The sequence below is a fragment of the Holzapfeliella saturejae genome, assembly GCF_037546065.1.
GTDB lineage: Bacteria > Bacillota > Bacilli > Lactobacillales > Lactobacillaceae > Holzapfeliella > Holzapfeliella saturejae.
Genome location: NZ_JAWMWG010000001.1, coordinates 756,543 through 814,213, shown reverse-complemented (window position 1 = coordinate 814,213; position 57,671 = coordinate 756,543). Strand labels below are relative to the sequence as shown.

The following is a 57,671-nucleotide window of genomic DNA, read 5'->3' as shown; positions in this document are numbered from 1 at the left end:
TTCATAAACTCGTCCACGTTTACGCATACCGGCTGTGTCAACCATTGTAAACTCTTGGCCTGATTCATCAACGAACTTAGTATCAATCGCATCACGTGTCGTTCCTTCCACATCAGAAACAATCACACGCTCTTCACCTAGCATTGCGTTAACTAGTGAAGATTTACCAACGTTTGGACGACCGATTAAACTAAAGCGAATGCTTTGATCTTCTTCTTGGTCTTCGTCTTTTGGTAATTTTTTAACAACTTCGTCTAACAAGTCCCCAATTCCTGTTCCTTGTGAACCTGATATTGGGTAAGGATCGCCTAATCCTAGACTATAAAAGTCATAAATATCTTGTCTTTGTTCTGGGTTATCAGCTTTATTAATTGCTAAGATTACAGGCTTATCTGCTCTGTATAAAATTTGGGCAATTGTCTCGTCATCATGAGTCATATGAGTCTTAACATCAGCGATAAAGATAATAACATCTGCTTCTTCAATCGCAATCTCTGCTTGAGCTCTAATTTCTTGCTGGAACATGCCAGGTCCTAGTTCGATCCCACCAGTATCAATTAAGTTAAAGTGGTGACCAAGCCATTGACCATGGGCATAGATTCTATCACGCGTAACACCTGGTGTATCTTCTACGATAGAAATTCTTTCATTAACGATTCGGTTAAAAATCGTTGACTTTCCAACATTAGGACGACCAACAATTGCAACAGTTGGTGTAGCCATATTTTTTCTCCTTTTTTCATAAAAAAAGCTGACTCACTGTCAGCCTTTTTTAGAATGATTAATTTTAGTTATTTTTTAATTCATCACCAATGATATCGCCGATTGAAAAGCTGTCATCGTTGTCCATGTAATCTGCTTCGTTTTGAGCTGATTCTTGGTTTGATGCTGCTTCGTTTGAATCGTCGGCTTTCATTGATAGTGAAATACGTTGACTATCTGTATCAATTGATAGGACACGTACTTCAACGCGGTCATTAACTGAAAGTACATCGCTTGGTACACGTACGTGATCGTTTGAGATTTCTGAAACGTGTACTAAACCTTGAACACCTGATGCGATTTCAACAAATGCACCAAAGTCAGTTAATGATTTAACTGTACCTTCTACAACATCACCTGCTACAAGGTCTGAAGTTGCTTGTTCGAATGGTGAAGGTTGTGTTTGTTTGATTGATAACGCAATTCTTTGGTTTTCGCTATCTACTTCTAGAACTTTAACTTTAACGTCTTGTTCTGGAGATAAAACATCAGAAGGTTTTTCAACACGTTTATATGAAATTTCTGAAATGTGAACTAAACCAGTTACGCCGCCTAAATCAACAAATGCACCAAATTTAGTTAAGTGTGCAACTTTACCTTCTACAACATCACCAGGCATAATTTTTTCTGAAATGTTTTCGAATGCTGCTTCACGTTTTTCAGTCACAAAGTCTTTACGTGATAAGATAAGACGGTTTTGTGATGGATCAATTTCAGTAATCTTGAATTCTAATGTTTGACCAACATATGGTTTCAAGTTTGATACATAGTGATCACTAATTAATGACGCTGGTAAGAAACCGCGTGCACCAACATCAACAAGAAGTCCACCACGAACAGCTCCTGTAATTTTACCTTCAACACTTTTATCTGCTTCAAAGTCTTTTTGTAATTGTTCAAATGCTTTTCTAGCAGCTAAACGAGTTACGCTGAAGATGAATTCGCCATTTTCTTTATCGCCACCAGCACGTCTTAGTACTAATGCTTCAAAGTGATCGCCAGCTTTTGCTAAATCTTTTAGGTTAGCACTACGATCTGCAGTGAATTCACGTTTTGGAATAACACCTTCAACACCAGCGTTATCAACACCTACTACAAGTTGTCCATCTTCTACAACAAGTACTTCAACGCCAACGACGTCTCCAATGTTAACACCTGTTAATTCATCTAAAATATCTTTCATCATGATTTCGTTATTATCAGCCATAAATAAAAATTCCTCCCACTTTCTCAACTCTATTTTAGAGTAAAACCTAGTAAATGACTAGCTTTTTTTAACTTTTTCTATAATTTTTTTTAATTCTTCAACAACTTCGTCTATAGCTAAACTTGTTGTATCTAACTCAATAGCATCTTTAGCTTTAACTAAAGGTGATATTGCGCGATGCTGGTCTTTATAATCTCTATTTTTGATATCTTCTTCAATTTGATTTAATGAGATTGTTTCACCACTTTGTTGATAATCCAACAATCGTCGTTGCGCACGTTCGTGAACGCTTGCAAGTAAAAAGACTTTGACTTCAGCATTAGGTAATACTGTTGTCCCAATGTCTCGACCATCCATCACCACATCGTGTTTACCAGCAATTCGCCTTTGTTCTGCCACTAAAAACGATCTAACCTGTTTGATTGAGGCAACATCTGAAACCGAATTTGTTACAGCAATACTTCTAATTTCTTGGCTTTTATCTTCACCGTTAATTAAAAGATGCTGCTCACTTTCGATAGTCTCAAAAGTTAGATTAATGTTCTTTAGTTTTTGTGATATTAATTCGTCGTTAGTCAAATCAACATCATCTTTCAGAAATTCAAGTGTGACGCCTCGATACATAGCACCTGTATCTAAATACATATAATTTAAATCCTGCGCTAATTTCTTTGCAACTGTACTTTTACCAGCTGACGCTGGTCCATCAATTGCGACTTGCATTCAAACTCACCTACTAGTTAATTTTTAAGTTCATACCAGGTTGTAACACAGCTTCTGTCGTCAAGTTATTTAACTTAACTAGTTGTTCAACAGTAATCCCTTGCTTTTTAGCAATTAGATACAAGCTATCCCCATTTTTAACAGTATAAGTTTGTGCTTGAACTGTCTCTTGTGTTGATTGGGTTTGAGCTTGGTTAGTTGTGGTAGACTGTTGAGTCTGTTGTGTTTCATTTTGATTTGTAGCAACTTGTGAGGACGCTGTTGATTGCGTCGTTGTTTCACTTGATTGCTGTTCTGGTATGCTACTGCTTGATGAAACCGCAGAAGATTCCGAACTAGAACTGCTGCTAGATTCAGAACTTTGACTCTGAGAACTTGAAGACATTAGTTCAGATGAATTTTCAGAACTTGAACTAATACCAGGCGCACTATTTCCACCATTGAATTGCGACCAGATAAAAATCATTGCAACTATAATCACAATAATTCCTATCAGCCACAGAAACCAACGTGGCTTTTTACTTTGTGGATGTCTTGATGCCATCCTAGAAAGAGATTGCCTTGAGTCGGTACGATTATCTTCCATAAAAAAACCCCCATGCTGTTTATAATTTTATCATAAACATAGGAGGTTTTGATATATTATTTATTAGAAACTTCTAACATTCTTTTTAGCCTTGGAATTACTAGTTGATAAACAATCACAGATGTTATTGTTAAGATGACACCCTTAAGTAGATTAAATGGGACAACAACCGTAAGGACATAGGTTAAAAGTGATGTTCCTAATTGAAAATTAAGCAAATTAATGTAAAGTGGCGTAAAAATCAGTAAATTTCCTAAAGAAAGGAAAACAGTTAGTGATAGTACTGACAGTACCCCACTTTTAATCCAGCCTATTGTATTTTGCTTTTTAAGTGTCATAATCAGTGGCAACGTAAAAGCGAGTGATGCTAATAATGAAGAACTCATCCCAATTAAGGAGATGACATTTCCACCAAATAAAATAAAATTCAAAACGACTTTGATAACAGCCGTTAAAATCGCACCTACTGGCCCAAATAGTGCCCCACCGATTACCACCATAATATCGCTAAAATCAAACTTTAGATAAGGAAACGCTGGAATTATTGGAAACTCAAATTGCATCAATATCAATGAAACAGCTCCAAATAATGCCAAAATAATGACCTTTTGTAACGACTTGTCTTTAAACATAAAACCATTCTCCTAAAAATATATGATATTTTAGAAAAATAAAAAAATCTACTGCTTCACTCTTCAACAACAGATTTTTAGACGCACAAAAAATCTGTCTTCTCCCATCTAGACTTTAACTATCGGTTTCGTATTTACAACGAATCAGCCAACCAAAAAGTTGGGTCGCGGACTGTTACCGCCGGTCGGGAATTACACCCTGCCCTGAAGACAATAATTTAATTATTTAACTAGTGCTTTTATTTTACTATAAGTTTCTTAAGTTGTGCAACCTCTTGACGAGACAGTTCACGATATTTACCTGAGACTAGTCCGGTGAGATCTAAGAAGGCATATTGTTCACGACTTAGTTTGTCAACAGGGTGACCTACCGCTTTGAACATATTTTTAACTTGGTGATTACGTCCCTCATGAATAGTCAACCGAACGATACTGGTCTTCTTCTTAGAATCAGAAGAAATCACTTTAACTTTAGCAGGAGAGGTTTTACGGCCATCGATTACAACCCCTTTTTGAAGTTGTTTGATTTCATCTCTTGTCAAAAATCCAGCGACTTTAGCCACATAAACTTTATCTACTTTGTTTTTGGGGTGCATTAGACCATTAGCTAAATCTCCATCGTCAGTCATTAATAATAATCCTGATGTATCATAATCTAAACGACCAACAGGATACAAACGATAGTCAAAATCCTCAAAGAAAGAAGTTACAGTTTTTCTACCTTTTTCATCTTTAGCAGAAGAAATAACCCCTCTTGGCTTATAAAAAAGGAATGTGTGGGATTTTGTTTGTTTTTCAATCGGAACGCCATCTACTTCAACAATATCTTGAAATGACACTTTAGTTCCTAATTCTTTAACTAATTGATGATTCACACGGACTCTACCATCTAGAATCAATTGCTCAGCTTTTCTTCTTGATGTGATTCCGGCATTAGCAATCACTTTTTGTAGTCTTTCCATTATAATTCATTCACCTCTTCTTGATTGATAATTGATGTATCAATTAAACTTTCTGTTTTAAATTCTTCTATTCGTGGCATTTCATCTAATGACTCAAAGCCAAAATACTGTAAAAAGTAATCTGTTGTCACAAATAACTTAGGACGACCTGGAACATCTTTTTTACCATTTTCAGCAATTAGTCCGCGAGCATTGAGTGTTTGAATAGCGGCTTGACTCGCAACCCCTCTAATCTCATCAATTTCAACACGTGTAATAGGCTGTTGGTAACAAATAATAGCTAAGACCTCAAGAGCCGCTTGGCTCAAGTGTACTTGCATATCTTTTTTGTAGTACTTCTTTAACACAGATGCCATGTTAGGCTTGGTAACAAGCTTGTAAGTTTGATTGACTTTAATCAGTTGCAGGCCTCGCTGGTCGTCTTGTTGCAAATAATTTTGGTAATCTTGAACCGTTGTCTCTAGTGTTTCACTTGATAAATCGAGTAAATCTTGTAAATTTTTTTCATCAATACCCTGATCACCAGCTAAAAATAAAACAGCTTCTAACTCAGCGTGATGCATCTATATACCCCTTTCTGAAATTACAAAGTCATCATTTTGTTTGGTTTGTAGCACCTTAATCTTTTGATTTTTGCTTAATTCTAAAATTGCTAAAAAAATGGCAACTAACTGTGCAACCGCTGTCACATGAACTTCTTGAACAAAATCAAAAAAAGAAAATGATGACGCTGTTTTTAACTGGTTCAAAACGAGTGTAACTTGATCTTTAACATCAAATTTATCTGGCTTAATTTTAGTTAACGTTAATTTTTCACTTTTGACTTTTTTCAATAAAAGCGAAAAAATATCTGCTAATTTTTGAGGCTTGATTTCACCATCTGCCAGTTCCTTTGGATATTCTTCAGGAACAATTGAGATTTCTTTTGATAAAGTTACGGGTTGATGTTGTAGCTCATCTTCTAAATAATGAGCTGCTTTTTGATAGATTTCGTAAGTTAATAGCTGATCAACCAATTCTTGGCGAGGATCGATAGTTTCTGTTATTCCCTGCTCTTCGAAGTCATTTTGAGGAAGTAAAACATCTGACTTTATCTTAAGTAAGGTTGAAGCCATGATGAAATATTCACCCGCTATCTCCAGTTGCAATTGTTGCATTTTTTCAAGGTAATTCAAATATTGCTTTGTAATTTCTGCAATAGGAATATCATAAATATCAAGCTCTTGAGATTTGATTAAATGTAGCAACAAATCTAAAGGACCTTCAAAATTTGGCAAAGTTACTTGTAGTTTATTCGTCATGTTTTGAACGACTCTCTTCAAAATTTTGGATTAATTTAGCATTTTCAGGTGTCCCAATAATTAAGTCCTTAGGATAGATATACTGTAACTCACTGAGCATATCATTAATATAAGGCGTGTAACGATAGTTAGGTGATAAAGAGACGTAACGCACCATTACAAAGCTGCCCCCTTCTTGAACACCTAAAACACCCACAAAATCATTTGTTTTGTCCTTATAGAGGTACAAAACAAACTCACTTTTGTTTTGATACAACTTCATTTCTTCTTTTAAATTTTCAACAGATTTTAAATCATCTAAATACGATAAAAAACCCATTGCTATCTTTTCATAATCACTTTTATATTTAATTAACACGTTAAGGTTCACCTACATTTATTAAGATCTTGGGAAAGATTTTTGGTAAATCTTTGCAATTCTGGCTTTCGAAATATGCGTATAAATCTGTGTTGTGGAAATATCACTATGCCCTAATAATTCTTGAACAATTCTTAAGTCAGCACCATTTTCAAGCAAATGCGTTGCAAAAGAATGTCTTAAAGTATGAGGCGTCACATCTTTATCAATCCCGACCATTGCAACATACTTTTTGATCATTTTCCAGACCGTTTGCCGAGAAATTTTCGTTCCGCGATGATTCAAAAACAAAGCCCTAGTTTTAACACTGGCTTTAGCCAATAAAAATTGACGGGCGTGGTTAATATAATCTTTAATCCACGAAATCGCAACATCACTGATCGGAACTAATCGTTCTTTATTCCCTTTTCCAACAATTCGGATTAATTTCAACTCTAAATGCAAATCGTTCATTGATAAGTTGACAATTTCACTAACACGTAATCCTGTAGCATACATGACCTCAAAAATTGTTCGATCACGCAGACCCAATATCTGTTTAGTATCTGGCGATGCTAATAAGGCATCTACTTCTTTAACTGAAAGTGAAACAGGTAGATGCTGTTGTTTTTTTGGTGAAGCAACATTTTGCATTGGATCGGTTTGAACATAGCGATGTTTAAATAACCATTGATAGAATTTTCTCAGTGCAGAAATATAGCGCATCATTGTGGTTGATGATTTCTTTTGATGATGCTGTTCACTTAAAAAGTCATCAATTTGAAAGGTATCAATATTAAAGTCACTAATTTTTTGCTTTGAAAGATAGTCAATAAAAGTTTTAATATCACGGCGATACGCTTGAACCGTATTAAATGACAATCCCCTTTCGATTCTCACAAACCGGAGATAGTCATCTAGTAAATCAGTCATTTGTTGCGTGTTCATCTTCATTTAACCTTATTTCGCCTTTTTCTTTATCCTGTGTAATAAGACTTTGTTTCATTAAGTTACCTAGAGCTCTTTTGAAACTTGCTTTACTAATACCGAATTGACTTTTAATTAATTCAGCATCACTTTTATCATAAAAAGGTAATGTATGATTTTTGTTACGTTTTAGCATCATCAAAATCATTTGAGCATCATCATCAATAACTTCAAAAGCACGAGGCATTAAACTTAAGTTTAATCGACCATGTTGGCCATTACCAATTACGCGAGCTTTAACCCTTTCACCCAAACGCAGTGCTTCACCATACATTTCAGTGTGGTGGATGAATCCTAAGTAGTACTCATCAGTTACAATGAAGGCTCCGATTTGCTTAGTTGCATAAACCGTTCCTTCTAATTCTGTGTTTTTTAAATCTCTAGGGTAACGCACACTTAACTGATCCATTACTTCTTCATCAGCCAATTTACCCCAAATACGATCTTTGTGATCAATTTCTAAACGAATCATGACACGGTCATCGGGTTTTGGCCATTTAAAAGAGTCTAATGGTAAATCATCTAATGAAACGACAATATCCTTATCTTTTAGTCCAATGTCTACGAAAATACCAAGCTCTTTTCTAGCTTCTTTAACGGTACCGTATCCGTAAACATCTACCATTGATTCTGGATAAAATTGTGTTAGCTTCAATTGTTTGTGCTGGTTTTCATAAGCAAACCCAATCACTTGATCGCCTTTATCTTTGATATCGACATCTTGAATGTCATTTTTACCTAAGTAAAAAGTCTGACCCTCTACTTGAGCAAAAAATGCATCCTTATTCATATCGGTTATTGTGGCTTCAATAACTTTTCCTAATTTATCTTGTAACATATTTTCATCCTTAATTCTGTATAAATTGGTTAATCACCATTAAAATAACGTAGGTCATTCCTGATGCAATTACTGGACCCGCTGCAATTCCTTTTAAGAAAACAACACCAAAAATTGTTCCAAAAACTAATGCAACTGTTATTTCAGGGCTTTGAGCAAGTAAACCAACACCTTTGGCTGATAAAATAGCCACTAAGATACCACAAGCAACTGCAATATATCCTGATGGTGTTTTAAATGCCTCAAGTAAATCTTTAAATGTGATTCGGCCTGTTGCAATTGGAACTAAAATAGCCATTGAGATAATCGTGATTCCGACATTCATTCCCTTTGCTTCAACATAATTTAACACTTTAGTTGAATAAGGTAATAACTTAAATACCATCACTGCCACAGTTGCGACAATTAGTGAGGTATTTTTTCCAAAAATAGAAACCGCTAAAATCAAGGCAAGAAAAATCCAACTTTCCAAAATCTCACTCCTTTATTTTACTTACTAATACCCTTTAGTATACGTGATAATAAAGCGTTAAACAAATAAAAAAGCCAATCCATAGGGATTGGCTTTTTTAACTTATCTTAAGCTAATAAAGTATTAAACTTAAAGAATGAATTAAGCTTCAACAACGCTTACTGTGTTACCTGAGATAACAACAACTTTGTCTCCACTTGCTAATACATCGTTATCTTTAGCAGCTTTAACTGCATCGTCGAATGCTTTGTCTTCTGTTGTAAGAACTGGAAGAACACCCCAAACAACTGTTAGAGAACGTTGTGTGTTTTCGCTAAATGTTGAAGCAACGATTTTAGCGTTTGGACGGAATTTAGATACTAAGTTAGCTGTGTGGCCTGATTTTGTTGAAACCACGATAGCTTTAGCACCTAGTGATTCAGATGTACGAACAGCAGCAGCTGCAAGAGCTTCTGTTTCTGATTGAGCTGGGTAATCAGCTAATCTAGCTTTTGATAATGTGTTGTTTGCGTACATTGATTCTTCACTACGTAGGTCGATAGCAGCCATAGCTGAAACAGCTTCAACTGGGTATTCACCGTTTGCTGATTCACCTGAAAGCATTGTACCATCTGTACCATCTAAAACAGCGTTAGCAACGTCAGAAACTTCAGCACGTGTAGGACGTGGGTTTTCTTGCATTGAGTCAACCATTTGTGTAGCTGTGATAACTGGTTTACCTAAAGCGTTACATTTTTGGATAAGTGATTTTTGAACGAATGGTACGTTTTGGAATGGGATTTCAACACCCATGTCACCACGAGCAATCATAAGACCATCTGAAACTTCAAGAATTTCATCGATGTTATCGATACCTTCTTGTGATTCGATTTTAGGAATGATGTGAACGTGTTCGTTACCTGTTTCTTCAAGAATTGCACGAATATCTAAAACGTCTTGAGCTTTACGTACGAATGAAGCAGCGATAAAGTTGATTCCTTGAGTTAAACCAAAACGAATGTCGTCTGCATCTTTTTCTGTAATACCTGGAAGGCGAATTTCAACACCTGGTGCGTTAACACCTTTTTTAGAACCAATTTTACCAGTGTTTTGAACTTCAACAACAAGTTCTTTGTTAGCTTCGTCTTTTTCAGTGATTAATAGGTCAACTAAACCATCATCGATTAAAACGTGTCCGCCAACGTGTGTATCGTCGAATAAACCTGGGTATGTAACAGCGATTTTATCAGGGTTACCTACTAAAGAAGCATCCATTGAAACACGCATTGTTTTACCTTTTTCAGCGATGAATTTTCCGCCTTCTTGGTCAGTTGTACGCATTTCAGCACCTTTAGTATCTAAAAGAATACCTACTAATTTACCAGTTTTCTTTTCTGCTTCGTGAACCATTTGAATACGTTCTTGGTGTTCTGCGTGGTCACCGTGTGAAAAGTTGAAACGGAAAACGTTAGCACCTGATTCGATTAATTTTGCGATTGTGTCAACATTGTTACTTGCAGGTCCTAATGTACTTACAATTTTTGTTTGTTTCATAGTAATAGTCCTCTTCCTTGTTTGTTATTTTGCTAATGATTTGTTCAAATCATATAGTGATAAATCCGCATGATGTTTTTCATCGAATAAATCTAAGATTGAGTGATGTGTAATTTGATTATTTTCCATACCAACGGCTAAACCACCTTGGCCATCCAATAATAAATCAACAGCATAAGCTCCCATTTTACTTGCTAAAACACGATCTCTGGCTGTTGGAACACCACCACGTTGCATGTGTCCTAAAGTATTAGCACGGGCATCAAAGTCACCATGTTTCTTAAGCTCAGCTAAGAAATCTTCTGATGACATCACACCTTCAGCTAATACGATAATACCGTGCTTCTTGCCGTTTTCAAAACCTTTTTTAAGGTCTTCAGCAATTTGCTTAATGTCGTAATCCTTTTCAGGAACAACAATAGCTTCAGCACCAGCAGCAACACCTGACCATAATGCAAGGTCTCCGGCGTCGCGACCCATCACTTCAACAACGAATACACGTTGATGACTTGACGCTGTGTCTCGAATTTTATCCAATGCATCAACAGCTGTTGTTAAAGCAGTATCAAAACCAATAGTGAAATCTGTGTAAGGGATGTCATTATCAATTGTACCTGGTAAACCAACTGCATTATAACCATGTTCAGTTAGTCTTAAAGCACCGTGATAAGATCCATCTCCACCGATAACAACTAGTGCATCGATACCGAATTTTTTAAGCTGTTCAATACCTTTAAGTTGCCCTTCTACCTGAGCAAACTCTGGGTATCTTGCAGAGTATAAAAAGGTTCCGCCTGTATTAATACGATCTGCAACTGTTTCAGAAGTCATTTGGAAAATGTCTCCTGCAACAAGTCCAGCAAAACCGTAGTTAATTCCAAACACTTCAAGTCCAGCATCCATTGCTTTACGAGCAACGGAACGAACTGCTGCATTCATGCCTGGGGCGTCGCCACCGCTTGTTAAAATCCCAATGCGTTTCATGAATTCACCTCAAACCTTCTTCATAAATTTGCTTATCAGAACCATTAATATAGTAACATTTTTTTATTATGATGTCTTTAATTTTGTCTGATTTTTGCAGTTTAATTCTGATTTAGTGTTGCTTTAGGCCCTATTACTGGCCTTATTTATCATAATTTTTTTAACATTCTCTAAAATTAATTGCATTTGTGTTACTTCATAACGATCAGGTTGTGTTTTGACTTTCAATAAATAAACCCCTGATTCCGTTAATAAATCTCGATAATCTTGCCACTTTTGTGGAAATACCGTGACTGAAAATGGCTGATGCAATGATACGAAGTTTAAAAACGCCATTTCCTCACCTGATTTAGTATTGATAACCTTGCGACTGGTTAACTGTCCAACAATAGTTGCTGTTTGGTTCATCTGTAAATCAGTTACATCTTGTGCGCCCCGTTTTTTAAAGTAAGCAATGACTTCTTCAAGTGGATTTTTACTGATTGTTGTTCCCAGGACCGATTCTTCTTGAATAAGTTTTTCTTGTTGCGTGTAATCTGTCACATCTGGCAGTTTGGGAAGTAATACATCCAGTAGCGACAAATTGTTCCCCGACAATTTTAAACTCTCTAACAAATCAGGTAACTTGGCTAATATCTTTTTACGATTAGGTTCAACCGCATCAAAAAAGCCGGCATAAGTTAAATTTGTAATTAAGTCAGACTTTAAGAATTGTTTAGGAATCCGTCTTAAAAAGTCGATAATTTCTCGGTAAGGTTTAGCTTGTCTTTCTTCAAGAATAGCTTTAATAAAATCGCGTCGCATCCCTTTAATCGCACGTAATCCAAAATAAATTTCATTATTTTTAAAACTGAATTCGCCTAAGCTGACATTAATATCAGGACCATTAATTTTAACGCCTGCTTGACGTGCAAGTCGTAAATACAGCGTCAGTTTCTCTTTATCATTGATATGACTATTTAACAAACTCGCATAAAAAGCTTCAGGATAGTGAGTTTTAAGATAAGCTAACCAATAAGCCACTTTACTGTAAGCCACAGCGTGAGAACGATTAAATCCATAGTTAGCAAAAGCCTCTATATACGCATAAACTTTATCGGCAACTTCACGTGAGTGTCCATGAGATAAACTTCCTTGCATAAAGGCATCTTTCAATTTGGCTAGCTGCGCTGTATTTTTCTTAGAAATAGCTCGCCGTAACATATCGGCTTGACCTAGCGTAAATCCAGCCAGTGCTTGTGCCGCTTGCATAACTTGTTCTTGGTAAACCAAAATACCATAGGTTGGCTCTAAAATTGATTTTAAGCTACTATCGGGGTAATCGATGAGTAGTTCATGGTGCTTGCGTTTGACAAAGGTGTCAATATTATCCATTGGACCTGGTCGATACAAAGCATTTGTACTGACAATATCTTCAAAGCTATCTGGTTTTAATTTTTTTAATACCCGACGGATACCTGCAGATTCAAATTGAAAAACCCCATCAGTGTCCCCTTTTTGAAAAGTTTCAAAAGTTTTTTGATCCGTTAATGGAATCTGGTCTAAGTCAATTTCAATATCTTCAGAATGAAGATTAGCGATAATTTGGCTAAGAATGGTCAAATTCTGCAATCCTAAAAAGTCCATTTTAAGTAGTCCTAGTGCTTCACAATAACCCATAGTTTGCTGGGTAATCGGAATATCTGCGGCACCTTTTTGTAAGCCCACCTTTTCCGACAACGCATCTTTTGAAATAATGACACCTGCAGCATGAGTTGAAATATGACGTGGCAACCCTTCTAGCTGAGTAACCGTCGTCTCAATCACCTGGTTTAAAGAACTCTCATTAAGTTTTTTAACTAACTCTGGGTTACTTTGCTTAGCCTCTTCAAAACTCTGGTAAGACGTCTTTGAAAGCAACTGTGACCATTTATTTGCTTCTAGTTGACTGAATCCCAATACTTTCAAAGTATCCTTCATAGCCTGCTTAACCCCAAAAGTCCCAAATGTCATAATCTGTGCAACATGATCAAACCCGTATTTTTGGTAAACATAAGCAATGACTTCATCACGTTTAACATCCGGGATATCCAAATCAATATCCGGCATGTTTTGACGTTCGGGATTTAAAAATCGCTCAAATAATAGATTATAAGCAATCGGATCAACATCAGTGATTTTTAAACTATACGCCACAAGTGACCCAGCAGCAGATCCACGGCCTGGGCTGGTCAAAATATCGTGTGTTAATGCATAGCGAATAACATCCCAAACAATTAAGAAATAATCACTAAATCCCATTTGTTCAATGACCTGTAGTTCATAAGCTAACCGTTTAGCGTAAACTGTGGGTAACTGATTCGTCTGAAATCGTTTTTTTAAGCCAAGTACGGTTAAATGTTTCAAATATTCTGCTGAGGTTTCATATTTTGACTGCTCAAATTTTGGGAGTTTGACACTTGAAAAATCAATAGTAACTCGGCACTCATCACTGATTTTTTGTGTATTTTCCAGTACTTGCTGATACCCATAGTTTTGATATCTTTGAGCAACTGTTGCATTATCTTCTAAATAGTGCTCGCCAACTTGAGTTTCAGACTCAGACAATGTTTGTTTATCGATTAACTGCCCCTCACTAACTGCTTTAAGCACTTTTTGAGTAAACGCATCTTTTGGATTGAGGTACTGTACATCTTCTAAAGCAACAGCATTGAGATGATAAGGCCTAATTAGGTCTAGGACTTGCTGAGTATCAATCATTTCTTTTTCTGATGCGTGAATACCAAAATAAAGATCTGCTGCATCAGGAATGACTTGCTGCAATTGCTCAACATATTGATTAACTAGTGACGGGTTTTGCTGCATTAAATAATGTAACTCACTTTTTTGGGGAGGTATAATGACAATTAGCTCACTTAAATGATGAGAGACATCAGCTAAAGAAAAATCAGCTTCATTTAGTTGCTTTAAAGACGATAACTTCAATAAGTTTTGATACCCCTTATTAGTTTTAGCAATTAAAGTTACACTGAAGACCTTTTGAGCTTGAATATTACCACGAACTTCTAATTGCATCCCTAAGAGTGGCTCAATACCAGCTTCTTTTGCCGCTTGATAAAATTCAATCAGTCCATAAGTAACGTTAATATCTGTCAAAGCAAGACTTCGATAACCTTTTTCTTTAGCAGTGGTCACAAGATCTTTAATCTTAGTCGGACTTTGCAAAAGACTGTAACTACTGATTGTTTGTAAATTTGTAAACATTTAATCAAGCTCCTTTACTTTAAAAATAGTATAACAAATTTTAGACTTGTCTTATAAATGATTTATCTTTAAAATGATGTTGAATTACACGACTGAAAGAAGGGAAAACTATGAAGTATATCGTTGTGATGTTTTGGTCAATCGTCTTTTCAATGGTAACTGGTTACCTTGCTGGATCATTGACACAAACTTCTTTTGAACCAATGCAATCCTTAATTATGGGGATTATAATGGCTGTGCTAGTTAGTGTAACAATTACAATTGCAGAACGCCAAACTAAAAAAGCTTAACTCATCAGAGTTAGGCTTTTTTTAGTTTGTAATCAAAATGCTTAGGCAATTTGATTGGAGAGTTATCTTTAATGTATTGCGCAATGAGTTCGGCCATATCTGTTGATACTTCATAACTAATAGCATCAGCTCCATAATGAGGATAGTTTCCCCCACCAACAGCTCGATACTGGCTCAAAGCTACTTTAAATTTGTCTGATGGCTTCACTTCTTGTTGTTGGTAGTTTAATTTAGCAACACGTTTGCCATAAGGCTGGGTTATATCAAAGGTATAATCTAACGGATAAAACATGTCATAGTTGTATAGTTGCGGTTTTGGTTTGCAAAAAGCAGGGTTAATTTTAATTTCGTTTTGGTCATCCAAATCAAAAAAAGTGGCCGCATGCTCTAAGACATCTCGCAGCTGTTGTCCTGTCAATTCAATCACAGCTAATGTATTAGGAAAAGGATAATTACTTAAGATGTCTCGCATGGTCACAAATTCAGGCAACCCTTTAGCTTGATCATTCAAAATAGCGGTTGCCGACAAATCAGCTTTTGTTTCAGTTAATTGAATTTGATTAATCAAATCAATGTAGTGGCTACCTTCAATTCGAGCTTGTAGCGGGTTTAAAATCGTAAAATCACCTGTTACTTGTCCTAATTTTTGATCTAGGAAATCTTCAGTCTCTTCATGCAACGGTCTTATTAAGTCAACAATTGCTTTTGATTCAGCAAAAGGTTGTGTGGGGACTAGTTCTACTTTTTTATCGTTGATTTTTACGCCAGTCTGCGTTTTTTCGAAGTCAACTTCTACTTTCCCATAGAATTGTGCACGATAACCCGGTTGTATAATGGCCACGTCATTAATAACTTCTGCAATTTGACGGTGTTGGTGACCCGTTAATAAAACATCAATCCCAGGTATCTTTGTTAAAATTTGATAGCCTTCATTTTCACCCGTTAGAGCTTCTGTTGGTTTGCCTGTTTGTAAATCACGCTCAAATCCACCGTGATAACAAACCACAACGATATCAGCTTCTTGTTTAAGTAAAGGCACCCATTTTTTTGCCATCTCATATGCCGATTCAAACTGCAATCCAGCTATTTTTTGAGACTGTTCCCAATTTGGAATATATGCTGTAGTTAACCCTAATAGCCCAATTTTCATGCCTGCTTGTTCATAAATTTGATAAGGTTTACCAAATGCTGACTGCTTGGTTTCGCTATTTAAAATATTAGCATTTAAAACCTGACTATCTTGGTTAATGAATTGTTTAAGATAATCAAAACCATAGTTAAACTCATGATTACCCACAATTGTGGCATCAAATTCAATAGTATTAAAAACATCATTAAATCTTTGAATCGCTGACAGTGTATTTTTTTTATTGAGATAAGTTGCCAGAGCTGATCCTTGAATAAAATCACCGTTGTTGATTTTAAGCAAATAATCATAATCATCTTTAGCTTCTTCTTGACTAAAAGCTGTCGCTAGTTTTGTTATACCAAAATCACCCGTAATCTTTCGATTTTGATAGGTTGTGGGTCTAATGAAGCTATGTGAGTCACTAGTTAGTAGTAATTTTAATTTCAAAATATACCTCCAAATTGCTCTTTACTGTTTTCGATTAGCCATTGTTTGTAATATTGCTTTAGCAATATAAGAGCCATAGTATTTCGGACCATTACCCAATGGATTTAAGTGAGTTAAATCATCTATAAACCAATCAGGATGCGTATTAGAATAATCGTGCCAATCAATCACTGTAAAATTAGAAGAATGTGTTGAGGCAAATTCAGCTAGTGTTTGATTAACATTTGTTTCCCATGGACGGTTAGGAACATGGACATTAATCCAAAATAAATGACTATCTTTTCCAACTAATTCCATCACCTTATTCAAATCATCGAGTGAAAATGGCCCATTAGTTCCTAGACCCATTACAATAATAGGGCTAAGATTCCCCTCTTCTTTATATCTTTTTAGGATGTCATAGCCTTCAACCATTTGTCTTGAAATTGCAGCATCAATAGTCATATTAGGTAAAATAGCCCGCAATCCATTTGAAGATCCAGCCATAACAGAATCCCCAATAGCAGTTGCAGAAAGGTAATTTAATTGTTGTAACTCTGAAGTGGTCAAGCCTAATTCTTGATAAGAGGAATCAATTGACACGGGTTTGTTTTCAGCCTGTTGTTTAGCTACTAAATAATCATTTTTTGCATCTCCATTATTCAATCGATTATTTTGGGCTAAGATTCTAGCGTTATGTTTTTTATTTTCTTTTACGTTATCAGTCACTGCTTGTTCTAGCGGATTGGGATTAACTTGTTCTTTAGCAAAAGGTGAAACTCCCACACTAATAATAAATGCTAAAATAATAGCACTAAAAATGCTCCACTTTAATTGACCATACCACTTCATTTGAGAGAAGTTTGATAATCTTGACTTTAAATAACTTAAAGAAAAATTGTGAGTATGTTTTTCTACTAATTGATATGAAACTTCTGAAATTAATAAAATTAAAAGCACTTCTACCACTGGAACTAAACGTGGATGATGAACAGTATTTTTGAAAGTTGTTTCAAAAAAGATCATAACCGGAAATTGGTATAAGTAAATCCCATAGCTTCTGCTACCCAAGTAGCTAAATATTGGGTTAGTCAGTAATCGATTAAAGGAAGATGCAGGATGAATAATAATAGCAACTAATACTGCTGATATCAATGAAAATACCAACATTCCCCACAAATAAGGGATACCATTTTGCGGATTCATTTCTGGCCAAATACTCATCCAGCATAAAGCAACTAATGCAACAGTACCAAATATATTTATTAGCCATTTCACAGATAAAGATACATTTTTTGATAACTTTTCGGATGGCCAAATCATAGCTAATAAAGACCCTATCATCAAAGCAAATAAACGTGTATCTGTCCCATAATAGATACGGCTAGTATCTATACCCGGATGATATAAAAAAGCCATTAAACCTGCAGATAAGGATGCAATAACTACGGTAAAACTAGCAATATAACTGATTTTTTTGAATAGTTTAAACAAAATGACTAAAACAATTGGCCAAATTAGATAATATTGCCATTCAATGGACAATGTCCATAAATGAATAAATGGTGATTCATCTTGTGCAAATCGTTCAAAATAAGATTGGCCATTAAGAATCTGCCAAAAATTGTAAACACCAAGTAAATTAGTTAAAACAATTTGATATAAATTATGTAGTAGTTGACGTTGAAATAATAAAATATAAGTACTGGTTAGCGCTAAGACACTAATTAATTGTGGATAAATTCGCTTTATTCTCTTAATATAAAATTCTTTAAAGCTAAATTGATTAAGCTTAACTCTTTTGATGATATGCCCTGTGATAAAATATCCTGACAGAACAAAAAAGATCAAAACACCTAAATAACCACCAATAAATTGGTTTGGGTTAATATGATATAAAATAACACCAATAACAGCTAATGCTCTTAACCCATCAATCCCCGTAAAATAACGCCTACTTTGTTTTTGTTTCATAAAAATCCCCCGTATTAAATTTTCTCATAATTATATTTAACCATAAAAAAATAAAATCAGTTAGTAAATAACTGATTTTATTAAAAACTTTACGACAAAATAAAAAAGACACTCAATTAGTGTCTTATTTTTCTTCGTTAGATTTTACAACTTGTTGTCCCTTGTAATATCCTTTAGGGGATACACGGTGACTTAAACGGTATTCGCCGTTTACTGCATCGTAATGCATGTTAGGAACACTCAATTTGATGTGTCCACGACGTTGACGTTTCTTTTGTTTAGAAGTTCTACGTGCTGGTACAGCCATTCAAAACACTCCTTACTTAAAAATAATATTTAATTGATGGTTATTCATCACGCTAAAAAAGCTTTAAGCTTTAATAACTCACAGAATACATCATACTATCTATTCTAGATATTATCAAGTCATTTATGATTTGTAAATCTAAATTATTTAGTTTTTTTCGTTTCTTTTTTAGAATTTGCTTTTTTTGTTGATTTTAATTCACTTGCTTGTGTCTTAACTTCATTTTTCAAAGATTTCACTTCTTTTGAATTGCTTCTTTGCGTGTTTAAGGTTACTAACATTCCTAACACTGCCCCGATAATTAAAATGACAACAATTAGCAAAATAAGTGGGACACTAATTGAAGTAATTCCAAAGTTAACGCTCACAGAGTGAACATTTGCTAAAGCAAATAACACAACAACTAGTAATAAAACTAACCCAATAATAAATTGTTTTTGATTCTTCATTTTTTATCCCCCCATTTCATAATAATATAATCACCAATTGACGGAAATAGCAAGTAAAATTTAGATGCTATATTCAATGAAAATGGTAAAGTCAAATCTTTCTTTGAATCTTCAAAGTGACTGACAACTTTTTGAGCCAGTTCATCTGGCTTCAACATGAAGCTACCCACGTTTTCAACATAATGCCCGTCTTTATCAGCAATATCAAAAAAGTTAGTTGCTACAGGTCCTGGATTAACTGTCATGACTTGAACGTTAAAAGGTGCTAATTCTAAACGTAAAACATTTGAAAATTGAATAACTGCTGCTTTTGTTGCTGAATATGCGGCAGCTTTAGGTGTCGGGATTTTACCTGCAACCGAGCCTAAATTAATAATCTTACCAGATTCTGCTTCCATCATGTCACGACCGATTAAACGTGTAAAGTACATTAATCCGAGAACGTTAAGATCAAACATCTCATGCGCTGTTGTCATTGACATTTCAAAAAAAGGATCAAAATTGCCAAAACCTGCTGCATTGACAAGATAATCAAAATGCCCTAATTTGGATTTCATTTTGCTATACACTTGGTCAATCATATGAGGTTGACTCATATCAGCAGCAATCAAAATAACATCAACATCAGCCACTTGCTTAATTCTTGCCTGAACTTGCTGTAATTTTTCAATATTACGCGCAATTAACACAACTGTCGATTGTTTTTTTGCTACTTCTATTGCAATTTCTGCACCAATACCACTTGATGCTCCTGTAATCACTGTTATTTTATTTTCTAGATTTACATTTTTCATAGCATTTTACCTCTTCATTGGCACATCAATAATGTCAAAGTCTTTCACTACTTTAGTATTTTGGAAGACTTTTTTGGCTTCTCTTTCTAATTCGTAGGAATAATTGCCATTATAACGAGCCGAAATATGTGTTAATAATAATTTTTTCACATTAGCTTGTTTGGCAATGTTTGCTGCTTGGACATTGGTTGAGTGGTAATAATCATAGGCAAGTTTCCCTTCGGATTTACCGAACGTACTTTCATGAACCATCACATCCGCATCTTGAGCAAGATTTGTACTCTGCGGCGTTTTACGTGTGTCGCCAAAGATGGCCACCACTCGTCCAGGGTGATCAGGTCCTAAAAAGTCTTGTCCTTGAAGAACAGTTCCATCTTCAAGTGTGACTTCTTCACCTCGTTTTAGTTTACCATAAATTGGACCGGATTTAATGTGATAGGCTTTCAACTTATCAACCAGTAATTCACCAGCTCGCGGCTTTTCTTCAACACGATAGCCGAAACTAGTTACACGATGATCCAGCTTTTCACAAGTCACTTTAAAACCATGATCATCAAAAACCAATCCAGATTCAGTAATTGGAACATAGTTGATTTTATAGCCTAAGTGGGTATCAGAAACTGATAATGCTGTTTTTACAAACTGTTCCACTCTTGGAGGCCCATAAATCGTTAAAGGACCATCTCCCCCTTGAAATGATCGAGAAGATAATAATCCCGGCAATCCAAACAAGTGATCGCCATGTAGGTGAGTTAAGAATATTTTTGTGATTTTTCGCGGTTTAATAGTAGTTGAAAGTATTTGATGCTGTGTTGCTTCTCCAACATCAAACAACCAAACTTCATTAAGTTCGTCTAATAATTTTAATGCAATACTTGTGACGTTTCTTGATTTAGCAGGTACTCCTGCACCTGTTCCTAGAAATTCTAACTCCATTCATCGATCACTCACCTTTTAAATTAATACTTTCAAGAATTGTTTTTGCAATGTATGTTGCATAATATTTTGCACCCTCAGGGTTAGGGTGAATTTGGTCTTCATAAAACCAATCATCATGACCTTTTGAGTAACCATACCAATCAATTACCTTAAAGTTTTGATGTTCGGTTGCAGCTTGTTGTACAACCTGGTTAACACTGTTTTGCCACTGACGGCTTGGAACATATGTATTAATCCAAAAAATAGTATGGTCTTGCCCAATTTGACTAATCAATTGATTAAGATTATCACTTGAAAAAGGACCATTTGTTCCCAGTCCAATTAAGACGATATTATTCAATGCTTTTTCTTGTTGATATTGCGCAATGACATCGAAACTTTGAATCATTTGTCGTGAAATTGTTGCATCAACAATCATTTGAGGAAATAATGTCTTCAAAATATTAGATGATCCTGCCATAACAGAGTCTCCGACTCCAGAAATAGGTAAAAATTGCATCAACTGTAATTGTGGCTGTGTTAACCCATAGCTTTCATAAGCAGCGTTAACAGGACCACTTTTTTCATTTTGTTTAGCTTGATCAATAACCGCTTGAAAAGGAGATGCTTTTTTAGCTGCCTCTTCTGCTGCCTGTTTTTGTCTATTTTGCGCTTGAGCAATCAATTCTTTATTTTCAGCTTGATTCTTTTCACCATTTGAAGCTATTGTTTTCGCAAGTTGACTATCTTTTGCATCTGAAGCTTTAACAAACGGCGAAGTTATAACTGCACCAGCAAATAATGCTAGGATAACAGCAGATATTCCCCACTTTGTTTGTAAGCGAATACCCAGCGACTTAAATGATTTTAGTTGGCTAATTAACCCCTTAAGCGTCAATTTATGAGCTTGTTTTTCAATTAATTGATAAGACAGCTCTGATACCATTAAAATCAAAATCACTTCAATTACGGGATACAAGATGGGATGATCGGCAATATTTCGGAAACGATTTTCAAAGAATATCATAACCGGAAATTGATAAAGATAAATACCATAACTTCTTGTTCCTAAATAACTAAAGATTGGATTCGTTAGCAATCGATTAAATAAAGCTGCGGGATGAACGATAACAGCTACCAATAATGTCGTAAAGACTGAAAAAATAGCCATTCCACCTAAATAAGCAAATCCTTGTTGAGGGTTCATACTTGGCAACAGGCTCATTCCCAAAATAACAAGTAAACTTACAGTTCCAACAGAGTTTAAGACTGTTGAAGTCATTTTTTGAACATGCTGAGTCAATTTTTCTCTTGGCCAAATCATGCCTAATAATGACCCCATCATCAAAGCAAACAATCGGGTGTCTGTCCCGTAGTAGATACGACTTGTATCAATTCCCGGGCGATAAAGGACTGCCATTAAAATAATTGAAATAACAGTCAAAATTAAAGCCGTTAAAATTGGATAACGCTTTTTCTTTGAAAAACGATAACAGGCAAATAAAATCAACGGCCATATCACATAATATTGCCATTCAATAGATAACGTCCATAGGTGAATGAATGGTGATTCATTTTGTGCAAATCGTTCAAAATAAGATTGACCATTAAAAATCTGCCAAAAGTTATAAACACCTACTAAATTTGTCACAACTATTTGATAGAGTTGCGCCAATAAATTACGCTGAAAAAGCAAAATATATGTACTAGTTAGTGCCAAAACACTAACTAATTGTGGATATATTCGTTTAACTCTTTTACTGTAAAAATTACGAAAACTAAATGTATTATTTTCAAAGTTTTTAATCAAGTGACTTGTAATAAAGTACCCTGATAAAACGAAGAAAATTAATACTCCCAAGTAACCCCCTATAAATTGATTGGGATTAATATGGTATAAGATAACCCCAATAACCGCTAGTGCTCTTAGACCATCAATTCCTGTTAAATAACGTTTCTTTTCTATTTCTTTCTTCATCCGGTGTTACTCCTTTGTTCTACTCAACAAATTCAAATGAGAAGTCACCAATAAAGACATCATCGCCATTCTTGGCTCCGGCTTCACGCAAGGCATCATCAATACCAAATGAACGTAATTGTCTTGCAAAACGCATAATACCATCATTATGTGTCAAATTAGACATTTGAAGTAGTCTTTCGACTTTTTCACCTTTAACGACATACATACCAGCATTTTCTTTTTCGATGTAGAATTCATCTTGTTTATCTTCTGCCTTGTAGTCGTAGTTTTGATGTTTAATATCTTCTGTTTCAGCAGCTACTGTCTTCACTTCTTTAGGTAGTGTTTCTAGCACATCTGCTGTTTTTTGAAGTAAGGCTTTAACACCTTGATGTGTCACTGATGAAATTTCAAATATTTCAGGTGTATTTTCAAACTCAGCTTTGAATTCAGCTAATCTTTCTTCTGCACCTGGAACATCCATCTTAGTTGCCACAACAATTTCGGGTGTTTGCATCAAGTTATCATCGTATGTTTTTAATTCTTTACGAATAGTTTGATAATCTTCATAAGGTTCACGACCATTATTAGGATCCATATCAATTAAATGTAAAATAACTTTAGTTCTTTCAATGTGGCGTAAGAATTGAATTCCTAATCCAACGCCTAAAGAAGCCCCTTCAATAAGACCAGGTAGATCAGCCATGGCAAAATCTTGACCACTATCTAGTTGAACCATTCCTAAATTAGGAACTAGTGTCGTAAAATGATAAGCGGCAATTTTAGGTTTTGCAGAGGTTGCAACTGAAAGCAACGTTGATTTACCTACAGATGGAAAACCAACTAAACCAACATCCGCAATCACTTTAAGTTCTAATCTTAATTTACGAAATTGGCCTGGTTCACCATTTTCAGCTACTTCTGGTGCTGAATTTTTTGCTGACTTAAAGTGAATGTTTCCACGGCCTCCACGGCCTCCTTTTGCCACAACTAATTCTTCACCATCGTGTGTTAAATCACCAATCACTTCATTGGTTTCATCATCATATACAGTAGTTCCAGCTGGAACTGCAATAATTGAGTCCTCAGCTTGACGACCGTACATTGATTTATTCATACCATTTTCGCCGCTTTTTGCTTTAAATTTACGACGGAATTTAAAATCCATTAATGTTCTAAGTCCTGGATCGACTTTAAAAATGATACTACCACCGCGGCCACCATCGCCTCCGGCTGGTCCCCCCATAGGGACATATTTTTCGCGGCGAAAACTTATTGCACCGTCTCCACCTTTTCCTGCTTGCACTTCCACTCGGGTATGATCAACAAACATTGTATTCCTCCTTACGAGTATTTCTGACTCTAACTATCATACCATGATTGCATTTGCTTATGATATTGATTTTAAAAATAAAATGTACAACAAGATTAATCTTCTACCTTTTTTTGGCTGATAACGACAAAGTTAAAGTTTGAGATTGCTTTTTAGTTAACCCTGCTTCTTGTAATTCAGAAATAGATGCTTGTTTAATTTTCGTTAATGTCCCAAAGTGTCGCATTAGTTTTTGTCTGGTTTTAGGACCAATACCTGGAATCGTTTCAAGCTGGGAAGAAAGTGAGTTTTTACTGCGTTTTTGTCGGTGATAATTAATCGCAAAACGGTGCACCTCATCTTGGATTCTTTGTAATAAATAAAATCCTTGTGAATTACGTTTTAAACTCACTACTTGTAAAGGATCGCCAAAAATCAACTCTGAAGTTTTATGTTTATCATTTTTAACCATACCAGCAACTGGAATTGCTAAACCCAATTCATTTCTTAAAACATCTTTTGCGGCATTAACTTCAATATCGCCACCATCCATCAAAATTAAATCCGGTAAAGTCTGTTTTTCTTTCAACAATCTTTCATAACGTCTGCGAATCACTTCTCGTGTGTTTGCTGCTTCATCAGCTCCATTTTGGTGTTCAAAACGACCTGATAATTTATATTTACGATAGTTATGTGTGTTCTTTTTCCCATCGGTAAACTGAACCATTGCTGAAACCGGATCTGTTCCTTGAATATGAGAATGGTCAAATGATTCAATAATTGACCCATAAGGTAATTTTAAGGCTTCAAAAATTTCACGCTGAGCCCCAATGGTTTTTCTTTCATCCATCTCAATTAATTTGAACTTCTCTTCTAATACGAGTTGACTATTCTTTTGAGCCAAATCAAGCAATTCTTTTTTAGTACCACGTGTTGGTGAAATTACTTTTGCTCCAATCAACTCACTTAAAAAAGCTGTATCTAATTCAGCGGGTACAACAATTTCTTTAGGAAGTAATTGATTGTCTTGTTTGTAAAACTGCAAGATAAATGTGGTCATCTCATCAATAACATCATCGGTTAAGGTAAACAATTTCTTTTCTCGTTTTAATAGTCGAGATTGACGAATGAAGAAAATTTGAATGGATATCCAACCCTTATCCACATAAAAATTGATAATATCTCGCGTTGTCTTGTCAGTTGTGATGATTTTTTGTTTTTCAACTGTTGCTTCAATATAGTGAATTTGATCCCGCAATTCACCTGCTCGCTCAAAGTTAAGTTCGGCAGCTGCATCCCTCATCTTTTCAGTTAATTCTTTTTTTACATCGGCAACATCACCATTTAAAAAGCGTTTAATCTTTTTGATTTGTTCTCGATAGACACTTTTAGGTACTTCTTTAAAACATGCCCCTAAACACTGTCCCATATGATAATACAAGCAAGGTCTTTTTAAGTTTCCTTGGCAACGTCTTAAAGGATACACTTTTTGAATAAAGTGCATTGTCTCTTCTGCTGCATAAACATTTGGATAAGGACCAAAATAAAAACTGTGATCATTTTTAATCTCACTTGTGATCTTGATAATCGGGTCTCGTTCATTCGTAATCTGAATATACGGATATCCCGTCCCCTGTTTTAATTTAATATTATAATGCGGTTGATGCTTTTGAATTAAGGTGACCTCAAGCAAAAACGCCTCTTTATCACTAGATGTCACGATTGTTTCAAAATCGACGATATCTGCGACAAGACGCGCTGTTTTACCTTCATGTTGGGTTTTAAAGTAAGAACGCACCCGGTTCTTTAAATTCTTAGCTTTACCAACATATATAATATGATTATCTTTATTCTTCATTAAGTAACATCCCGGCAAATCGGGAAGAAGCGCTAATTTGTGATCTAAATATTGTGAAATAATCGTTAACACCCTTTTCTTTATCAGGATTAATTTATTCTACTATATAATATCACAAATCTCCGCTATGCTTAATGTTATAAATCTGTATCTAAAACTTGAGATAAGAATAACTGAGTCCGTTCATTTTTTGGATGGTCAAAGATTTGTTCTGGTGTGCCAACTTCAGCAAAGCGACCACCATCCATAAACCAAACTTTATTAGCGACGTGACGTGCAAACCCCATTTCATGAGTCACAATCACCATAGTCATGCCCTCTTTAGCTAAATCTTGCATGACTTTAAGTACTTCTCCGACCATTTCGGGATCTAAAGCACTAGTCGGTTCATCAAATAACATGACATCAGGTTTCATGGCTAATGCCCGAGCAATTGCCACACGTTGTTTTTGCCCACCAGATAATGACGTTGGATAACTTTGTTCAAATTGGGCCATCCCCACTTGTTTGAGCAAAGCTAAAGCTTTTTGGTTGGCTTCTGTTTCAGTTAAACCTTTTATTTTTTTAAGTGCTAAAGTAATATTTTGCTGAACTGTCATATTGCTGAACAAGTTGAAGTCTTGAAAGACCATTCCCATTTTTTCACGTAACTGATTTAATTTTTTATCTGATAATTTTGTAATATCTTGTCCTTCAAACTCAATAGATCCTTCTGTAACGGTTTCAAGTGAATTCAAAGTTCTTAAGAAGGTACTTTTACCCCCACCAGATGGGCCAATAATTGCGATAACATCGCCCTGGTTGACTTCTGTATTGATATTTTCAAGGACTTTCTTATCGCCGTATGACTTACCTAGTCCCTTGACTTTAATTAAATTATTCATGCTTCATCTTCCCTTCAAAGTGGTTTAATAGTTTGGTTAGGCTGTAAGTAATCACAAAGTAAATAATCATGGCAATAACAATTGGAATAACGCCTTGATAAGTAACAGATTGAACAGCTTTTAATTGATAAATCAAATCAGCTACCCCAATAATTGAAACGATTGAGGTTTCTTTAATTAGTGAAATAAATTCATTTCCTAGTGAAGGCCAGATATTTTTGATAGCTTGCGGAAAAATAACACTCGTAAATGTATCTTTTGCTGATAATCCTAAACTTCTTGCAGCTTCTGTTTGTCCTTTTGGAACCGAGTTAATTCCACCACGGATAATTTCAGAAACATAAGCTGCACTATTGATTGAAACAGCGATGATTCCTGATATTAAAGCTGGAATATTCACAAAGGCTCCAACACCGAAGTAAACAAACATAATTTGAATCATTAAAGGTGTTCCCCGAATAAATTCAACGAAGGCTGCTGTTACCATATTTAATAATTTGAAGTGTGAAATTCTAAATAATGCAAATACAACACCTAAAATAACACCAAAGAAAATTGAAATAACCGTAATTAGTAGCGTAGTTCCTAACCCTGAAACAAAGTATGGCCAATAACTTAATACCAATTGCCAAGGACCTTGTTGTTGATCTGATGGCGACTCTAAATAATTACCAGCATCTGCCAAGTATTTTTGAATTAAGTTGTTGTCTGCAATGTTCTTAATCACACTATTAGCTGTTGCAACTAAATCATCTGAATTTTTAGAAAATGCAATCGCAGTTCCGCTCATATCTTCTTCATTCACATCAGCACTAATACTTGCAATATCTGAATTATGACTGACATAGGCTTCAGCTACAGCAGATTCTGTTAGGAAAGCTGCTGTTTTCTTTGATTTCAAAGACAGCAATAAATCATTGACATTGGTTAATGCTGAGGCTTTGGCTTCAGGAAAACTTGATTTCAAAATATCTTGTTGCATACTACCAATTTGAACACCGACTGTTTGGTTTTTAATGTCACTAGCCGATTTCAAATCATTAGCTTCATCTTTACGGATAACGAACATTTGCTTTGATTTGTAATAAGGATCTGAAAAATCAACACTCTTCTTTCTTTCATCTGTTGCTGACATTCCAGAAATTACCATATCAATTTTTTTCGTTTCCAATGCCACAAGTAATGAATCAAAGTCCATTGTTTTAACGACTAACTTAACACCTAATCTATCTGCAATATCTTGTCCAATTTGAACATCCATTCCGACAACTTTTTGTGAGCCATCAACTGTTGCTAAAAATTCGTAAGGTGGATAATCTGGAGCAGTCCCCATGACTAATTCACCTTTTGCTTTAACTTCATCGACTGTTGCTGCTTTAACTTTGGGCTGATTAGTTGTTGCTAAGATAACAGCAATCAGTACGGTTAAAAGCCCCAATATTTGACTGACTATTTTTTGACCTTTCATGATAATTCCTCCTACGTGTTTTTCTTTATAATTATGTTATACGCTAAAATGTATACTTATACAATTTATATACGAATATACATTTATATGCATTTTGACATTAATTATTTTTTTAGTATAATACGGGAAAAGGAGTTGTTAACAATGGGATTAAATTTTAAGAACCAAAATCAACTAAACGATTTATTTGATAAATTCGCAACAGTACCTGATGAAAAAAGAAAAAAATCAGAGAAAAATGTTACCAAAGAAAAAGAAGACAAAAAAAAATAACGCATTAAGCGTTATTTTTTTTGTCTTCAACCCATTGCCATAAAGCATCAATATTATATTTCTTTTCTGAACTAAATAAAATCAAATCATCTGATTCATCTAGCTCTAAGGTATCTTTGAAATTTTTAACGACTTTATTCCACTGACTTTTTTTAACTTTATCAATTTTAGTAGCAACAATCAACAACGGCTGATTGAGATATTTGGCATACTGGTACATTGCCACATCATCTTGCGTTGGTTTATGGCGTGAATCCATGAGTAAAATCATACCTTTTAATTCTTCACGACTTTCGAGGTAGGTTTCAATCATTTGACCAAATTTTTCACGCATTTTTTTAGAGACTTTGGCATAGCCATATCCTGGAACGTCCACTAAATATAAATCATCATTAACATTAAAAAAGTTAAGTGTCTGTGTTTTACCTGGTGAACTTGAGGTTCTAGCTAATTTCTTACGATTTAAAATCGCATTAATTAAGCTAGACTTACCAACATTTGAACGACCAGATAATGCAAACTCAGGATAGTGAGATGTCGGATATTGATCAGGATAAGCCACTGTCTTTTCTAAATCAACTTTATGAATTTTCATGATTTTTCCTTACAATTTCAACTGGTTTTTTATCGGTAATTACTTCTTTTGTTACGATAACTTTTTCAACATCTTTTTCACTTGGTAAGTCAAACATAATATCACGCATACTATCTTCAATAATAGAGCGTAATCCACGAGCACCAGTATCACGTTTAATAGCTAATTTTGCAATTTCAAGCAGTGCTTCATTTGTAACTTCAAGCTCGACATTATCAAGTTCAATAAGTTTTTTATATTGTTTAACAAGTGCATTCTTAGGCTTGGTTAAGATATTAACCAAGTCAGCTTCGTCTAATTTATTTAAGACAGCTGTAATAGGTAAACGACCAATTAATTCTGGAATAATCCCAAACTGCATTAAATCTTCAGGAATGATTTGTTGCATAATATTTTTATCATCTAATTTTTGCTTTTCGTCAGATGCACTAAACCCAATAGTTTGTTTACCTAAACGGCTTTCAACCATTGATTCAATTCCATCAAAGGCCCCACCCACAATAAACAAGATATTTGTAGTATCAATTTGAATCATATCTTGTTGAGGATGTTTACGACCACCTTTTGGTGGAACATTTGCAATCGTTCCTTCTAAAATTTTAAGTAGAGACTGTTGAACACCTTCACCTGAAACATCTCTTGTGATTGAAACATTTTCACTCTTCTTAGCGATTTTATCAATTTCATCAACGTAGATAATTCCGTGTTGTGCACTTTCAATGTCAAAATTAGCATTTTGTAGTAATGAAAGTAAGATGTTTTCAACATCATCCCCCACGTACCCTGCTTCAGTTAAACTGGTAGCATCTGCAATCGCAAAAGGCACGTTTAAAATCTTAGCTAAAGTTTGGGCTAAGAATGTTTTACCTGAACCTGTTGGTCCAATTAAAGCCACATTACTTTTTTGCAGCTCAGTGTCATCATCACTTACAACATCCATCTGTGTGATACGTTTGTAGTGGTTATATACGGCAACAGAGAGAACTTTTTTAGCTTCTTCTTGTCCAATAACATAATCATCTAAAATTGCACAGATTTCCTTTGGTGTTGGCAAGTCTTTTAATTGACTCATTGCATTATTTCTGAATTCTTCATCAATAACTTGTTTACTTAATTCTATACATTCATCACAAATATATACACCATTTCCGGCAACCATTTTCTTAACTTGACTTTGGTCTTTGCCACAAAAAGAGCATTTAATTTGATCTGAACCTTCTATATTATTATCAAAATACATAAGCGTCTAATCCTTATTCTAATCTAGTATTCATTTACTTACATGTAATAAGATATCATTTTTCAAACTTTACATAAAGGAAAAAGTTTTCAAAATAAAAAGCGGGAATTTTCCCGCTTTTTAAAGGCTTTAATTACAAGTCATTATTTTTTCTTGCTTTTAAGTTTTGAAGGCACAACTTCTGTTGCTGTATCTGAAAGTAAAGCAATTGCTTTCTTGATTGAGATATCGTGAACTAGCATATCTTCTGTCAATGTTTGACGAACAACTTTTTCGTCCATATTGTATTGAGCTGCTAGACTCTTGATTTCTTCATCAATTTCTTCTTTAGAAGGTTTGATTTCTTCAGCTTTTACGATTGCTTCAAGAACAAGTGTTGATTTAACACGTTCTTCAGCATCCTTAGCAAATTGTGCTTTCATATCTTCTTGAGTTGTACCTGTGATTTGGAAGTACATTTCTGGAGAGATACCTTGTCTTTGCATGTTACCTAGGTATTGGTTCATTTGATTGTTAACTTCGTTATCAATCATAGCTTGAGGTACTTCTGAAATTTCTGCATTTTCTACAGCTTCTTTAATAGCGTAGCTTTGAATGTTATCTTCTGCTGCTTCTTCTTTAGATTGTTGAATTTCTTGTTGGATCTTTTCTTTCAATTCGTCTAAAGTTTCAACTGAATCATCGATATCTTTAGCAAATTCATCGTCTAATTTAGGCAATTCTTTTGTTTTGATTTCGTGAATCTTTGTATCAAAGTGTGCTTCTTTACCTGCTAATTCTTCTGCTTGATAATCTTCAGGGAAAGTTACAACAACATCAACTTCATCTCCAGCTTGGTGACCAATCAATTGATCTTCAAAGCCTGGAATGAATGAACCTGAACCAAGTTCAAGTGAATGGTTTTGAGCTGTTCCACCATCAAATGCAACACCATCAAGCATACCTTTGAAGTCGATAATAACTGTATCACCTTTAGCAGCTTTACCTGATTCTTTTAAAACAAGTTCAGCGTTTTGGTCACGTCTTTTATCTAGTTCAGCGTTTACTTCTTTTACAAGTGCTTTGCGATCTTGTTTTGGAACATTTAGGTTTTTGTATTCGCCTAATTTAACTTCTGGTTTAATTGTTACAGTTGCTTTCATTTTCCAGTCAGCATCGCGTTCCATTGATTCTGGCAACACTTCAGGTTGATCCACGGGTTCTACACCAGTTTCTTGTAAAGCGTTGTTGTAAGCTTCAGGAAGCACAATGTTTAGTGCTTCTTCATATAAAGCTTCTTCGCCGTACATACGGTTGAACATAGTACGTGGCAATTTACCCTTTCTAAATCCAGGAGCATCGATGTTTTTCTTAACACGATCAAATGCTTTATCTAGACCTTTTTTTACTTCTTCTTTTGAAATTTCAAATGTCAGTTCTCCGGTAATATTACCTGTTTTTTCCCATTTTGCAGACATTAAAATCTACCTCCGATGTCAATTTTGGGTTTATTCTCATAATCCATAATACCCATTTATCTTACATGATATCACGCCAAAACTCAACGTATTAGCGGGATTTTTTCAAAAAAAAAGAGCTTAGGATTAACCTAAAGCTCTTTTTTGTCATTAAATAATAAAAATTATTCAACGATTTCGTTAACCATACCAGCACCAACAGTACGTCCACCTTCACGAACAGTGAATTTTGTACCTTTTTCGATAGCTACTGGAGCAATCAAGTCAACTTCAAATGTTACGTTATCACCAGGCATAACCATTTCAACGTTATCAGGTAATTCGATAACACCAGTTACGTCAGTTGTGTGGAAGTAGAATTGAGGACGGTAGTTTGAGAAGAATGGAGTATGACGTCCACCTTCTTCTTTACTCAAGATATAAACTTCACCCTTGAATTTAGTGTGAGTTTTGATTGAGCCTGGCTTAGCCAATACTTGTCCACGTTCGATTTGTTCACGGTTAACACCACGTAGAAGTGCACCAACGTTATCTCCAGCTTCACCAGAATCTAGAGTTTTACGGAACATTTCTAGTCCAGTAACAGTTGATTTCATGATTTCAGGTTTTAGTCCGATGATTTCAACTTCATCACCAACGTTTACCACACCACGGTCGATACGACCTGAAGCAACTGTACCACGACCTGTGATTGTAAATACGTCTTCAACAGGCATCAAGAATGGTTGGTCTTTGTGACGGTCTGGAGTTGGAACGTATTCGTCAACTGCATCCATCAAGTCCATGATAACTTGTTCTTGTTCTTCGTCACCTTCGATAGCCTTCAATGCTGAACCACGTAATACGGGAACATCATCACCAGGGTAATCGTATTCTGAAAGTAATTCACGAACTTCCATTTCAACTAAGTCGATCAATTCTGCATCGTCAACTAAGTCAGTTTTGTTCAAGAATACTACGATGTAGTCAACACCAACTTGGTGAGCAAGCAAGATATGTTCACGAGTTTGTGGCATTGGACCATCTGTAGCAGCAACTACTAAGATAGCACCGTCCATTTGAGCAGCACCAGTAACCATGTTCTTAACGTAGTCCGCGTGTCCTGGAGCATCGATATGAGCATAGTGACGGTTTTCTGTTTCGTATTCAACGTGAGCTGTGTTAATAGTAATTCCACGTTCTTTTTCTTCAGGAGCAGCATCGATTGATGCGTAGTCTGAAGCGTCAGCTAGACCTTTCTTAGCTAAAACTGTTGTAATAGCTGCTGTTAAAGTTGTTTTCCCATGGTCAACGTGTCCGATAGTACCAATGTTAACATGGGGCTTAGTTCTTTCGTAATGTGCTTTTTCTGCCATTATAAAATACCCTCCTGTAAATTAGAAGAATTCCGTATTAGGCAAAACCCTAAACGGATAATTCTCTGTTGATTATTGTACTACTTTCAAGACAAAAATAATAGTCATGCCTCGAAAATATCCGTATTTGATTATACGTAGAGACGTCAAAAAAGTAAATACTTTTTTGAGAAGTTGTCTCAAAATTCTTCACTTTGATTAAGTTTTTCAATCAAAGCAAAATAAGGATTATCATTTTTGTCAAAATCCTCATCTCCTAATATACCAAAGTATCGCAAAAAAGAAAAGGTAAACTCTGAGATATTTTCAATAAATAAATCAAAACGAGGATAGAGTTTTGCAAGTAGTAGCATATATTGTGAAGTAGCTAACTGCTGAACACTTAAATCAGTTACTTCACTTTGAATTAGCCTGACTGATATCTTAATAAACTCAGTATCAAAGTACAATGAGGCTTGTGCAAAATTGACTTCAGTTAATTTGTCTAATACAAAAATTGGGAAGGTGTTACTTTCTCCTAATTTAACCAGATCTTCAACTAAAGCAACTTTTAGCTCTGGACGCAATCCAGGTGCTAAAAAAGCTGTTCGAGCAACTTGCGTAAAGTCGGCTACGGGCAGTTGTTTAAGCTTTTCATAGCTATCGCGGCTCTTGATTAACCCTGTTGCCATATCTGTCATAAATTGGGTTTTAATTTTTTGGGCGTTTTTAGGTAACTTTAAGCGTTTAAATTTTTCTTGATAATCGTTGTATAAGTCATAGTATTGTTGATTTAGCTTAGTTGCTTGTTTTAAATAAAATGGTATTTGAAAAAAAGGAATAATTAAGTGATTTTGATATAACACTTTTAGATAAGTTTCAAAACTACGACTATTTTGGTAAATATTGAGTTCTGGTAGTTCGTCTAAAGCCTGCTTATTTTGATCCAGATATAAATAATTAGTAATCAATTCAAGTGTCAGTTGTTGATTAGGACCAAAGGTCTGGGCTTCTTGCAAAAAAGCAACTGCTCCTTGGTAATCTTTTTGAGCAGTTGCTTTTTGAGCTGATTGTAATAATTCAGTTTGCGAAGTATTCATTTTATGACGCTCCTACTTCTTTTTTTGTTGCGGTTTGTTTCCTTGTGGTTTATTTGCATTACGACGATGACGATTTTGGTTAACCTCCATAATCACAGGCAAGACCACAGGACGACGTTTTGTTTTTTGGAATAGATATTTTTCTAGTGAGTGTCTAACATCTTGCTTAAGCTCAGACCAATCGAATTTTTTGGTTTGTAAATTGGTGTCAATCGCTTCTTTAGTCAACTCGATACTTTCATAAATAAGTTCTTTATTTTCTTTAATGTAAACAAACCCACGTGTCATTACTTTTGGCTGTGCTACAATTTTCTTTTTCTTACGATCAATTGTAACAACGGCAATAAACATTCCGTCATCAGCTAAAATTTTACGATCGCGTAAAACAATATTTCCAATATCGCCAATTCCTGCCCCATCAATCATTGTGTCTTCTGAAGCAATACCTTCTGTTAGCTGGAACTCGCCTTTTTCATACTGATAAACGTCACCTTTTTTAGCAATGATGATATTTGAAGCGGCCATTCCTGTTTCTTCTGCTGCTTCTTTATGCGCAGCAAGTAGACGATATTCTCCTTGAATTGGGAAAAGATATTGTGGATTTAATAAATTAATCATCATTTGTAGCTCATAACGAGAAGCATGACCTGAGGCGTGGATTTCACGACTAATCTCTTTAACCACGCCACCCGCACGATAAATTAAATCAGAAGTCTTAGCAACGGTTGTTTCCATAGCATGTGAAGGTGTTGTTGTAATAAAAATCAAATCGCCATCTGTAATATTAACTAATTTATGTTGTTGCATGGCCATTCTCTGTAGTGATTTTAAAGGTTCTCCCATACGACCTGTTTCTAACACTAAAATATCTTCTTTGTCATACTCATTGATTTTAGTAGCAGGAATAATCAATTCCTCATCTGGAATATGAAGTAAATCTAAATTCATCGCTGTTTTAACAATTTTTGCAACGTCTTGCCCTGTTAAGATAACTTTTCGATTTGACAAATAGGCTGCGTTTAGAACTTGTTGAATACGAGCAATATTTGACGCCACTGCTGAAACGATGACGCGACCCGGGTGGTCTTTTAGTGTTTCAATAATGTAATCGCCAATTTCTTTTTCATTAGCCCCTTCATGTGGCATTTCAGCATTTGAAGAATCACTTAAAAGTGCTAAAACCCCTTCTTTTCCAATCTCCATAATTCGGCTGTAGTTCGTTTTGTAACCTTTATTTGCACTTTGGTCAAATTTAAAGTCACCTGTGTAAACAATTTGACCAGCATCTGTTTTAATTGCAACACCTAGTGTTTGTGGAATATTATGTGTTGTATCAAAAAATGAAACCGTCGCATTTTTAAAATCAATTGCTGTATCTTGATCAATTTCATGAAAATCACTAAAATTCGCATTTTTTTGCGAGTTTCTTACTGCAATCTTAGCCAGTTCAATCGTTAACTTTGAACCAAAAACAGGAATGTCGTATTTTGTAATAAAGTATGGCAACGCACCTATTGCATCAGCGTGCCCATGTGTTAAAAACACACCCATAATTTTATCAGCATTATCTTCGATAAAAGATAAATCAGGAATAACGTAATCAATTCCCAATAATTGTGTGTCTGGATATTTTAGTCCAGCATCTAAAATAAAAATTTCATCATCAACTTGGACGGCATACATATTTTTCCCATTTTCACGTACCCCGCCAAGTATCATTACCTTGATATCTTGTGCCATTTATAATCTCTTTTCTAAATTTTTTAATTTATCAATTTTATCCCCTACTCGGGTTACTTGACTTTAACTACTGTAATTTTATCATATATTTGCATAAATTAAAGAATATAAAAAAGAGACCTTTTAAAAGGTCTCTTTTTTATATTGATTAACGACGTAATCCTAAAGCTTTAATTAGGTCACGGTATCTTGAAACATCTTTGTTTCTTAGGTAACTTAATAAGTTACGACGGTGACCGATTTTTTTCAATAGACCAACGTGTGAGTGGTGATCTTTTTTGTTTTCTTTTAAGTGAGCGTTAAGAAGTGTAATTTCTTCTGTTAAAACTGCAACTTGAACTTCTGGAGAACCTGTATCTCCTTCGTGACGAGCAAATTGGTTGATTAATTCATTTTTTCTTGTTTTTGAAATAGCCATTTGTATTTCCACCTTTCTTAAAATCGCCGTAAACATTGCCTAACGTTGGTGACTCGATTAAACAAAGCAAACGGTTCGAATTAAATGATACATTAAATCATTAAAAAAAGCAACATTACTGTCTTGCAAAACTTAAACAATTTCATTATAATTGAAGTCGCTGAGTTTTCATTAATGAAAGCTCTTGATATAAATTGGAGGTGACAAACATGCCACAAATCAAATCTGCTATCAAACGTGTTAAAACTATTGAAGCTGCTAACAACCGTAACGCTACTCAAATGAGCCGTCTACGTACAGCTATCAAAAAATTCAAAGTTGCTAAAGCTAACAACGCTGACAACACTAACGAATTATTTAACAAAGCTTTACGCGCTATCGACATGGCTGCATCAAAAGGCCTAGTTCACAAGAACAAAGCTAACCGTGATAAGTCTCGTCTAGCAAAACTAAACGCTGCTAACTAAGATAACTTAACTTATTTTAGTTTTTAATATTAAAGACTAAAAAGAAGCCCTCTTTTGGTAAGAGAGCTTCTTTTTTTAGCACTTCAACAAGAATAATTCTAAAAAATCATCGTAATGCTGGTAACCGGATTTAATTTGATATTCTATTTCAACCAATTGATGAATCAGCATTATTAAATGTGAACTTTCAATCGGATTTTGAATAGCCAGCTTAATACGGTATGGGTGTGCTTTTAGTATTGATTCGATTTGTTTAGCAGCTTGACCTTGTTCTTGTAACAACTTAACTTGTAATAAAAACCGTAGCTGAGAAGTCATCGCGGCAACTAATTGAACCTCGTTAATACCTTGATTAAGTTGTTCTTTTAGTAACTGAGTGGCTTGTTGATAATCTTTTTTTAACGCTAAACTCAAGATATCAAAGATATTATCTGATAACGTTTGTTCAACATTATCAATAACCAATTTTTCAGAAATTGTCAGTGTATCTAATGCTGCAATTTTTAATTTATCAATGGCATTCATTAAAGAAGTAATATCAAAATCTGCGCGTTTCACCAATAGATTGGTTACTTGTTTATCAATACGATAATCGTCTTTTTCAATTAAGTACTGAGCAAATGCGTTAAGGTTACGATACGATAAGCGGTCTTCTATCAACATTAACTGTTTTTTCAAAATTTTCGTTATCTTTTTGCGTTCATCCAACTTGGGATAATTAAAGTCAAAAATTAAATAACTATCTGTTATAGCTTGGGAATCAATTAACTTAATCAATTGATCCAAAGCTTTTTTATTTTTTATAGCAGGAGATTTTGCCGTTAGATTCTCTAAATCAGAAATAATTAAAATCTTTTGTGATGAAAATAACGACGACTGTGTCAGTTCATCTAGCAATCCTTGATAGCCTCTTTTAGCTAGATCAAACCTGACAACATCTGTCTCACCATGCGTTTTTTGATATTTTTGGATAAGTTGCTGAATTAAATAGTGATTTAACAACTCAGTTGAAGTATTAACCAAAACACCTTGTATGCTTTGGTTATTTTTTATGTCTAAAAATTGACGGATTGTCAATCAAAATCCTCCTCGTTGTCTCGGTAGCGATGCTTTTGCCACTGACCTAAGCTATTAAAATATACATTAATCATACCATATTGGTAAGTCCCATCATATTTGATTTTGAGGTCTTTTAATATCTCAAGAGTTTCTTGATGGGGATGCTGGTAGCGGTTGTTTCGACCAGCCGATATAAACGCATATTGCGGATTAATTTGCTTCAAAAAAGTCGCTGAACTAGATGTTCGACTCCCGTGATGCCCTAACTTCAAATAATCAATCTGCAAATTAGGATAATTATTTAAAATAGCTAATTCTTGCTTTTGGCTTAAATCTCCTGTAAACAGCCAGCTTTTATTTTGAATGGTTGCTCGTAATGCTAAAGAATCATCGTTTTCTCCCATTCCCGGTTGTTCAGGGTGTAAAACGGTCAGCTTGATTTCACCATAATCAAACTGACCACCCTTTTTTACAGCCTTAAAATAACATTGCATAATTGCGTGGAATTTAGGAACGTTTTGCATCCCAATACCATAATAGATAGTATCGACAGCGATTGCCTTCAACAAAGGTTCTAAATCACCAATGTGATCATCGTCTTGATGTGATAAAAACAAGGCATCAATTTTAGAAATACCTTGCGACTTCAAATAGGGAACTGTTACTTTTTCAACAGTCGATTTTGTGTTAATCGACTTATTAAATTTCAACTTTCCCCCTGTGTCAATCATTAAAACTTTTCGATGAATCGGTGTGGTTAAAACCATGCTATCTCCCTGCCCAACGTCAATAAAAGTAACCTGTCCGTAGAAAGGATAGTGAATTAATAAGTAAGCTAACAGATAAGTTAGCCCTGTCATTATTAGCAACCGTCTTTTTATTTGCTCAAACGTAAAGCTAGCTATTGTCAATCCTAACAATAGAATAACTAGCGCTAATTCTAACTGGCCAAAATTGACCATACCATAATCTAGTTGGCCGATATAACCTAAGAAATCGAATAATTTAAGTAATAGCTTAGCAATCAAATCAAATATTCCAGGACAACTAGGATACAAAAAGCTCAGTAAAACAACAGGCAGAATCAAGTAATCAAATAATGGAATAGCGATAAAATTATAAAAACTCGTAAAAATGTTATAACTGTAAAAATAAAACAGTAAAATGGGTAAACTTGTGATAGTTAAATAAATTGACTGTTTTAAAACAGTCATCTTTTGTGTCAGTATTAAAATTAAAACTAAAAAATAACTCAGCTGTCCTCCAACCGTGGTAATCATTAAGGGGTTGATTAATGAATGACAACTAAAGCCAAGTCCTAACTGATCTAACGGATTCAACTTAACTTTGAATAGATAATGTAACACTAGAGAAACGAGATAGCTTATAACCGCACGTACTAGTCCGACTTGTTCATTACCAATAAACACAAATATAATGAGTACCATTGCCGTAACAAGCTTAGTATATCGCCGTCTAATACGTAGCAAGTAGAGTAGTTTTTCTAATATCTTTGCAATGACCTGCACATGTAGTCCTGATATTGAGATAATATGAATAATCCCTAACTTTTTAAAGGTCTCATCATATGATAAATCTGCGAACTTTTCACCTAAAATCAATTGAAATCCCAGCATATTTAACGGTTCAGGTAGTTGTTGATAAAATTTTTTTAGTTCAAATCTAAATTGATGAATAATTTTAAAAGGTCCTAAAGAAAGTCCAGTACTTTTTGCCATTTGATACTGATTGATGACTAACTGATAGTGAATACCCAAATTTTGATAATATTTTTGACTGTCAAATTCAGCAGTATTAGTAGCTTGTGTTAAGGGTTTTAATTCAGCAGACAAAATAATTAACTTTTGATAGGCTGATTTTTGCTGAGCTAACTGATCTCCGTTATCCCCACTTACTAAGACCTTTTGATTTCCCATTTTACCTTCACCAAAAAAACGTTTGGTTTCCTGATTGATAGTCAACTCATCTAAGTAAACTTCAACGACTTGTTGACTACTCGGTAGATGATTAGCAACCTGCATGTTATAAAGCACAAGATATATTAATAAAAGTACAAGAGGAATGAGTAAATAAACTAGTGTTTGCTTCAGTGACTTAATCCCCCACCATACTAATAGCATAAAAAATAACAATCCACTAAAGATAGACTGACTCGATAAATAAAACGTAAGTGTTAACACCATTAAAGACAGAAGTAAAATATCCCCTGGTATTAATTTAAACCTCAACATCTGCACGAATACTTTCGATAAATTTATCGCCGATACCCGATATCTTTTTCAAATCATCTACTGATGAAAAACGCCCGTTTTTTTGTCGATAATCAATAATACGTTGGGCTTTCTTTTGGCCAATACCTGTAATGGCTTGTAGTTGAGCTTCACTAGCAGTGTTGAGGTTAACTTTAGCATTTTGTGTTACTTCAGGTTCATCGGGCGGTGTATTGACATTTTCTGTATCAGAATTTTGTCGTTTGATAATGATTTTATCTTGATCTTTTAAACGTAGTGACTGATTAGTTACATTAAGATTAGCATTAGTAGTTACGCCACCAGCTAGTTTAATTAAATCTTCAATACGAGAATCTGGACTTAATTCATACACACCTGGATGATTAATTTCACCACTTACATCAACTTTGATCGTGTTTGCCTGACTTTCTTTAAATTCGTTAGTATCTTCGCTAGTATTTTTTTCGAGGTTATTAATTCGCACAAAACCGCTAGTTTCAGACTCAAAAGATGACTTAACCGCATTATCCTTTATGCTATAAATAATTAATCCACCTAAAAATAATATTATCAAAAAAGCCATGACTAGTTTGATTTTGTGTTGTTTGATTTGTCTCATAATAAATAGTCCTTCTTTATTTTTACTTAACTACGCAAAAAAACACAGTGTTCATCTACACTGTGTTTTTTAAATAGTTAAGTGCCTCATCAAAGGTCTTAACCGGTACTATTTTCATGGATAATTTCATTTCTTCTGCTGTTTTTTTGGCAACCTCATAATTAGTTTGATTATTTTCTCCCATTGCTTCTGGAGCAAAGAAAACTTTTGCACCTGCATCAGAGGCTGCTACTACCTTTTTGTCAATTCCGCCAATGGTTCCAACGTTACCATCTGGATCAATTGTCCCAGTCCCCGCAACTTTTTGACCATGTGTTAAATCTTCTTGAGTCAATTGCTGATAGACAGCCAATGAGAACATCAAACCTGCACTAGGTCCCCCTATTGCGCCAGCATTAATCGACGCTTTGGGAGTTGTAGTTAATTCAGTTTCATCAACTAACGAGACGCCAATACCAACTTTTCCTGTTGCTTCAAGTCGCATTGTTTTACCAGATAACTCAAGTGTCTCATTTGCTCTTTTTACTTCTAGTTTAATTTCTTGATTTTCATCAAAACTTGAAACATATCGAATCAAGTCACTAGTTTGTTCAAAATATTGACCATTAATCCCTGTAATGACATCACCGGATTTTAATGATTGCGCAAAATGAGACTTGTCATCAACTTGTAAAACATTAACACCTAAGTATTTTTGATTATATGGTGTATTTGTTTTCTTGTAAGCATTTACGATTGCTGCATTTTGTGAGTTCTGCATAAAAAACTGTTGAACTTTAAGGTATTGCTCATCACTTACGCCACCCGTCAATTCTTGGCTAGAAATAGCCGTCACATGAGGTTGGAAACGACTCAAAAACAAGCTCAAATTTGTTGCTTTTTTAATGCCGACTGTTGTGAGATAAAATTGGTCATTTTGAATTGGTTTATCATTATCTACTTTAACAAACTTGGCCACATCTTCTGCCGAACCAGGAACTTCAAGATAATAAGAAGTCGGGTAATTTAAAAAAATACCCACAGCAATAATGATTAGCGCTAGAATGACTGTCCATTTTCTTTTCATTTATTAATCCTCCAATTTGGCTGATAATAACCGGTTCACAACATCAGGGACAAAGTCGCTAACATCTCCACCAAAACCTGCTACTTCTTTAATCATACTGGAGGACACAAATTCATATTTTGAATCTGTTACTAAAAATAGAGTTTCAATTGTACTGTTTTGATGGGCGTTCATTTGACTGATTGCTTTTTCATAATCAAAGTCGCTGCCGTTTCTAAGTCCTCTAACGATATGACTAGCACCGTATTTTTCAGCTACATTAACTGTCAAATCTGAAAAATCACTTACAACTACGACATTTTCAACGTCAGAAAAAACAGATTCTACAACTTGCAGGCGTTCTTGTTGAGTTAATAAATATTGTTTTTTGGTATTCGTCATCACTGCAACAATAATTTCATCAAACAAATGCGCCGCACGTTTAACTAAGTCAATATGTCCATTCGTAATAGGATCAAAACTCCCTGGAAAGATTGCTTTTTTCATTACTGAGATACCCTTTCATATTGAAAAATACGAACCATTGTTTGACCATATTTTTTTTCTTTGATTAAACGATAGTTATCCTCTTCAGCTACTACTTCTGTATCTTTATCTGTTTCGGCTATGATAGTTGCTGAATCTGCTAGCAAATTAAGTTTTACCAACTCAGACATAATTGTCGCGATTTGTTGTTTGGCATAAGGGGGATCTAAGAATACGTAATCAAATTGATAACCATCTGTGGCAAGTTTTTTAAGTGCTGCTGTATCTGGCATCTTAAGCACTTCAAACTTTGCTTCTTCCTTGGTCATTGCAACATTTTCTTTGATAATTTTGACGGCTTGATAAGCTTTATCAACAACAACTGCCTTATCCATTCCACGAGAAACAGATTCAATTGCTAAAGCGCCACTTCCTCCGTATAAATCAAGTGCTATCCCACCATCAAAATATTGACCTAAGGAATTAAATAACGACTCCTTCACCTTATCGCTAGTTGGTCTAGTTAACTGACTAGATAACGTTTTTAATGGTCGTTTTGAATAAGTACCACCAATAACTCTCATGTTACTACCTCATTTCATGATTTTGATTATAAACTTTAGCTTCTGCTCGCAATGATTCCATCAATTCTTTTTGTTTGTCAAAATCTAGTTCTAATTCTTCAACTTTTGACTGTTTAACTTTTATCACGAAACTTTTTTGAGCCAAATGATCCATCAATTTGTGATAGTTTTTAGCATCAACGTATAGACAAACGTAACGAAATGTTTTGGAGACATAGGTGATGAAGCCATAGCGTTTTAATTTCTTGATATCTTTAATCTGCTTAATCCAGATAATTAATTTTTTTCTTGCAGTTAATTGCGTCGTCACTTTATCTCCTCTTCTCCTTTAGATTTTTTTCGTAACCACTAATATTCAAACAAAGGCCGACTCCTACTGTCAAAATAGCTAAAGAAGAACCCCCGTAACTAATAAATGGCAATGTTACTCCGGTGATAGGTAATAACCCGACAACAGCTCCAATATTAAATATTGTTTGAATTAAGATAGTTGTCGCAAAACCATAACAAACTAATGAATTGAACTTATCTGAAGCATGTAAGCCCGTGTGCATTAAGCGCCAAATCAAATAGAATAGTAGTCCTAAAACAACCAAAGCCCCAATTAACCCTAGTTCTTCAGTAATAACTGACATAATAAAGTCTGTATAAGGTTCGGGTAATGCTCCTCTTTTTTGAATACTATTACCTAATCCAACTCCAAAGAAGCCACCGTTGTAAATAGCGTAGTAAGAATTAACTAATTGTGCACCTTGAGTCGCTTTTAATTGAAAAGGATGCAAGAAAGCTAGTATTCGCATGTAAGCGTATGAACCTTGAAGAAAATCTGGATTCCATTTTACTAGTAACGCTACTGACATCACTAAGAACAAGATTAATCCAACATTAATTGTCAGCATTCTCTTAGCTGAGATTCCTGAAACTGTAAACAAGCTAAGTGAAATAACTGCTAAAATAGCCGCCCCACCCATATCAGGTTGAACTAATGCTAACACAAAAAAACTAGTTGCAATTACAATCGGACCAAATAATTCATTTCGAATAACTTTTTTAGTTAATCGATTAGTTCTTTTATTAAAAATATAGGCTAAATATAAAATTAGTGCAAATTTTGCAATTTCTACTGGTTGAATTGTAAAAGGTCCTAATGGAATCCACCCAACAGCCCCATTAACTTCGAATAATCGAACAATACTTTTAGGGGCTAAAAATTTAATTCCAGCCAAAAATAACATTAAAATCCAAGATATTCCTAAGGATAGTAAAATAATTCTGGGGTTTTTTAGTGTAGATAATTTAACCCGAAATGCTACAAACCCTAACACCAACGAAACAACAACCCACATTAATTGCTTTGTTAGATAAGCAAATGGCGATAAGTTGTTCACTAATAATATGTATGAACTGGATGAGTAAATCATGACCATCCCTATTCCTATTAAGAGTAGAAACGGAATTAAAATACCATAATCCAAATTATTCAATTTTTTCTTCACAAGTACACGCTCCCTAGTCGTTTAAGCTTTTTTTATTATATCACGGATACAAAAAAGCCTTAAGGATGATTTGTCCTTAAGGCTCTTTAAAACTATAAACTATCCTTTTTTAGAAGCTAGTTTCTTTTGTTTTGAAGCTTTTTCACGTTCGTTTGTGTTTAAGATTTTCTTACGTAAACGAATGCTTTGTGGTGTTACTTCACAATATTCATCGTCATTCAAGAATTCGATTGATTGTTCAAGTGTTAATTCTTTAGGTGTCTTAATACTTGAAGAATGGTCTTTACCTGAAGCACGAGTATTTGTTAGTTTTTTACCTTTAGTTGCATTAACTGAAATATCACGGTCACGACTGCTTTTACCAACAATCATACCTTCATAAATTTCAACACCTGCACCGATAAATAGTGTTCCACGTTCTTCAATAGATTGTAGAGAGTACGTTGTAGATGGACCTTGGTTAATTGAAACAAGCGCACCTTCACGACGACCTGGTTCCCAGTTCTTAATAGCTGGTTGGTAGCTGTCGTAAGTGTGGTTCATAATTCCGTAGCCACCAGTCATTGATAGGAATTCTGTTGAGAATCCAATCAATCCACGAGATGGTGCCAAGAAATGTAGACGAGTTTGTCCATTACCCATTGGTTCCATATTCTTCATGTCAGCTTTTCTTTGTGATAAAGCTTCAATGATTGATCCAACGTATTCATCTGGTGTATCAATTTGAACTGCTTCAAATGGTTCGCTCATTACACCATCAACTTCTTTGTAGATAACTTCTGGTCTTGAAAGTTGTAATTCGTAACCTTCACGACGCATTTCTTCAACTAAGATTGATAAGTGAAGTTCCCCACGTCCTGAAACTGTCCAAGCGTTTGGTTCATCTGTTGCTTCTACACGTAGAGAAACATCAGTTCTTGTTTGTTTGTGTAGACGTTCTTCAATTTTTCTAGCTGTTACATAGTCACCTTCACGTCCAGCAAATGGTGAGTTATTTGCAACAAACTTCATTTGAAGTGTTGGTTCATCAATTCTTAAAACAGGTAGTGCATCTTGGTGGTCAACAGGTGTTACTGTTTCACCAACGTAAATATCTTCCATACCTGAAACGGCAATCAAATCACCAGCTTTAGCTGAGTCGATTTCAATTTTCTTAAGACCGAAGAAACCAAATAATTTAGTTACACGGAAGTTTTGTGTTGAGCCATCTAATTTAAGAACAGAAACTTGGTCCCCAATCTTAATTGTTCCACGGAACACACGACCAACACCAATACGTCCAACGTAATCATCATAATCAAGCATAGCCACTTGGAATTGTAGTGGTTCATCTTCATTATCGATAGGAGCTGGGATTTCATCAACAATTGTATCAAATACAGGGTTCATTGTTTCTTTTTGAGTATCTAATGCTTCATCTTTACTTGAAGTTCCGTTAATCGCACTTGTGTAAACGATTGGGAATTCTAGTTGGTCTTCGTTAGCACCTAATTCGATAAACAATTCTAATACTTCATCCACAACTTCTGCTGGGCGAGCACCAGGACGGTCAATCTTATTGATAACAACGATAGGTGTTAAGTTTTGTTCTAGTGCTTTTTTCAACACGAAACGTGTTTGTGGCATTGTTCCATCGTAAGCATCAACAACAAGTAAAACCCCATCAACCATTTTCATGATACGTTCTACTTCCCCACCGAAGTCGGCGTGTCCAGGTGTATCCAAAATGTTGATTGTTGTGTCACCATATTTAACAGCAGTGTTCTTTGATAAAATGGTGATTCCACGTTCTTTTTCGATATCGTTTGAGTCCATCGCACGATCATCTAAGTTAATGTGTTCATCCAATGTATCTGATTGTTTCAACAATTCATTAACTAATGTTGTTTTACCGTGGTCAACGTGGGCAATAATCGCAATATTGCGAATGTCGTTTCTTCTATCCAATTGAGTTCCTCCTAAAGTCCATAAAAAAACTGTGACTTATTCTCACAGCTTTCTTACGCTAAAACACCACATCGGTATTGTGATGTTTTCTAGTACTTATTACTATGTTTCCTAATTTTAGCATACTGCATTTATAAACGTCAATTTATTGTGCGAATCAGTCAATAATTAACTAGCCATAACTAATTTGCCTGTTTTTAGCTTTTTAGCTTGGTGAATCGTGTTATAAATAGAGTAGCCTGATACTTCTTCAAATTGTCGACTAATACGTCTTTGTTCTGCAATAGCTGGGACAATTCTTGAAAACGCATGGTATGTCATTAAAAATTGTTCACAGTCAATTGATTCTTCATATGCCTGTTCAACAGCATTATAAAAAGCAATTGCTTGAGTTGTCTCTTCTATAGACCAAAAATCTTCTAAAGGATAAGCATAATTCATTTTTTGTTCTCCTTTCACTAGTCGTCTTTATTTTATCGCAATTTTTTGAAACATCAAACCGAATTTAACATAAATAATGTCTACAAACCTGTTCAATCTCGTATTTTTTGTCTCTATAGTTGTGGTAAAATAAATAAATAGAGATTATATTTTATATGGAGGCTTAACTATGCTATTAATGAAAGATATTGTCCGTGAAGGAAATGATGTCTTGCGAAAAGTAACTGATGAAGTGACTTTCCCTCTATCAGACGAAACTAGAAAACTAGCTGAAGATATGATGACATTCTTAAAAAACTCACAAAACCCTGAATTGGCTAAAAAACACCAATTACGTCCAGGTGTCGGCTTAGCTGCAAACCAAGTTGGCGTTTCAAAAGCAATGAGTGCGGTTTTAATTCCTGATGCCGATGACAACATTATCATGGAAGAGATGTTAATTAACCCAAAAATTATTCGCCAATCGGTTCGTAAAGTGGCTCTTGGTGAAGGTGAAGGCTGTTTAAGTGTTGATCGTAATGTACCTGGCTATGTGCCTCGTGCCAATAAAATTACAATTCGTTACCAAAATATGGACGGCGAAGTACTTGAAAAAACACTTAGAGGTTATGAAGCCATCGTTTGCCAACATGAAATCGATCACTTAAACGGTCACTTATTCTATGACCGAATCAACTCAGATAACCCATTCTTCGTTGAAGACAATATGTTGATTTTAGAATAATCTACTTTTTTACTAGCTATAAGATTTTTGTACTTAACTTGTCTTTTATGCTATTATTCAACTATCTAGTGGTCTTTTTAAGACTCATTGTGCGTAAAACTATTATTTATTAAAGGAGAATTTACTTTGATCTACAAAGTTCTATATCAAGAAAACACTATTCAAAATCCACGTCGTGAAACGACACAAACACTATACTTAAATGCTTCATCACTTGTCGATGCTCGTGAAAAGATTGAAAAAAACACCCCCTATAATGTTGAATTCATTCAAGAGTTAACAGGTAATTTATTAGCCTACGAACAAAAATCTGAAACATTTAAAATTACGGAGTTTTAATCGATTATGAAACTCAATGTTAAAAATCATGAAACGGCCGTCTTTGCCATAGGGGGATTAGGCGAAATTGGTAAAAACATGTATGTTATCCAATTTCAAGATGAAATCATCATTGTTGATGCTGGAATTAAATTCCCAGAAGATGATTTACTCGGTATTGACTACGTTATTTCTGATTACTCTTACTTAATCGAAAACCAACATAATATTAAAGGTCTAGTCATCACTCATGGACACGAAGATCACATTGGTGGTATTCCCTACCTACTTAAACAAATTCCTTCAATTCCTGTTTATGCTGGACCTTTAGCTTCTGCTTTAATCAAAGGTAAATTGGAAGAACATGGATTATTAAATACAACTTCACTTCATGAAATTCACGAAGATACTGTATTGAAATTCCCTAAAATCACTGTTGATTTCTTCCAAACCACTCACTCGATTCCAGATACTTTAGGAATCGCCATTCACACACCACAGGGTGTTATTGTTGAAACTGGAGATTTCAAATTTGATTTCACACCTACCAGCAATCAGCCTGCTCCTAACTTACAAAAAATGGCTAAGTTAGGTGAAGAAGGTGTTTTGGCATTATTATCTGATAGTACGAATGCTGAAGTTCCTGAATTCTCAAAATCTGAACGATTTGTTGGAGATTCAATTAAGCACATCGTTGAAGGAATCGAAGGTCGTATTATCTTTGCAACCTTTGCGTCAAACCTTTATCGTGTTTCTCAAGCCATTGAAGCTGCCATCGAAAATAACCGTAAGGTTGCCGTATTTGGACGTAGTATGGAAAACTCTGTGAAAAATGGACTTGAGCTGGGCTACTTAAATATCCCAGATGGTGTTTTGATTGATGGTCACGAAATTAATCAGTACCCTGCTGAAGAAGTCTTGATTATCTGTACAGGTTCTCAAGGTGAACCAATGGGGGCTTTAAACCGTATTGCAAACGGCACTCATCGTCAAATCACACTAAATCCAGGTGACACGGTTATCTTTTCAAGTAACCCTATTCCTGGAAATACTATCAGTGTTAACCATTTGATTAACTTATTGTATGAAGCTGGTGCTGAAGTTATTCATGGTAAAGTGAATAATATTCACGCATCTGGTCACGGTGGTCAAGAAGAACAAAAACTAATGCTTCGTTTAATGAAGCCTAAATACTTCCTCCCTGTCCACGGTGAATACCGCATGCAAAAAATTCATTCCGAATTAGCCATTCAATGTGAGGTTGACCCCGATAACATCTTTATCATGCAAAACGGGGATGTCTTAGCACTTGGCTCTGATTATGCTAGACCTGCCGGACACATTCCTGCTGAAGATGTTTATGTTGACGGATCAGGAATCGGTGATATTGGTTCTGTTGTTTTAAGAGATCGTAAGATTCTGTCTGAAGAAGGTGTCGTAGTGGTTGTGGCTACTATTGACTACGCCAAAAAACGTGTATTAGCTGGTCCTGACATTTTATCTCGTGGATTTGTTTACATGAGAGAGTCAGTTGAATTGATTAACCAAGCACAAAAACGTGCTTATCATGTGATGCGTTCAGCAATGGAAAACAGTGACAAACCTTCTGAAAAAATCATTCGTCAACGAGTGATTGACTCACTACAAGAGTTCTTATTTGATAAAACCGAACGTCGTCCAATGATCTTGCCTATTATTATTAGTAAAGATTAAGATAAATAAAAAAGTCTAAGCTCAATTATGAGTTTAGACTTTTTTATTGTAATGGATAATCTGCCATACCTATCATCGGATCAATTTGTTGACTCAAGATTAAATCAGCTGTTAATAAATAATTCTGCTTACCATCAATTTCTGATTCACTTGAAGTTACTTTTATCTCAGTTTTTTCCTGTAAGGTAGCTTGAAGTCGAAGTGCCAAAGTTGTTTTACGATTACTACCATCAGTTGTAATCGCCATTTGAAAGGCTCGTTTTTCCCCTACCATAACTAAACTTTCACTCGCACGTGTAATCGCTGTGTAAAGCAAATTTCGTTTAAGCATACGACTGTTTTGCATGGTTAACACCAAAATAATCAAAGGAAATTCGCTTCCTTGTGATTTATGAATTGAAATTGCATAAGCTAATGTGAGATCGTTTAACTCTTTTTTACTTAGAGTAACTTCGTGACCATCAAAATCAACAATCATTGTTTCAGCTTGATTGGTTGGCGTTAAACTTATCACTTCACCAATTTGACCATTATAAATATCTTTTTCAGGATTATTCACCAATTGTAAAACGCGGTCATTAATTCTAAAGTGATGTTTTCCTACTTCAATTTCTTTTGTGGTTGAATCAGTTTTAGGATTGAGTAATTGTTGAAGTGACCGATTTAAATTATTAATACCGCTTTCACCGCTATACATTGGCGTTAGAACTTGGACTTGATCCATTGAAAAGCCTCGTTGCGTTGCTCTTTGGACAATTTGATCAACAACCGATGGAACTTGATTGCGAGAGCAAGCAATAAAGCTACGGTCTTTTTCTTGCTCAAAAATCAATTCTTTATTTTGGTCATGATTAATCGCATGGGCTAATTCAACAATAGAAGAAGTTTCGGCTTGCCGATGAATAGTTTGTAACTCTGTCTTTTCAAAACAATCAGACTTAAGCAAATCAGAAAAAACATTACCTGTTCCAACTGAAGGTAATTGATCTTTATCCCCTACTAACACAACTTTTGTCTCAGGCGTTAAGGCTTTAGTTAATTGGTAAAATAACAATAAGTCCACCATCGACATCTCATCAACAATCAACAAGTCCCCTTTTATCTCCGTATCACTGTCTTCTGGTGCTTGTTGCTCATCAGAGACTAAACCGAGTAATCGATGAAGTGTTGTTGCTTGATAGCCGGTGACTTCTGACATTCTTTTGGCAGCACGCCCTGTTGGTGCAGCTAGAAGAATTTTTTTGTGTTCTTTTTCATCTAAATGATTAAAAGCATCGATAATTCCTTTAATAACTGTCGTCTTTCCGGTTCCCGGGCCACCTGTTAATAATGAAAATTGATGAGTCAACACCATCGAAATAGCACTCTTTTGTGTCCTATCATAATCAATACCTAAATGTTCCTCAGCCTGATTGATAACAGACTCGACATTATCAGCTTGATTAACTTCGCCTTGATAATCGTAAAAACGCTTCAATTCATCTGCAATATCTAATTCTCGTTTATAAAACAATGGCAAGTATAATCGCTGTTGATCAATAATCACTTTTTGTTCTTGAACTAACCGTTGTAATTCGGCCAAAATTTGGTCATCAGTTATTTCCCCTGCAAAAGTAGATTGATTCAAAATATGATGCGTATCATCAATCACTAATGTAGCCTCTTGATAACTATCACCATTAACCATTGTATTGCTAACTAATCCTTGAAGAATAGCACCTTGAATTCTTTCCTTTGAATCATAGGCAATTCCTAGTTTCAAAGCAATCTCATCAGCTCGCTTAAATCCAATTCCGCTCACTTCTGAAATCAGTTGATAAGGATTTGACTTTACTAGTTCTAGTGCTTTATCTCCGTATAACTTATAAATAGTAGTGGCAACTTTTTTAGGTAATCCAAGATTTCCAAGTTGTAAAATGATTTCAGAAAAATTATCAATTTTTAAAGACCCCATTGTCAAAGACTCTTCTTGTTTTTTTGATAACCGTAAGTCTTGCAATTGTTTTGAACTTAAACCATTTTGTAAAGCTGATAATGTATGATCACCTAGTTGATCCACTATTTTTTGTGCGGTTTTTTGACCAATTCCCGGAAAATTTTCCCCACTCAAATAACGGACAAGTCCCTGTTCACTTGAGGGCGTTAACACTTCATAGTAGGCACACTTAAACTGTTCGCCAAATTTAGGATGCGTAATCACTTCACCTTGAAATTGGTAGTTAGTTTCATAATCAAGTTCACCAATCGTCCCGGTTACGATAATTTCAGATGTCGGCCAATCCAGTGTTTTTTGCTCACTAATTTCAACACTGATGATTTTAAAGAGATCTTTGGGATTTTCAAAAATGATTGTTTGCGGTTTCCCGATAAATTCAACCATTTAATTTGCCATCCTTAACAGCTGATAATAATGACTCATACTGATTCAAAATCTTCTTAGTTTCTGGTTCGTCGAGTTTAGTTGCTTGTTCAAAACAGTCTTGTGCTTTTTGATAATCTTGACTATATAGACAAATCCCAAAAAACGTATAGGCTTTAGCTGTTGGCTTTGTAGCAATAATCTTTTCAAAGTACCGCTGTGCTTGAGTCAGCTCGCCCATTGCTAGCCATAAATCTCCCATCAACTCCTGAATTTGGGTATCTGTTGGATTTTTTTGCTCAGCTGTCATGCCATAAGCTAACGCTTTTTGGTAATTTTGTACATTAAAATAAACTAAGGCTTTTTGGTATAAGTTATCTGCTGTATCCGGTAACTGATTTAATAAATTAAGGGATTTTTCTAAATCACCTTTTAAGTAATACGATGTTGCCAAATTGAAATACAAATCCTTTGGATTTTCAACTAAGTTAGCGGCTTTTAATAATAGTTCAATGGCTTTTTCAAGTTCATTGCCTTTAACTAAAAATAACGATAACTGCAAGTATCCTGCTGTTTCTTTTGGATTTTGGTCGATTTGTTCAACAAGCAAATGAACCGCTTCATCTGTTTGTCCTTGCTCAAATAAGTCTTGTGCTTTTTTATTCATTAAACTGTGTCACTCTTTTCTGGCTTTTTAGTTAGATAAGATGTATTGTTCGACATCAAGCAGTCAAAATCAGAACTATTGGGTTTATTTTCAAGAATAGATAAACTTGTGTTAGCTAATCCGCCATCTTTTCTCATATCTGCTAAAGGTACATGCAATTGACTTTTGATAATTGTATTCAAAGCAGCTCCATGACTAATGACTAAAATATTAGCATTAGTATCCCCATATTCAGCTAGCAAATCTTTGATAAATTGATCACCTCGTGCCATAACGGATTGAAAAGTTTCACCACCAAAAGCAGAAGGATCATAATTAGCCGGATTTTCACGAAAAGCTTTAATTTGATTAGGATAATGCTTGGTACATTCTTCAAACGTTTTTCCTTCTAATTCACCAAGATCAAATTCTTTCAATCTTTCATCTTCAAATATTGGAATGTCAAGTTGATGCAAAGCTTTAATTAATTCTTCTGAAGTAACGATAGTACGCTTTAACGGACTAGTATATAGTACGTCAAAAGAAACGGATTTAATGAAGGATGCTAATTGCTTAATATCTTCGTAAGATTGGGGTAATAATGGCGAATCCCCATTAGCTCCTTGATAGCGTTTTTCCAAATTCCATTGTGTTTTTCCATGTCGAATAAAATATAATTTCATCAGCAATCGCTCCTTCTATAATTAGACTCTTTTACTATATTATGGGAAAGATTAACCTAAAACTCAATTAAAAACACAAAAAAACCGAATTAAACTCAATTAGAGTCATTCGGTTTTTATTTTAAACGTATTGTAATACTTTTTCATTTTGGTAAGCACGGTCAATCATACCGCCACCTAAACATTCTTCGCCATCATATAATACAACCGCTTGTCCCGGTGTGATTGCACGAACAGGTTCGTCAAAAACAACGTTAGCTGTATTATCATCAGCATTATAATGAACGGTTACACCGACGTCTGGTTGACGGTATCTAAACTTAGCAGTTACCTTGTAAGTCCCAGTTTCTGGGAATTTTGTTGTAAATGAAAAATCAGAAGCTTCCAAACGATCAGCGTAAAGATGCTCATTGTGGAATCCTTGATCAACATACAAGATATTATCGTTAATATCTTTTCCAACAACAAACCAAGGTTCATTTGATGACCCTTGAGTACCACCAATACCAAGTCCTGAACGTTGACCAATTGTGTAGTACATTAGTCCTGTATGAGTACCCATTTCAGTCCCATCAGGTGTCATCATTTTACCAGGTTGTGCAGGTAAATATTGACTCAAGAATTGACGGAAGTTACGATCACCAATAAAGCAAATTCCGGTTGAATCTTTTTTCTTAGCTGTTACTAATCCTGCTTCTTCAGCAATTTTTCTAACTTCGGGCTTAGTTAACCCTTGAAGTGGAAACATTGTCTTGTCTAATTGTGCTTGACTTAATTGACAAAGGAAGTAAGTTTGGTCTTTATTAGTATCGGTTGCACGCATTAAATGAGTATAGCCTGCTTCATCGCGATAGATTTTAGCATAGTGTCCCATAGCAACGTAATCAGCGTCTAAATCCATTGCGTAGTCTAAAAAGGCTTTAAACTTAACTTCTTTATTACACATAACATCTGGATTGGGGGTACGACCTTTACGATATTCAGCCAAGAAATATTCAAACACACGGTCCCAATATTCTTTTTCAAAGTTTACAGAATAATAAGGAATTCCTATTTTTTCTGCTACTTTTCGAACATCTTCGTAGTCTTCTGTTGCGGTACAGACACCAAATTCATCTGTATCGTCCCAGTTTTTCATAAAGACGCCAATAACGTCATACCCTTGTTGCTTTAACAACAATGCTGTAACGGAGGAATCCACTCCCCCACTCATTCCAACAACGACACGAGTCTTGCTGTTATCCAAAAAAATCAACTTCTTTCTTATTTATCTTCAGTAATAATATGTGCTTCGACTAAATCTTTTAAGATAAATTCAAGTAGTTCTTTTGCAGGTAATAGTTGCTCGTTTTTAAATAAGTTCACTTTTTGCAGACCATTTTTATCTGTAATAACCATCGTTAATTGGTTCATTTCTTTAGATACTGTAATTTTAAATCTCATAGTCGCATTATAAGGTGAATCAGTATATAAAGGACGATCAAAACTAAAGTTACCATTTTTAGTTTCTTTAAATCCCGCGTCAATCAATGAATAACGCTTGATTTCATCATCAACTGCAAACTGTCTTGAATCTCCGTTAATTGAAACAAATTTAGATTTTGCCATCATAAAACTCCCAACGAATTATTATTATAAAATAGATTAACGTAAATTGCACGCATTTTTACTTATTTTTTGTTAGTAATCGAGAAATAATCTTAATCAATTGACTGCCTAAGACTTCAACTTGTTCTTCCGTATTAAATTCGCCAAAACTAATTCGGATTGATTCTTGAACACGTGGACTATCTGGACCATACATTGCAGTTAAAACATGTGAAGGTTCAAGTGAGCCGGCAGAACAAGCTGATCCACCTGAGACCGCAATATGATTCAAATCTAAATTCATTTGGAGGCGATCTGTTTCAACCCCTTTTATCCAAAGATTCAATACATGATAAGAGTGTTGGTCTTCTAGTTGACCATTGACTTCAAACTCAATCTTATTAGCTTTTAAATAATCTAACAATTGTGTCGTTAATTGTTTGAAGAAAAGTTGTTTATCTTGTTTTGATTGGTCATCTAACAAGCTAACAGCTTTGGCAAACCCTGCAATAGCAGGAACATTTTCAGTTCCAGCACGTCGCTTGCTTTCTTGTTCCCCACCTAAAATAAGTGGCTTAATAAAAATATCTCGATTAAGATATAAAAAGCCAATAAATTTTGGACCATTGATTTTGTGTGCACTTGTTGAAAGCAAATCAATATGATCACGTTTCACATCAATACTATCTAAGCCATAAGATTGCACAGCATCGGTATGAAAAACAGCTTGGTGTTCCTTTAATAGCTTACCAATTTCGTGAATAGGTAACCTTGCACCAGTTTCATTATTAACACTCATCAAAGACACCAAAATCGTATCAGGTCTTAAAGCTGACTTCACATCATCAACACTAATGTTACCTTGAATATTAACAGGTAAATACGTAACCTCAAATCCAGCGTCTTCTAAATATTCTAGCGTTCTTAGAACTGAAGGATGTTCAATCATCGTTGAAATAATATGTTTGCCTTCATTTTGTTTGATTTTGGCTACCTGTCTAAGTGCCATATTATTACTCTCAGTTCCACCACTAGTTATAATAATTTCTTTATCAGTTGCATTAATACTTTTTGCTAAAATCTCTCGACTATCATCTAAAACCTTTTTAGCTTGACGGCCAAACTCATGGGTACTTGATGCATTTCCATAAATTGTTGTCATCTTATCAGTCATTTCTTCAATGACTTCAGGTCTCATCGCTGTTGTTGCAGCATTGTCAAAATATAGTGAACTCACTTATAAACGCCTCTTCTTTTTTATTTTAAATTATCTAAGAAGTGGAATACGATTTTTGCAGCATTTTTACCAGCAAATTTAACAAAATGATCGAATGTCATATCTGAACTCATATCACTCTTATCAGATATTGAACGAATTCCTACCATTGGTACTTGATAGTTATTCAATACTTGTGCAATCGCAGCCCCTTCCATTTCAACACATAAAGCATCTGGGAAGTTAGAAATAATATATTGTTTTGTTTCTAGTTTTCCAACAAACATATCTCCGGTCACAACTAATCCTGTTGTATTAGGAACGTGTAACTGTGTCAATGCTTCTAGTAATTGGTCATTGTAGTGACGACTAGTTTCATATCGTTCAGGTTGTCCTGGTAATTGTCCTAACTTGTAGCCATCTTGTGTAGAATCAGCATCATGATAAACTAATTCGTTTGCTACTACAACATCACCAATTTCTAAATCATCTGATAAAGCTCCTGCTGAACCTGTCATGATTACTAAATCGGGTTTAAATTCTTGCATTAACAATGTTGTTGTCATTGCTGCTTGAACTTTACCAATTCCGCTTAACACGATTACAATTTCAAAATTATGATAAGTTGCTTCATAAACTTCAGTTGGTCCAACCACTGAGCGTTTGATATCCTCAAACTGTTCTAAATAATACTCTCGTTCTTCTGACATAGGCACAATAATACCGATTTTCATTTCCATTTTCCTCACTTTAAATTAAAGATAAATCAAAACTAATATAGTTAAAATAATTAGCACGATTACCGCTAAGATGGCTATATTTAGTTTTTTCTTCAATCTTTTAGCTTTTTTTTCTTGCTCTTTAAGTTTATCAGCCTCGACTGAATTTTCCAATTCTTTATTGATTTCTAGCTGTTTTTCTGCTGACTTTTCCTGTTCTTTTGCTTCAAGTTCTTGTTGATATTCTTTTCTTGTCTTCATCTGCTACGACACCTGTAAAGTTTTCCAGTAATTAATTGCCATAATTGTTTTTAAATCAGTAATATCTCCATTTTCAATTAAAGCTTCAGCTTCTTTTAAAGATAGCCATTGAACACTTAAAAATTCATCTTCATCAAGTGAGCGTTTATGGGTTAATTTTTGCAAACTATCACAGTAATAAAACGACATTTTTTCATCACTAAACCCAACAGAAGTATAAAATTCATATATTTTTTGCCAATTATCAGCTTGATAACCAGTCTCTTCATTGAGTTCACGTTGAATTGCGGCTAAAGGCTCTTCAACTTTAGAATCTAGTTTACCGGCTGGAATTTCAACACTTATTGCTTTAGCAGGCTCACGCCATTGTTTAACAAACAGTGCTTTGTTATTTTGAACAGCTAGGCAACTAACTGCTCCATTGTGACGAACAACTTCTCGAGTTGCTTCTTGTCCATTAGGCAGTTTGACTGTCTCAACATCCACACTAATAATTTTCCCCTGAAACTTTTGTTCTCTTCTTAATTCAATTTCTTCGTAATTCATTTTCTCTCCT

At 35.0% G+C, this 57,671-nt stretch carries 57 protein-coding genes, 1 pseudogene and 1 riboswitch (1 of these 59 only partly in view); of the genes and pseudogenes, 6 read left to right on the top strand and 52 right to left on the bottom strand.

From position 1 onward, the window contains the following. The 15 genes and pseudogenes from der to R4Y45_RS03930 form a co-directional block, all read right to left on the bottom strand. Window positions 1–723: the 5' portion of a ribosome biogenesis GTPase Der gene (der, locus tag R4Y45_RS04000; RefSeq protein WP_339969514.1), read on the bottom strand. It extends 588 nt beyond the left edge of the window; the window shows 723 of its 1,311 coding nt (coding positions 1–723); its start codon is at window positions 721–723; its stop codon lies beyond the left edge, outside the window. A 64-nt stretch (window positions 724–787) separates the two neighbouring features. Next, window positions 788–1,969, bottom strand: a complete 1,182-nt coding sequence (gene rpsA / locus R4Y45_RS03995; protein ID WP_339969512.1) for a 30S ribosomal protein S1 — start codon at window positions 1,967–1,969, stop codon at window positions 788–790. A 57-nt stretch (window positions 1,970–2,026) separates the two neighbouring features. Further along, on the bottom strand, window positions 2,027–2,692 hold the full coding sequence (gene cmk / locus R4Y45_RS03990) for a (d)CMP kinase (RefSeq protein ID WP_339969510.1): 666 nt from the start codon (window positions 2,690–2,692) through the stop codon (window positions 2,027–2,029). 13 nt (window positions 2,693–2,705) lie between these two features. Then, the gene (locus R4Y45_RS03985) at window positions 2,706–3,278 is read right to left on the bottom strand and encodes a LysM peptidoglycan-binding domain-containing protein (RefSeq protein ID WP_339969509.1); all 573 of its coding nucleotides are present in this window, start codon (window positions 3,276–3,278) and stop codon (window positions 2,706–2,708) included. A 56-nt stretch (window positions 3,279–3,334) separates the two neighbouring features. Further along, on the bottom strand, window positions 3,335–3,910 hold the full coding sequence (locus tag R4Y45_RS03980) for an ECF transporter S component (protein WP_339969507.1): 576 nt from the start codon (window positions 3,908–3,910) through the stop codon (window positions 3,335–3,337). A gap of 92 nt (window positions 3,911–4,002) precedes the next feature. Further along, window positions 4,003–4,126, bottom strand: a riboswitch (FMN riboswitch). Window positions 4,127–4,149: 23 nt separating this feature from the next. Further along, window positions 4,150–4,875 (bottom strand): pseudouridine synthase, encoded by a 726-nt coding sequence (locus R4Y45_RS03975; RefSeq protein WP_339970253.1) that lies wholly within the window; start codon window positions 4,873–4,875, stop codon window positions 4,150–4,152. Next, the gene (gene scpB, locus R4Y45_RS03970; protein ID WP_339969504.1) at window positions 4,872–5,435 is read right to left on the bottom strand and encodes an SMC-Scp complex subunit ScpB; all 564 of its coding nucleotides are present in this window, start codon (window positions 5,433–5,435) and stop codon (window positions 4,872–4,874) included. Before scpB ends, R4Y45_RS03975 begins: the two co-directional genes overlap by 4 nt. Beyond that, window positions 5,436–6,173, bottom strand: coding sequence for a segregation and condensation protein A (locus tag R4Y45_RS03965; protein ID WP_339969502.1), 738 nt, complete (start codon window positions 6,171–6,173; stop codon window positions 5,436–5,438). Further along, entirely contained in the window at window positions 6,163–6,531 is a 369-nt protein-coding gene (locus R4Y45_RS03960; RefSeq protein ID WP_339969500.1) for a reductase, read from the bottom strand. The genes R4Y45_RS03965 and R4Y45_RS03960 overlap by 11 nt, the downstream gene beginning before the upstream one ends. Before the next feature lie 21 nt (window positions 6,532–6,552). Next, window positions 6,553–7,458 carry a site-specific tyrosine recombinase XerD gene (xerD, locus tag R4Y45_RS03955; RefSeq protein ID WP_339970252.1) on the bottom strand — a complete coding sequence of 302 codons (906 nt, stop codon included), beginning with the start codon at window positions 7,456–7,458 and terminating at the stop codon, window positions 6,553–6,555. Next, entirely contained in the window at window positions 7,436–8,335 is a 900-nt protein-coding gene (locus R4Y45_RS03950) for a CvfB family protein (protein ID WP_339969498.1), read from the bottom strand. Before R4Y45_RS03950 ends, xerD begins: the two co-directional genes overlap by 23 nt. A 10-nt stretch (window positions 8,336–8,345) precedes the next feature. Next, entirely contained in the window at window positions 8,346–8,807 is a 462-nt protein-coding gene (locus tag R4Y45_RS03945) for a DUF441 domain-containing protein (protein WP_339969496.1), read from the bottom strand. A 168-nt stretch (window positions 8,808–8,975) separates the two neighbouring features. After that, a pseudogene (pyk, locus tag R4Y45_RS03940) lies at window positions 8,976–10,340 on the bottom strand (pyruvate kinase); the annotation flags it as partial. Window positions 10,341–10,364: 24 nt separating this feature from the next. Next, window positions 10,365–11,324 carry a 6-phosphofructokinase gene (gene pfkA, locus R4Y45_RS03935; protein ID WP_339969494.1) on the bottom strand — a complete coding sequence of 320 codons (960 nt, stop codon included), beginning with the start codon at window positions 11,322–11,324 and terminating at the stop codon, window positions 10,365–10,367. Between the two features lie 123 nt (window positions 11,325–11,447). Next, entirely contained in the window at window positions 11,448–14,567 is a 3,120-nt protein-coding gene (locus R4Y45_RS03930) for a DNA polymerase III subunit alpha (protein ID WP_339969491.1), read from the bottom strand. A gap of 110 nt (window positions 14,568–14,677) precedes the next feature. On the opposite strand from R4Y45_RS03930, the gene R4Y45_RS03925 reads away from it, so the two are divergent. Further along, window positions 14,678–14,857 carry a YjzD family protein gene (locus R4Y45_RS03925; protein WP_339969489.1) on the top strand — a complete coding sequence of 60 codons (180 nt, stop codon included), beginning with the start codon at window positions 14,678–14,680 and terminating at the stop codon, window positions 14,855–14,857. Window positions 14,858–14,867: 10 nt separating this feature from the next. On the opposite strand, the gene R4Y45_RS03920 is transcribed toward R4Y45_RS03925, so the two are convergent. From R4Y45_RS03920 to R4Y45_RS03870, 11 genes are all read right to left on the bottom strand, one after another. Then, window positions 14,868–16,433, bottom strand: coding sequence for a bifunctional metallophosphatase/5'-nucleotidase (locus tag R4Y45_RS03920; protein WP_339969487.1), 1,566 nt, complete (start codon window positions 16,431–16,433; stop codon window positions 14,868–14,870). Between the two features lie 21 nt (window positions 16,434–16,454). Then, on the bottom strand, window positions 16,455–18,386 hold the full coding sequence (locus tag R4Y45_RS03915) for an acyltransferase family protein (RefSeq protein WP_339969485.1): 1,932 nt from the start codon (window positions 18,384–18,386) through the stop codon (window positions 16,455–16,457). Between the two features lie 124 nt (window positions 18,387–18,510). Next, the gene (gene rpmF, locus R4Y45_RS03910; protein ID WP_339969483.1) at window positions 18,511–18,693 is read right to left on the bottom strand and encodes a 50S ribosomal protein L32; all 183 of its coding nucleotides are present in this window, start codon (window positions 18,691–18,693) and stop codon (window positions 18,511–18,513) included. Between the two features lie 143 nt (window positions 18,694–18,836). Further along, the gene (locus R4Y45_RS03905; protein ID WP_339969481.1) at window positions 18,837–19,142 is read right to left on the bottom strand and encodes a LapA family protein; all 306 of its coding nucleotides are present in this window, start codon (window positions 19,140–19,142) and stop codon (window positions 18,837–18,839) included. Further along, entirely contained in the window at window positions 19,139–19,936 is a 798-nt protein-coding gene (locus tag R4Y45_RS03900) for an SDR family NAD(P)-dependent oxidoreductase (protein ID WP_339969479.1), read from the bottom strand. The genes R4Y45_RS03905 and R4Y45_RS03900 overlap by 4 nt, the downstream gene beginning before the upstream one ends. Window positions 19,937–19,942: 6 nt before the next feature. Then, window positions 19,943–20,872 carry a ribonuclease Z gene (rnz, locus tag R4Y45_RS03895; protein ID WP_339969477.1) on the bottom strand — a complete coding sequence of 310 codons (930 nt, stop codon included), beginning with the start codon at window positions 20,870–20,872 and terminating at the stop codon, window positions 19,943–19,945. Between the two features lie 7 nt (window positions 20,873–20,879). Then, window positions 20,880–22,832, bottom strand: a complete 1,953-nt coding sequence (locus R4Y45_RS03890) for an acyltransferase family protein (protein ID WP_339969474.1) — start codon at window positions 22,830–22,832, stop codon at window positions 20,880–20,882. A gap of 19 nt (window positions 22,833–22,851) precedes the next feature. Continuing rightward, on the bottom strand, window positions 22,852–24,147 hold the full coding sequence (gene obgE, locus R4Y45_RS03885) for a GTPase ObgE (RefSeq protein WP_339969472.1): 1,296 nt from the start codon (window positions 24,145–24,147) through the stop codon (window positions 22,852–22,854). Between the two features lie 103 nt (window positions 24,148–24,250). Then, window positions 24,251–26,047 (bottom strand): excinuclease ABC subunit UvrC, encoded by a 1,797-nt coding sequence (gene uvrC, locus R4Y45_RS03880; RefSeq protein ID WP_339970251.1) that lies wholly within the window; start codon window positions 26,045–26,047, stop codon window positions 24,251–24,253. Window positions 26,048–26,121: 74 nt separating this feature from the next. Then, a complete protein-coding gene (locus R4Y45_RS03875; protein WP_339969470.1) occupies window positions 26,122–26,868 on the bottom strand; it encodes an amino acid ABC transporter ATP-binding protein in 747 nt (248 codons plus the stop codon). Beyond that, the gene (locus R4Y45_RS03870; protein WP_339969468.1) at window positions 26,861–28,336 is read right to left on the bottom strand and encodes an ABC transporter substrate-binding protein/permease; all 1,476 of its coding nucleotides are present in this window, start codon (window positions 28,334–28,336) and stop codon (window positions 26,861–26,863) included. The genes R4Y45_RS03875 and R4Y45_RS03870 overlap by 8 nt, the downstream gene beginning before the upstream one ends. 144 nt (window positions 28,337–28,480) lie before the next feature. On the opposite strand from R4Y45_RS03870, the gene R4Y45_RS03865 reads away from it, so the two are divergent. Continuing rightward, entirely contained in the window at window positions 28,481–28,609 is a 129-nt protein-coding gene (locus R4Y45_RS03865; RefSeq protein ID WP_339969466.1) for an SPJ_0845 family protein, read from the top strand. 4 nt (window positions 28,610–28,613) lie between these two features. On the opposite strand, the gene yihA is transcribed toward R4Y45_RS03865, so the two are convergent. The 7 genes from yihA to rpsO form a co-directional block, all read right to left on the bottom strand. Continuing rightward, a complete protein-coding gene (gene yihA / locus R4Y45_RS03860; RefSeq protein WP_339969464.1) occupies window positions 28,614–29,204 on the bottom strand; it encodes a ribosome biogenesis GTP-binding protein YihA/YsxC in 591 nt (196 codons plus the stop codon). Further along, the gene (clpX, locus tag R4Y45_RS03855; RefSeq protein WP_339969462.1) at window positions 29,191–30,444 is read right to left on the bottom strand and encodes an ATP-dependent Clp protease ATP-binding subunit ClpX; all 1,254 of its coding nucleotides are present in this window, start codon (window positions 30,442–30,444) and stop codon (window positions 29,191–29,193) included. Before clpX ends, yihA begins: the two co-directional genes overlap by 14 nt. Window positions 30,445–30,587: 143 nt before the next feature. Continuing rightward, window positions 30,588–31,901 (bottom strand): trigger factor, encoded by a 1,314-nt coding sequence (gene tig / locus R4Y45_RS03850; protein WP_339969460.1) that lies wholly within the window; start codon window positions 31,899–31,901, stop codon window positions 30,588–30,590. A gap of 164 nt (window positions 31,902–32,065) precedes the next feature. Beyond that, entirely contained in the window at window positions 32,066–33,256 is a 1,191-nt protein-coding gene (tuf, locus tag R4Y45_RS03845; protein ID WP_339969458.1) for an elongation factor Tu, read from the bottom strand. 179 nt (window positions 33,257–33,435) lie between these two features. After that, window positions 33,436–34,335 carry a hypothetical protein gene (locus R4Y45_RS03840; protein WP_339969456.1) on the bottom strand — a complete coding sequence of 300 codons (900 nt, stop codon included), beginning with the start codon at window positions 34,333–34,335 and terminating at the stop codon, window positions 33,436–33,438. A gap of 12 nt (window positions 34,336–34,347) precedes the next feature. Further along, window positions 34,348–36,075, bottom strand: coding sequence for a ribonuclease J (locus R4Y45_RS03835; RefSeq protein WP_339969454.1), 1,728 nt, complete (start codon window positions 36,073–36,075; stop codon window positions 34,348–34,350). A gap of 148 nt (window positions 36,076–36,223) precedes the next feature. Beyond that, on the bottom strand, window positions 36,224–36,493 hold the full coding sequence (rpsO, locus tag R4Y45_RS03830; RefSeq protein ID WP_339969452.1) for a 30S ribosomal protein S15: 270 nt from the start codon (window positions 36,491–36,493) through the stop codon (window positions 36,224–36,226). 209 nt (window positions 36,494–36,702) lie between these two features. Here rpsO and rpsT point away from each other — a divergent pair, with 209 nt between their 5' ends. Continuing rightward, window positions 36,703–36,960, top strand: coding sequence for a 30S ribosomal protein S20 (rpsT, locus tag R4Y45_RS03825; protein WP_339969449.1), 258 nt, complete (start codon window positions 36,703–36,705; stop codon window positions 36,958–36,960). Between the two features lie 75 nt (window positions 36,961–37,035). Here rpsT and holA read toward each other — a convergent pair whose 3' ends face one another. The 10 genes from holA to R4Y45_RS03775 form a co-directional block, all read right to left on the bottom strand. After that, window positions 37,036–38,037: a DNA polymerase III subunit delta gene (holA, locus tag R4Y45_RS03820; RefSeq protein ID WP_339969447.1), complete on the bottom strand. Its 1,002-nt coding sequence runs from the start codon at window positions 38,035–38,037 to the stop codon at window positions 37,036–37,038. After that, window positions 38,034–40,223 carry a DNA internalization-related competence protein ComEC/Rec2 gene (locus R4Y45_RS03815; RefSeq protein ID WP_339969445.1) on the bottom strand — a complete coding sequence of 730 codons (2,190 nt, stop codon included), beginning with the start codon at window positions 40,221–40,223 and terminating at the stop codon, window positions 38,034–38,036. Before R4Y45_RS03815 ends, holA begins: the two co-directional genes overlap by 4 nt. A gap of 34 nt (window positions 40,224–40,257) precedes the next feature. Further along, complete coding sequence (locus R4Y45_RS03810; protein ID WP_339969443.1) at window positions 40,258–40,890, bottom strand: ComEA family DNA-binding protein; 633 nt, start codon at window positions 40,888–40,890, stop codon at window positions 40,258–40,260. Window positions 40,891–40,945: 55 nt separating this feature from the next. Continuing rightward, on the bottom strand, window positions 40,946–41,956 hold the full coding sequence (locus R4Y45_RS03805; protein WP_339969441.1) for a SepM family pheromone-processing serine protease: 1,011 nt from the start codon (window positions 41,954–41,956) through the stop codon (window positions 40,946–40,948). 3 nt (window positions 41,957–41,959) lie between these two features. Further along, window positions 41,960–42,442, bottom strand: coding sequence for a pantetheine-phosphate adenylyltransferase (coaD, locus tag R4Y45_RS03800; RefSeq protein ID WP_339969439.1), 483 nt, complete (start codon window positions 42,440–42,442; stop codon window positions 41,960–41,962). Further along, window positions 42,442–43,005: a 16S rRNA (guanine(966)-N(2))-methyltransferase RsmD gene (gene rsmD / locus R4Y45_RS03795; protein WP_339969437.1), complete on the bottom strand. Its 564-nt coding sequence runs from the start codon at window positions 43,003–43,005 to the stop codon at window positions 42,442–42,444. The genes coaD and rsmD overlap by 1 nt, the downstream gene beginning before the upstream one ends. Before the next feature lie 4 nt (window positions 43,006–43,009). After that, complete coding sequence (locus R4Y45_RS03790) at window positions 43,010–43,315, bottom strand: DUF2129 domain-containing protein (protein ID WP_339969435.1); 306 nt, start codon at window positions 43,313–43,315, stop codon at window positions 43,010–43,012. 1 nt (window position 43,316) lies between these two features. Then, window positions 43,317–44,501 carry an FtsW/RodA/SpoVE family cell cycle protein gene (locus tag R4Y45_RS03785; RefSeq protein ID WP_339969433.1) on the bottom strand — a complete coding sequence of 395 codons (1,185 nt, stop codon included), beginning with the start codon at window positions 44,499–44,501 and terminating at the stop codon, window positions 43,317–43,319. A gap of 99 nt (window positions 44,502–44,600) precedes the next feature. Continuing rightward, entirely contained in the window at window positions 44,601–46,448 is a 1,848-nt protein-coding gene (gene typA / locus R4Y45_RS03780; protein WP_339969431.1) for a translational GTPase TypA, read from the bottom strand. Window positions 46,449–46,616: 168 nt separating this feature from the next. Continuing rightward, on the bottom strand, window positions 46,617–46,889 hold the full coding sequence (locus R4Y45_RS03775; protein ID WP_339969429.1) for a UPF0223 family protein: 273 nt from the start codon (window positions 46,887–46,889) through the stop codon (window positions 46,617–46,619). A 169-nt stretch (window positions 46,890–47,058) separates the two neighbouring features. On the opposite strand from R4Y45_RS03775, the gene def reads away from it, so the two are divergent. The 3 genes from def (at window position 47,059) to rnjA (ending at window position 49,644) form a co-directional block, all read left to right on the top strand. Further along, window positions 47,059–47,613 carry a peptide deformylase gene (def, locus tag R4Y45_RS03770; RefSeq protein WP_339969427.1) on the top strand — a complete coding sequence of 185 codons (555 nt, stop codon included), beginning with the start codon at window positions 47,059–47,061 and terminating at the stop codon, window positions 47,611–47,613. Between the two features lie 126 nt (window positions 47,614–47,739). Next, window positions 47,740–47,952, top strand: coding sequence for a DNA-directed RNA polymerase subunit epsilon (locus R4Y45_RS03765; protein ID WP_339969425.1), 213 nt, complete (start codon window positions 47,740–47,742; stop codon window positions 47,950–47,952). A 6-nt stretch (window positions 47,953–47,958) separates the two neighbouring features. Beyond that, window positions 47,959–49,644: a ribonuclease J1 gene (gene rnjA / locus R4Y45_RS03760; RefSeq protein WP_339969423.1), complete on the top strand. Its 1,686-nt coding sequence runs from the start codon at window positions 47,959–47,961 to the stop codon at window positions 49,642–49,644. Between the two features lie 43 nt (window positions 49,645–49,687). On the opposite strand, the gene recD2 is transcribed toward rnjA, so the two are convergent. The 9 genes from recD2 to R4Y45_RS03715 form a co-directional block, all read right to left on the bottom strand. Continuing rightward, window positions 49,688–52,024: an SF1B family DNA helicase RecD2 gene (recD2, locus tag R4Y45_RS03755; RefSeq protein ID WP_339969421.1), complete on the bottom strand. Its 2,337-nt coding sequence runs from the start codon at window positions 52,022–52,024 to the stop codon at window positions 49,688–49,690. Beyond that, on the bottom strand, window positions 52,017–52,670 hold the full coding sequence (locus R4Y45_RS03750; protein WP_339969419.1) for a tetratricopeptide repeat protein: 654 nt from the start codon (window positions 52,668–52,670) through the stop codon (window positions 52,017–52,019). The genes recD2 and R4Y45_RS03750 overlap by 8 nt, the downstream gene beginning before the upstream one ends. Next, window positions 52,670–53,332 carry a histidine phosphatase family protein gene (locus tag R4Y45_RS03745; RefSeq protein WP_339969417.1) on the bottom strand — a complete coding sequence of 221 codons (663 nt, stop codon included), beginning with the start codon at window positions 53,330–53,332 and terminating at the stop codon, window positions 52,670–52,672. The genes R4Y45_RS03750 and R4Y45_RS03745 overlap by 1 nt, the downstream gene beginning before the upstream one ends. Before the next feature lie 121 nt (window positions 53,333–53,453). Then, window positions 53,454–54,584 (bottom strand): tRNA 2-thiouridine(34) synthase MnmA, encoded by a 1,131-nt coding sequence (gene mnmA, locus R4Y45_RS03740; protein ID WP_339970250.1) that lies wholly within the window; start codon window positions 54,582–54,584, stop codon window positions 53,454–53,456. An 11-nt stretch (window positions 54,585–54,595) separates the two neighbouring features. Beyond that, complete coding sequence (locus R4Y45_RS03735) at window positions 54,596–54,940, bottom strand: hypothetical protein (RefSeq protein ID WP_339969415.1); 345 nt, start codon at window positions 54,938–54,940, stop codon at window positions 54,596–54,598. A gap of 58 nt (window positions 54,941–54,998) precedes the next feature. After that, window positions 54,999–56,156: a cysteine desulfurase family protein gene (locus R4Y45_RS03730; protein ID WP_339969413.1), complete on the bottom strand. Its 1,158-nt coding sequence runs from the start codon at window positions 56,154–56,156 to the stop codon at window positions 54,999–55,001. Between the two features lie 20 nt (window positions 56,157–56,176). Further along, the gene (locus R4Y45_RS03725; protein WP_339969411.1) at window positions 56,177–56,869 is read right to left on the bottom strand and encodes a 5'-methylthioadenosine/adenosylhomocysteine nucleosidase; all 693 of its coding nucleotides are present in this window, start codon (window positions 56,867–56,869) and stop codon (window positions 56,177–56,179) included. 21 nt (window positions 56,870–56,890) lie between these two features. Then, the gene (locus R4Y45_RS03720; RefSeq protein ID WP_339969409.1) at window positions 56,891–57,115 is read right to left on the bottom strand and encodes a hypothetical protein; all 225 of its coding nucleotides are present in this window, start codon (window positions 57,113–57,115) and stop codon (window positions 56,891–56,893) included. Window positions 57,116–57,118: 3 nt separating this feature from the next. Then, the gene (locus R4Y45_RS03715) at window positions 57,119–57,661 is read right to left on the bottom strand and encodes an NUDIX hydrolase (RefSeq protein ID WP_339969407.1); all 543 of its coding nucleotides are present in this window, start codon (window positions 57,659–57,661) and stop codon (window positions 57,119–57,121) included. Window positions 57,662–57,671 lie beyond the last annotated feature (10 nt).

Coding starts and splice junctions, on each gene's coding strand:
- rpsA (WP_339969512.1), bottom strand. CDS start 1,969: ATGGCTGATAATAACGAAATCATGATGAAAGATATTTTAGATGAATTA.
- cmk (WP_339969510.1), bottom strand. CDS start 2,692: ATGCAAGTCGCAATTGATGGACCAGCGTCAGCTGGTAAAAGTACAGTT.
- R4Y45_RS03985 (WP_339969509.1), bottom strand. CDS start 3,278: ATGGAAGATAATCGTACCGACTCAAGGCAATCTCTTTCTAGGATGGCA.
- R4Y45_RS03980 (WP_339969507.1), bottom strand. CDS start 3,910: ATGTTTAAAGACAAGTCGTTACAAAAGGTCATTATTTTGGCATTATTT.
- scpB (WP_339969504.1), bottom strand. CDS start 5,435: ATGCATCACGCTGAGTTAGAAGCTGTTTTATTTTTAGCTGGTGATCAG.
- R4Y45_RS03965 (WP_339969502.1), bottom strand. CDS start 6,173: ATGACGAATAAACTACAAGTAACTTTGCCAAATTTTGAAGGTCCTTTA.
- xerD (WP_339970252.1), bottom strand. CDS start 7,458: ATGAACACGCAACAAATGACTGATTTACTAGATGACTATCTCCGGTTT.
- R4Y45_RS03950 (WP_339969498.1), bottom strand. CDS start 8,335: ATGTTACAAGATAAATTAGGAAAAGTTATTGAAGCCACAATAACCGAT.
- pfkA (WP_339969494.1), bottom strand. CDS start 11,324: ATGAAACGCATTGGGATTTTAACAAGCGGTGGCGACGCCCCAGGCATG.
- R4Y45_RS03930 (WP_339969491.1), bottom strand. CDS start 14,567: ATGTTTACAAATTTACAAACAATCAGTAGTTACAGTCTTTTGCAAAGT.
- R4Y45_RS03925 (WP_339969489.1), top strand. CDS start 14,678: ATGAAGTATATCGTTGTGATGTTTTGGTCAATCGTCTTTTCAATGGTA.
- R4Y45_RS03915 (WP_339969485.1), bottom strand. CDS start 18,386: ATGAAACAAAAACAAAGTAGGCGTTATTTTACGGGGATTGATGGGTTA.
- rpmF (WP_339969483.1), bottom strand. CDS start 18,693: ATGGCTGTACCAGCACGTAGAACTTCTAAACAAAAGAAACGTCAACGT.
- R4Y45_RS03905 (WP_339969481.1), bottom strand. CDS start 19,142: ATGAAGAATCAAAAACAATTTATTATTGGGTTAGTTTTATTACTAGTT.
- R4Y45_RS03900 (WP_339969479.1), bottom strand. CDS start 19,936: ATGAAAAATGTAAATCTAGAAAATAAAATAACAGTGATTACAGGAGCA.
- rnz (WP_339969477.1), bottom strand. CDS start 20,872: ATGGAGTTAGAATTTCTAGGAACAGGTGCAGGAGTACCTGCTAAATCA.
- R4Y45_RS03890 (WP_339969474.1), bottom strand. CDS start 22,832: ATGAAGAAAGAAATAGAAAAGAAACGTTATTTAACAGGAATTGATGGT.
- obgE (WP_339969472.1), bottom strand. CDS start 24,147: ATGTTTGTTGATCATACCCGAGTGGAAGTGCAAGCAGGAAAAGGTGGA.
- R4Y45_RS03875 (WP_339969470.1), bottom strand. CDS start 26,868: ATGAATAATTTAATTAAAGTCAAGGGACTAGGTAAGTCATACGGCGAT.
- R4Y45_RS03870 (WP_339969468.1), bottom strand. CDS start 28,336: ATGAAAGGTCAAAAAATAGTCAGTCAAATATTGGGGCTTTTAACCGTA.
- R4Y45_RS03865 (WP_339969466.1), top strand. CDS start 28,481: ATGGGATTAAATTTTAAGAACCAAAATCAACTAAACGATTTATTTGAT.
- yihA (WP_339969464.1), bottom strand. CDS start 29,204: ATGAAAATTCATAAAGTTGATTTAGAAAAGACAGTGGCTTATCCTGAT.
- clpX (WP_339969462.1), bottom strand. CDS start 30,444: ATGTATTTTGATAATAATATAGAAGGTTCAGATCAAATTAAATGCTCT.
- tig (WP_339969460.1), bottom strand. CDS start 31,901: ATGTCTGCAAAATGGGAAAAAACAGGTAATATTACCGGAGAACTGACA.
- tuf (WP_339969458.1), bottom strand. CDS start 33,256: ATGGCAGAAAAAGCACATTACGAAAGAACTAAGCCCCATGTTAACATT.
- R4Y45_RS03840 (WP_339969456.1), bottom strand. CDS start 34,335: ATGAATACTTCGCAAACTGAATTATTACAATCAGCTCAAAAAGCAACT.
- R4Y45_RS03835 (WP_339969454.1), bottom strand. CDS start 36,075: ATGGCACAAGATATCAAGGTAATGATACTTGGCGGGGTACGTGAAAAT.
- rpsO (WP_339969452.1), bottom strand. CDS start 36,493: ATGGCTATTTCAAAAACAAGAAAAAATGAATTAATCAACCAATTTGCT.
- rpsT (WP_339969449.1), top strand. CDS start 36,703: ATGCCACAAATCAAATCTGCTATCAAACGTGTTAAAACTATTGAAGCT.
- R4Y45_RS03815 (WP_339969445.1), bottom strand. CDS start 40,223: ATGGTGTTAACACTTACGTTTTATTTATCGAGTCAGTCTATCTTTAGT.
- R4Y45_RS03810 (WP_339969443.1), bottom strand. CDS start 40,890: ATGAGACAAATCAAACAACACAAAATCAAACTAGTCATGGCTTTTTTG.
- R4Y45_RS03805 (WP_339969441.1), bottom strand. CDS start 41,956: ATGAAAAGAAAATGGACAGTCATTCTAGCGCTAATCATTATTGCTGTG.
- coaD (WP_339969439.1), bottom strand. CDS start 42,442: ATGAAAAAAGCAATCTTTCCAGGGAGTTTTGATCCTATTACGAATGGA.
- rsmD (WP_339969437.1), bottom strand. CDS start 43,005: ATGAGAGTTATTGGTGGTACTTATTCAAAACGACCATTAAAAACGTTA.
- R4Y45_RS03775 (WP_339969429.1), bottom strand. CDS start 46,889: ATGAATTATGCTTATCCTTTAGAAGATTTTTGGTCTATAGAAGAGACA.
- def (WP_339969427.1), top strand. CDS start 47,059: ATGCTATTAATGAAAGATATTGTCCGTGAAGGAAATGATGTCTTGCGA.
- rnjA (WP_339969423.1), top strand. CDS start 47,959: ATGAAACTCAATGTTAAAAATCATGAAACGGCCGTCTTTGCCATAGGG.
- recD2 (WP_339969421.1), bottom strand. CDS start 52,024: ATGGTTGAATTTATCGGGAAACCGCAAACAATCATTTTTGAAAATCCC.
- R4Y45_RS03750 (WP_339969419.1), bottom strand. CDS start 52,670: ATGAATAAAAAAGCACAAGACTTATTTGAGCAAGGACAAACAGATGAA.
- R4Y45_RS03745 (WP_339969417.1), bottom strand. CDS start 53,332: ATGAAATTATATTTTATTCGACATGGAAAAACACAATGGAATTTGGAA.
- R4Y45_RS03735 (WP_339969415.1), bottom strand. CDS start 54,940: ATGGCAAAATCTAAATTTGTTTCAATTAACGGAGATTCAAGACAGTTT.
- R4Y45_RS03725 (WP_339969411.1), bottom strand. CDS start 56,869: ATGAAAATCGGTATTATTGTGCCTATGTCAGAAGAACGAGAGTATTAT.
- R4Y45_RS03720 (WP_339969409.1), bottom strand. CDS start 57,115: ATGAAGACAAGAAAAGAATATCAACAAGAACTTGAAGCAAAAGAACAG.
- R4Y45_RS03715 (WP_339969407.1), bottom strand. CDS start 57,661: ATGAATTACGAAGAAATTGAATTAAGAAGAGAACAAAAGTTTCAGGGG.